42 protein-coding genes, 1 tRNA gene and 1 pseudogene are annotated in these 42,776 nt (G+C 65.7%); 17 read left to right on the top strand and 27 right to left on the bottom strand.

Going from position 1 to position 42,776, the window contains the following annotated elements; all coding sequences use genetic code 11:
• Positions 1-458: 458 nt before the first annotated feature.
• Positions 459-1,253, top strand: a complete 795-nt coding sequence (locus tag HY058_14060) for a gamma-glutamyl-gamma-aminobutyrate hydrolase family protein (GenBank protein ID MBI3498421.1) — start codon at positions 459-461, stop codon at positions 1,251-1,253.
• Positions 1,254-1,810: 557 nt separating this feature from the next.
• Positions 1,811-3,142: pseudogene (gene ltrA, locus HY058_14055) on the top strand (group II intron reverse transcriptase/maturase).
• Positions 3,143-3,402: 260 nt separating this feature from the next.
• Here ltrA and HY058_14050 read toward each other — a convergent pair.
• The 9 genes from HY058_14050 to HY058_14010 form a co-directional block, all read right to left on the bottom strand.
• Entirely contained in the window at positions 3,403-4,194 is a 792-nt protein-coding gene (locus tag HY058_14050) for an IclR family transcriptional regulator (protein MBI3498420.1), read from the bottom strand.
• 43 nt (positions 4,195-4,237) lie between these two features.
• Positions 4,238-4,726: a VOC family protein gene (locus HY058_14045; GenBank protein ID MBI3498419.1), complete on the bottom strand. Its 489-nt coding sequence runs from the start codon at positions 4,724-4,726 to the stop codon at positions 4,238-4,240.
• Between the two features lie 96 nt (positions 4,727-4,822).
• Positions 4,823-6,070 carry a Gfo/Idh/MocA family oxidoreductase gene (locus tag HY058_14040; protein MBI3498418.1) on the bottom strand — a complete coding sequence of 416 codons (1,248 nt, stop codon included), beginning with the start codon at positions 6,068-6,070 and terminating at the stop codon, positions 4,823-4,825.
• The gene (locus tag HY058_14035; GenBank protein MBI3498417.1) at positions 6,067-7,422 is read right to left on the bottom strand and encodes an alpha-glucosidase/alpha-galactosidase; all 1,356 of its coding nucleotides are present in this window, start codon (positions 7,420-7,422) and stop codon (positions 6,067-6,069) included. The genes HY058_14040 and HY058_14035 overlap by 4 nt, the downstream gene beginning before the upstream one ends.
• A 23-nt stretch (positions 7,423-7,445) precedes the next feature.
• Positions 7,446-8,279, bottom strand: a complete 834-nt coding sequence (locus HY058_14030) for a carbohydrate ABC transporter permease (protein MBI3498416.1) — start codon at positions 8,277-8,279, stop codon at positions 7,446-7,448.
• Positions 8,280-8,405: 126 nt separating this feature from the next.
• A complete protein-coding gene (locus HY058_14025) occupies positions 8,406-9,302 on the bottom strand; it encodes a sugar ABC transporter permease (protein ID MBI3498415.1) in 897 nt (298 codons plus the stop codon).
• An 82-nt stretch (positions 9,303-9,384) separates the two neighbouring features.
• Positions 9,385-10,689, bottom strand: a complete 1,305-nt coding sequence (locus HY058_14020) for a sugar ABC transporter substrate-binding protein (protein MBI3498414.1) — start codon at positions 10,687-10,689, stop codon at positions 9,385-9,387.
• A 26-nt stretch (positions 10,690-10,715) separates the two neighbouring features.
• Positions 10,716-11,714: a LacI family DNA-binding transcriptional regulator gene (locus HY058_14015; protein MBI3498413.1), complete on the bottom strand. Its 999-nt coding sequence runs from the start codon at positions 11,712-11,714 to the stop codon at positions 10,716-10,718.
• Between the two features lie 526 nt (positions 11,715-12,240).
• Positions 12,241-12,314: transfer RNA gene (locus HY058_14010), tRNA-Gly, on the bottom strand.
• A 133-nt stretch (positions 12,315-12,447) separates the two neighbouring features.
• Between HY058_14010 and HY058_14005 the strand changes: the two genes are divergently transcribed.
• Positions 12,448-12,654 (top strand): hypothetical protein, encoded by a 207-nt coding sequence (locus HY058_14005; GenBank protein ID MBI3498412.1) that lies wholly within the window; start codon positions 12,448-12,450, stop codon positions 12,652-12,654.
• Positions 12,655-12,677: 23 nt separating this feature from the next.
• Here HY058_14005 and HY058_14000 read toward each other — a convergent pair whose 3' ends face one another.
• The 3 genes from HY058_14000 to HY058_13990 are packed head-to-tail and all read right to left on the bottom strand — an operon-like array spanning position 12,678 to position 16,913.
• Positions 12,678-13,046: a response regulator gene (locus HY058_14000; GenBank protein ID MBI3498411.1), complete on the bottom strand. Its 369-nt coding sequence runs from the start codon at positions 13,044-13,046 to the stop codon at positions 12,678-12,680.
• Positions 13,043-15,760, bottom strand: coding sequence for a response regulator (locus tag HY058_13995; protein ID MBI3498410.1), 2,718 nt, complete (start codon positions 15,758-15,760; stop codon positions 13,043-13,045). Before HY058_13995 ends, HY058_14000 begins: the two co-directional genes overlap by 4 nt.
• Positions 15,761-15,791: 31 nt before the next feature.
• Complete coding sequence (locus HY058_13990) at positions 15,792-16,913, bottom strand: ABC transporter substrate-binding protein (protein ID MBI3498409.1); 1,122 nt, start codon at positions 16,911-16,913, stop codon at positions 15,792-15,794.
• 367 nt (positions 16,914-17,280) lie between these two features.
• Between HY058_13990 and HY058_13985 the strand changes: the two genes are divergently transcribed.
• A complete protein-coding gene (locus tag HY058_13985) occupies positions 17,281-18,603 on the top strand; it encodes a UbiD family decarboxylase (GenBank protein ID MBI3498408.1) in 1,323 nt (440 codons plus the stop codon).
• Here the strand turns inward: HY058_13985 and HY058_13980 are convergent.
• Genes HY058_13980 through HY058_13960 form a run of 5 tightly spaced genes read right to left on the bottom strand, consistent with a single transcriptional unit; the run spans position 18,595 to position 23,140 of the window.
• Positions 18,595-19,065: an aromatic-ring-hydroxylating dioxygenase subunit beta gene (locus HY058_13980; protein ID MBI3498407.1), complete on the bottom strand. Its 471-nt coding sequence runs from the start codon at positions 19,063-19,065 to the stop codon at positions 18,595-18,597. The genes HY058_13985 and HY058_13980 overlap by 9 nt on opposite strands.
• Positions 19,062-20,318, bottom strand: coding sequence for a Rieske 2Fe-2S domain-containing protein (locus HY058_13975; protein MBI3498406.1), 1,257 nt, complete (start codon positions 20,316-20,318; stop codon positions 19,062-19,064). The genes HY058_13980 and HY058_13975 overlap by 4 nt, the downstream gene beginning before the upstream one ends.
• A gap of 33 nt (positions 20,319-20,351) precedes the next feature.
• On the bottom strand, positions 20,352-21,380 hold the full coding sequence (locus HY058_13970; protein ID MBI3498405.1) for an ABC transporter substrate-binding protein: 1,029 nt from the start codon (positions 21,378-21,380) through the stop codon (positions 20,352-20,354).
• A 60-nt stretch (positions 21,381-21,440) separates the two neighbouring features.
• Positions 21,441-22,238, bottom strand: a complete 798-nt coding sequence (locus HY058_13965; GenBank protein ID MBI3498404.1) for an ATP-binding cassette domain-containing protein — start codon at positions 22,236-22,238, stop codon at positions 21,441-21,443.
• A 5-nt stretch (positions 22,239-22,243) separates the two neighbouring features.
• A complete protein-coding gene (locus HY058_13960) occupies positions 22,244-23,140 on the bottom strand; it encodes an ABC transporter permease (GenBank protein ID MBI3498403.1) in 897 nt (298 codons plus the stop codon).
• 197 nt (positions 23,141-23,337) lie between these two features.
• Here HY058_13960 and HY058_13955 point away from each other — a divergent pair, with 197 nt between their 5' ends.
• Positions 23,338-24,048: an isochorismatase family protein gene (locus tag HY058_13955; GenBank protein ID MBI3498402.1), complete on the top strand. Its 711-nt coding sequence runs from the start codon at positions 23,338-23,340 to the stop codon at positions 24,046-24,048.
• A 25-nt stretch (positions 24,049-24,073) separates the two neighbouring features.
• Here HY058_13955 and HY058_13950 read toward each other — a convergent pair whose 3' ends face one another.
• Positions 24,074-25,051, bottom strand: a complete 978-nt coding sequence (locus HY058_13950) for a TIM44-like domain-containing protein (GenBank protein ID MBI3498401.1) — start codon at positions 25,049-25,051, stop codon at positions 24,074-24,076.
• Positions 25,052-25,226: 175 nt separating this feature from the next.
• Here HY058_13950 and HY058_13945 point away from each other — a divergent pair, with 175 nt between their 5' ends.
• From HY058_13945 to HY058_13935, 3 genes are all read left to right on the top strand, one after another.
• Positions 25,227-25,532: a hypothetical protein gene (locus HY058_13945; protein ID MBI3498400.1), complete on the top strand. Its 306-nt coding sequence runs from the start codon at positions 25,227-25,229 to the stop codon at positions 25,530-25,532.
• Between the two features lie 60 nt (positions 25,533-25,592).
• A complete protein-coding gene (locus HY058_13940) occupies positions 25,593-26,540 on the top strand; it encodes a dihydrodipicolinate synthase family protein (protein ID MBI3498399.1) in 948 nt (315 codons plus the stop codon).
• A 215-nt stretch (positions 26,541-26,755) separates the two neighbouring features.
• Complete coding sequence (locus HY058_13935) at positions 26,756-27,820, top strand: radical SAM/SPASM domain-containing protein (GenBank protein MBI3498398.1); 1,065 nt, start codon at positions 26,756-26,758, stop codon at positions 27,818-27,820.
• Positions 27,821-28,062: 242 nt separating this feature from the next.
• Here the strand turns inward: HY058_13935 and HY058_13930 are convergent, their stop codons facing one another.
• From HY058_13930 to HY058_13920, 3 genes are read right to left on the bottom strand one after another with little or no spacing between them, the layout of a single operon-like run.
• Positions 28,063-28,665 carry a TIGR04282 family arsenosugar biosynthesis glycosyltransferase gene (locus HY058_13930; protein ID MBI3498397.1) on the bottom strand — a complete coding sequence of 201 codons (603 nt, stop codon included), beginning with the start codon at positions 28,663-28,665 and terminating at the stop codon, positions 28,063-28,065.
• On the bottom strand, positions 28,662-29,336 hold the full coding sequence (locus HY058_13925) for a TIGR04283 family arsenosugar biosynthesis glycosyltransferase (protein MBI3498396.1): 675 nt from the start codon (positions 29,334-29,336) through the stop codon (positions 28,662-28,664). The genes HY058_13930 and HY058_13925 overlap by 4 nt, the downstream gene beginning before the upstream one ends.
• A gap of 16 nt (positions 29,337-29,352) precedes the next feature.
• Entirely contained in the window at positions 29,353-29,523 is a 171-nt protein-coding gene (locus tag HY058_13920; GenBank protein ID MBI3498395.1) for a hypothetical protein, read from the bottom strand.
• Here HY058_13920 and HY058_13915 point away from each other — a divergent pair.
• The 7 genes from HY058_13915 (at position 29,522) to argE (ending at position 35,961) form a co-directional block, all read left to right on the top strand.
• The gene (locus HY058_13915; GenBank protein MBI3498394.1) at positions 29,522-30,715 is read left to right on the top strand and encodes an ABC transporter substrate-binding protein; all 1,194 of its coding nucleotides are present in this window, start codon (positions 29,522-29,524) and stop codon (positions 30,713-30,715) included. The two genes, HY058_13920 and HY058_13915, sit on opposite strands and share 2 nt — an antisense overlap.
• Positions 30,716-30,719: 4 nt before the next feature.
• Entirely contained in the window at positions 30,720-32,402 is a 1,683-nt protein-coding gene (locus HY058_13910; GenBank protein MBI3498393.1) for an ABC transporter permease, read from the top strand.
• Positions 32,402-33,067 (top strand): ATP-binding cassette domain-containing protein, encoded by a 666-nt coding sequence (locus HY058_13905; GenBank protein ID MBI3498392.1) that lies wholly within the window; start codon positions 32,402-32,404, stop codon positions 33,065-33,067. The genes HY058_13910 and HY058_13905 overlap by 1 nt, the downstream gene beginning before the upstream one ends.
• Complete coding sequence (locus HY058_13900; GenBank protein ID MBI3498391.1) at positions 33,064-33,549, top strand: hypothetical protein; 486 nt, start codon at positions 33,064-33,066, stop codon at positions 33,547-33,549. Before HY058_13905 ends, HY058_13900 begins: the two co-directional genes overlap by 4 nt.
• 150 nt (positions 33,550-33,699) lie before the next feature.
• Positions 33,700-34,092, top strand: a complete 393-nt coding sequence (gene apaG / locus HY058_13895) for a Co2+/Mg2+ efflux protein ApaG (protein MBI3498390.1) — start codon at positions 33,700-33,702, stop codon at positions 34,090-34,092.
• Positions 34,093-34,131: 39 nt separating this feature from the next.
• Positions 34,132-34,773 (top strand): GTP cyclohydrolase I FolE, encoded by a 642-nt coding sequence (gene folE / locus HY058_13890; GenBank protein MBI3498389.1) that lies wholly within the window; start codon positions 34,132-34,134, stop codon positions 34,771-34,773.
• 33 nt (positions 34,774-34,806) lie between these two features.
• Positions 34,807-35,961 carry an acetylornithine deacetylase gene (gene argE, locus HY058_13885; protein MBI3498388.1) on the top strand — a complete coding sequence of 385 codons (1,155 nt, stop codon included), beginning with the start codon at positions 34,807-34,809 and terminating at the stop codon, positions 35,959-35,961.
• 126 nt (positions 35,962-36,087) lie between these two features.
• On the opposite strand, the gene HY058_13880 is transcribed toward argE, so the two are convergent.
• The 5 genes from HY058_13880 to HY058_13860 are packed head-to-tail and all read right to left on the bottom strand — an operon-like array spanning position 36,088 to position 40,432.
• On the bottom strand, positions 36,088-36,708 hold the full coding sequence (locus tag HY058_13880) for a glutathione S-transferase family protein (protein MBI3498387.1): 621 nt from the start codon (positions 36,706-36,708) through the stop codon (positions 36,088-36,090).
• A gap of 41 nt (positions 36,709-36,749) precedes the next feature.
• Positions 36,750-37,337 carry a hypothetical protein gene (locus HY058_13875; protein ID MBI3498386.1) on the bottom strand — a complete coding sequence of 196 codons (588 nt, stop codon included), beginning with the start codon at positions 37,335-37,337 and terminating at the stop codon, positions 36,750-36,752.
• A 24-nt stretch (positions 37,338-37,361) separates the two neighbouring features.
• Positions 37,362-38,279: an Hsp33 family molecular chaperone HslO gene (locus HY058_13870; protein ID MBI3498385.1), complete on the bottom strand. Its 918-nt coding sequence runs from the start codon at positions 38,277-38,279 to the stop codon at positions 37,362-37,364.
• Position 38,280: 1 nt separating this feature from the next.
• On the bottom strand, positions 38,281-39,213 hold the full coding sequence (gene argF, locus HY058_13865) for an ornithine carbamoyltransferase (GenBank protein ID MBI3498384.1): 933 nt from the start codon (positions 39,211-39,213) through the stop codon (positions 38,281-38,283).
• A 46-nt stretch (positions 39,214-39,259) separates the two neighbouring features.
• Positions 39,260-40,432: an aspartate aminotransferase family protein gene (locus HY058_13860; protein MBI3498383.1), complete on the bottom strand. Its 1,173-nt coding sequence runs from the start codon at positions 40,430-40,432 to the stop codon at positions 39,260-39,262.
• A gap of 342 nt (positions 40,433-40,774) precedes the next feature.
• Here HY058_13860 and HY058_13855 point away from each other — a divergent pair, with 342 nt between their 5' ends.
• Positions 40,775-41,587 (top strand): hypothetical protein, encoded by an 813-nt coding sequence (locus tag HY058_13855; protein MBI3498382.1) that lies wholly within the window; start codon positions 40,775-40,777, stop codon positions 41,585-41,587.
• 76 nt (positions 41,588-41,663) lie between these two features.
• On the opposite strand, the gene HY058_13850 is transcribed toward HY058_13855, so the two are convergent.
• Complete coding sequence (locus HY058_13850) at positions 41,664-41,822, bottom strand: hypothetical protein (protein MBI3498381.1); 159 nt, start codon at positions 41,820-41,822, stop codon at positions 41,664-41,666.
• Positions 41,823-41,973: 151 nt separating this feature from the next.
• On the opposite strand from HY058_13850, the gene HY058_13845 reads away from it, so the two are divergent.
• Entirely contained in the window at positions 41,974-42,540 is a 567-nt protein-coding gene (locus tag HY058_13845) for a GNAT family N-acetyltransferase (protein MBI3498380.1), read from the top strand.
• Positions 42,541-42,776 lie beyond the last annotated feature (236 nt).

The raw sequence follows: 42,776 nt of genomic DNA, 5'->3' as shown, positions 1-42,776 counted from the left end.
TCATGCGCCGGCGCAGCGGACTGACGGGTGTCCCAGTCATGGGATGCTCCTGTGCTGAGGGTGGGTCGAACAACCCGATCCTCAGACAAGACGCTCCTTGACCGTTATTGCCCCGCTGATCGCCTCAGGCACACGCCTGCGCGCAGCGCTCTACCGCGAAAGCGGTTTAGTCCAATGGCACAAAGCGGACCTAAGGGGGTTGGTGGGTTGTCGTAGGCTAGGGTATTGGATTTTTGCCGTGTTCGGTATGGGTGGTTTCGAATCCCCGCAACCAAGTCCGCCCGCTCGGTTCGAATGCAGGCGGGCGTTCGCGTTCTTGAGCCCACATTTCCAGTGACCGATTCCCGGACCGCCTCGCTTCGGCTCTGGATCCCACCCTGAATTGCCATTTAGAATGGAGACTCAAGAACGGGGCGACCTCAAAGGCTGACGGTGGAAGGCGAGCACGGGTGCCAGGCATGACGATGCCGGTGGTCGGCGTGATCGGGAACTCTCAGATCATCAACGACCGGTTCAACGTCCAGATCGTGGGACAGCGCAATCTCCGCGCGGTCGCGGAGGTGGCTGGCGCCTTGCCGCTGATGTTTCCCGGCATCCCTGACGTCACCGACATCGCCTCGCTTCTGGGTGCGGTCGACGGGATCCTGCTGACCGGCGCACGCGCCAACATCCATCCGACCTGTTTCGGCGTCGAGCCCGATCCCAAACACGAGCCCTACGACCAGGAGCGCGACGCGGTGGCGCTGCCACTGATCAAGGCCGCGGTCGAACGCGGTGTCCCCATCTTCGGAATCTGTCGGGGATTCCAGGAAATGAATGTCGCGTTCGGCGGCACGCTGCATCCGGAGATTCGCGAGCTGCCAGGACGCATGAACCATCGCATGCCTCGGCTCGAGAACGGCGAGGTTCATCCCGACCCGAACGTCGTCTTCGCCGATCGCCATGAGGTGCGCCTAGTAGCGGAGGGCGTGTTTGCAAGGATCTTGGGCCGTGAGACGATCCGCGTGAATTCCCTCCACGGTCAGGGAATTCTTGAACCGGGCGAGCGGATCCTCGTCGAGGGCGTGGCGGAAGACGGCACGATCGAGGCGATCAGCATCGTCGGCGCGCCTTCGTTTGCGCTCGGAGTCCAGTGGCATGCCGAATACGACCCGCAGAGCAATCCCATTAACCAGGCTCTGTTCAAGGCTTTCGGTGCGGCATTGCGGAAGCACAGTCGTGATCGGTACCGCGGGGCAAAGAAGAAGGTCTAAATGAAATACATCGATCGTGGCGCAACGTATGGCGCTCAGCGGTGACGGTGTCGGCTTCTGGCGTGCGCCGTGAAAAGGCGGCGTTTTCCAGTGGGTGCAAGTCCCACCCGGCAACCGCTCCAGCCGGAAGCAATCGGAGCAGTCATGGAGGTAACGAAATGGCTGAAGCCTTCGATTAGCGTGTCACGACATACGGTGACCGCGCGAGTGTGCAGGCCGCAACGCGAGTGAACGCCGAGCAAGCCTCGAAAAGGACGATGTGTAGGCCGACCCGACTGCCATAGCGGGGAAGGCTGATACGGTTGGGTTGAATGAGCGAAGGGTACGCCCAGCCGCTACGCCGGGGTATTGGCGGCAGCATGTACACAAGGAAAGCGTACGCAACACGGGAAGCCCCAAGGCGTGGTCAGGGATGACCAACCGGACGCCCGCGAGGGACAGGCCGGACGCCCTGGGGTGGCGGAGAGGTTCGCAGTACCAGAGAAGCCGGGTAATGCCGGGGGAGGGAAGGGACCTCAGTTCAAGACAGACGCAAGACGTGGCGAGGGACCTGGAGATTGGGCAACCTATCAACTCCGAAGAGTGTTCAGAAACTGCAGACGGCGTTACACGCGAAAGCGAAGGCAGAAGCCGGGTATCGCTTCTACGCCCTGTACGACAAGATCAGCCGTGAGGATATTCTGGCGCATGCCTACGCTCAGTGCCGCTCCAACAAGGGCGCACCGGGGGTGGACGGTCAGGACTTTGCGGACATCGAGGCGTACGGGAGGCAGCGGTGGCTCGGCGAACTGGCGCTTGCGCTCAGGCAGGCGACCTACCGACCGGATCCCATCAGAAGAGTGTTCATCGCGAAGGCCAACGGTAAACTCCGGCCGCTGGGCATCTCGACCCTGCGCGATCGGGTGTGCATGACAGCAGCGATGCTGGTGCTTGAACCGATCTTCGAAGCCGACCTTCCACCAGAGCAGTACGCCTACCGTCCTGGGAGAAATGCCCAGCAAGCGGTGGTCGAGGTGGAGAAGTTGCTGTTCCGAGGCCACCCGGAAGTCGTCGACGCCGACCTCGCGGACTACTTCGGAAGCATTCCCCACGCCGAGTTGGTCAAGTCGATAGCGCGCCGTATCGTTGATCGGCGTGTGCTGCACCTGATCAAGATGTGGCTGGAATGCCCCGTTGAAGAAACCGATGATCGAGGAAGGAAGACACGCACGACCGAGGCCAAGGACCTGCGGCGCGGCATTCCGCAGGGCTCTCCCATCTCACCACTGCTGGCGAATCTTTACATGCGCCGGTTCGTGCTGGGATGGAAGAAGCTCGGGCTGGAGCGGAGCCTCGGCAGTCGCATCGTGACCTATGCCGACGATCTTGTGATCCTGTGCAGGAAGGGCAGAGCCGAAGAGGCCTTGCAACGACTGCGCGAGATCATGGGAAGACTGAGGCTCACGGTCAACGAGGAGAAGACACGAATCTGCAAGGTCCCGGAAGGGGAGTTCGACTTCCTGGGGTACACGTTCGGGCGGATGTATTCGGCGAGAACCGGCCAGGCGCGCCTGGGGTACCGGCCATCGAAGAAGAGCATCAAGCGCATGGTCGAGAAAGTCCATGCGATGACCGTCCGTTCGATGACATGGCAAGACACCACGGAGCTGGTGGGCAAGTTGAACCGCACGCTGCGCGGATGGGCGAACTACTTCCAAGTAGGCACCGTCAACAAGGCGTATCGGGCGCTCGACAACTACACCGCTGTGCGGTTGCGTCGGTGATTGCGCTTCAAGCACAAGGTCAGGCGACGCAAGGGCGGAGCTTATCCACTCTCGCACCTTTACGGGCACTTCGGGCTCATACGCCTGACCCGGCTTGGGCACGACGTGTCGTGGGTGAAGGCGTGAGGTCTTGTCCGAGAGCCGGATGCGGTAGCTCTGCATGTCCGGTTCGATGAGCGGGGTGTGGAAACGGAGCCATGGTCGAACCAGTGAGGCACCGCCAGACGAAAGGGGCGGACAACAGATATGTTCGACCTACAGCCACCGCGCCACACCTCGACTCTACACGTCTCCGACATGGCGCGAACCATGATCGAAGACCGCTTCCAACCTGACAGCGGTCATGGACGCACCAGGCCGACCCGTCTGCGCTTATCGGTTCGATCTCACCCCGCCGCGCGCTTCGGCGGGGCGGCGGCGACACCCTGGGCCGACATGTCGGCGGCAGCGCGGAGCAGCCTTGCCCGCAAGCGCGCGAGGTCGGCCATGTCGCGGTCGGCGAGATAGCACACGCTGAGGGCCGCGATGATGCGTCCCTCAGCGTCGGTCACCGGTGCCGCCAGCGCATGGACGCTGAGGCTGAACTCGCCCGCATCCTCGCTCCAGCCATGGCGCTCGATCCGCTGCAGCTCTTGGCGGAGCAGCCGGGGATCGATGATGGATTTCGGCGTGTAAGGAGCGAGCGGTGCGGCCAGCAGCGCCTCCCGCGCCGCCGGGGCGAGTGCGGTCAGGATGATCTTGCCGGCGGCACCGGCATGCAGGGGATAGCGGGTGCCGACGGCGGCCGCGACCGTGTAGCGGCTGGAGCCCGGCACCACGGCGATGCACAAGACGTCGTCGCCATCGAGCACGGAGAGCTTGATGGTCTCGCGGCTCTCGGCGCCGAGGCGCTGCATATAGGGCCTGGCCAGGTCCGCGAGGTCGCGCCAGGCCGCCGCATTCGGCACCTTGGCGGCAAAGGCGAGGAAGCGCGCCCCCAGCCGGTAGCGGCCGTCGCCGGCGGTGCGGCTGACGAGCCCGTGGGAGGCGAGCGTGTTCAGGATGCGGTAGACGGTCGAGCGCGGGATGCCGCAGCCGGTCACCAGCTCGTTGATGGTGAGGCCGTCGCCGCCGCGCTCGAGCTGCTCCAGGAGCTCGACCATGCGATCCAGCGCCGGAACCCGGTGGGTCTCGGACATGGACCCCTCTCGCCTCTCGCGGCTCGCGTCCGGCGGCCCTCGGCTAGCGGACGAGAGCCAGCTCCGGTTTCCGGTCGGTCGCAACCGCGATCGGCGTCTGGCCCTGGTGCAGGCGGCGGACGGCCTGGAACTGCACCGCGTCCTTGGCCATCTCCATGAGCTCGATCCTGACCCCGTCGGGATCCTCGATCCAGGCCTGGCGGTTGCCGTCCGGGCCCATCTTCAGCGGGCGCTGGATGGTGACGCCGCGCCGCACCAGATCGGCCACCACGCCGTCGATGTCGTCCACGGTCAGGCAGAAATGATTGACGCCGACCGCCTCGCGGGCACTCGCCTTGTCGCCGACGCCGCCCGGAAAGACCTCGAGAAACTGCGTATCGGTCACCCGGAGATAGACGAGCCACAAGCTGCCGTCCTCGTAGTTCAGCCGCATGACCTCGTTGAAGCCGAGCTGGCTCTGATAGAAGTCGACGGTGCGCTGGACGTCCTTCGCGCGGAGCGCGATGTGACCGAGGCTGACGATTCCCGCCATCGAAGCGTTCCTTCTCCCGGAATTCACGTAACTGCCGGCGATGCTAAACCCGCTATCGGAGCGAGGCCACCGACATTTTCGGCGGCGATCCCCGGCTTATTTCGGCAGGGGCCCGCCCCAGAGGTCGGCCAGCGCCACGGTCTTTTTGGTGCGGGCACTCTCGGCCGCCGCCAGGCCGCAGAGGACCGACACCGCACCGGCGCGGGCACCCGCCCGCTGGCCCAAGGGGTCCTTGCCGCCGGGCTTGAAGATCATGTCGCGCAGCCGATCGTCGCCGCCGAAATGCCCGCCCGAACTATGCGGGACCCAGACATGCTCGACCGGGCCGAAATTGCGCATGACCAGGATCTCATCCGCCGGCGGCGTCTTCCAGGGCTGCGCCTCGTATTGCCGGATCTCGACGCGCCCACCCTTGCCGTTGAAGGCGAGATGGTAGCCTTCGATCGGCATGTAGCAGTTGACCGAATAGGAGATCTGCGCGCCGTTCTGGTAGCGGATGGAAGCGGTCATGGTGTCGTAGATGTCGATGTCCTCGCGGAAGACGCAGGCATCGCGCACATAGCCGTCCTCGTGGGAGGGCTCCTCGTACAGCATCTCCAGGAGCGGATCCCGGCTCATGTCGAAAAAGTAACGGCACTCGCTTTTATGCGCGCAGGTGCGGCAGCGCACGCCGCGAAAGGGCCCGTTCTTGCCGTAGTTGCGCAGGCTCGCTACGGCGGAGACCTCGGCCGGATCGGATTCGAGATACCAGTTCAGGAGGTCGTAGTGGTGGGTCGCCTTGTGCACGAAGAGCGTGCCGGAATACGCCGCCTTGGCATGCCAGCGCCGGAAATAGTCGGCGCCGTGCCTGGTGTCGAGGTACCAGTGGAAATCCACCGAGGTCACCTCGCCGATGGCGCCGGAGCGGAGGATCTCCTTGATCCTGGTTGCGGTCGGCGAATAGCGGTAGTTGAAGGAGACGTCGACACGACGCCCGGTGCGCGTCTCGGCATCGAGGATGCGCCGGCATTTCTCCACCGTGGTCGCCATCGGCTTCTCGGTGATCACGTCGGCGCCGGCTTCGAGTGCGGCCACCACATATTGGTCGTGGTCGCTGTCGCGGGTGCAGACGATCACCAGCTCCGGATTCTGCTCGCGCATCATTTGCGGAAAGTCGGTGTAGACCGGCGTCTGGCCGCCGATGGCGGCGCGGACCGCCTCGGCGCGCAAGCGGTTCTGATCGCAGAGTCCGGTCAATTCCACGAAATCGCCATAGCCGTCCACGAGGCCCTTGCCCCACATGTTGAAGCCGCGATGGCCGGTGCCGACGATGGCGGCCCGGCGTTTCTTTCCGGCTGCGCTCATTTCGACGGCTCCAGGACGCTGACGTCGGATCGGGATCGGGATTTCGGCCTCTGGTGCCGGCGCCTTATGCCTTCCGGCATCGCCTCGCCATGGGCCTCGATGAGCTCATCCACCATCGAGCGGATCTCGGCGAGCGACAGCACGCTGGCCGCATGGCGGTCGAGATAGGCGGCCCGGTAGACGCGGTCCCGGTCGCCGTCGATCGCGGCCCGCACCACCAGTTCCTGCACGAAGGTATGGGGCGCGCAATGGGCCGCGAGCTCCGGTGGGAGCGCGCCGGCGCGGCAGGGCCTGAGGCCCATATGGTCGACCAGCACCGGCACCTCGACGCAGCAGCCTTCCGGTAAATTGTCGATGAGGCGGTCGTTGGGCACATTGCCGTAGATGATCTGTGGCTTGCCGGTCACCATGGCATGGATGATGAGCGAGCCGAATTCCAAGCTGCGCTCGAGCGACAGCTTCTCGCCCTTCAAGAGCGTCGCGCGCGCGTCGCGGTAGCGCTGCAGATTGCGCCGGATGCGCCGGAGATACTCGTCGACCGGAACGTCGAACTCGGCGATGAGGTCCTCGCGCTTGAGGAAGTAGGGGGTGTATTCGGCATTGTGCTCGCTCGATTCGCTGATGAAGCGGCCGAAGCAGCGCATCAGCTCGAAGCGCACCTTGTCCTGGGTGTAGATGGTGGGGTTCTCCATCGCCTGCCACAGCAAGGGATAGGCATCCTCGCCGTCGATCTTGAGCTCGAGGAACCAATTCATGTGGTTGATGCCGGCGCAGCGATAGGACAGGCGCTCCCGGGCGACACCCAGATAGCCGGCGAGATCGCGGGCGGTGAATTGCACGTTGTGGCAGAGCCCGACCACCTTCTGCGCCGGGAAGGCATCGTAGACCGACCAGGTGAGGATGCTCATGGGGTTGGTGTAGTTGAGGAGGAGGGCGCCCGGAGCGACCGCCGCCATGTCGCGGGCGAGATCGAGCATGAAGGGGATGGTGCGCAAGCCCCGGAAGATGCCGCCGATGCCCACCGTGTCGGCAATGGTCTGCTTCAGGCCGTATCTGCTGGGGATGCGGAAGTCGATCTCGGTGGCCGGCGCCATGCCGATCTGCACCATGTTGATGACGAAATCCGCCCCTTCGAGGGACGCGCGGCGGTCCAGATGCTCCTCGACCTTGGCCGCGGCGCCGAACTCTCTGGCGGTCCAGCGCGCCATCATGCCGGCGGTCTCCAGCCGCTCCGGATCGATGTCGTGCAAGGAGAAGGTGACTCCCCGGAGCTCGGGGAAATCCATGATGTCGGTCAAGAGGTTCTTCACGAACACCACACTGCCGGCACCGATCATCGCGATCTTGGTCATCGAGGCGTGCTCCTTGGCGAACGCTATTTGAGGCCGGTCCCGGCGATGCCGCGCACGAGATAGCGCTGGAACACCATGAAGATTGCGAACATCGGAATGAGCGAAAACAGCGCGATCGCCATGATGTTGGTCCACTCGGTGTTGTACTGGCCCTTCAGGAGATTGAGGCCGAGCTGGACCGTGTAGAGGTCCTGATCGGTCAGCACCATCAACGGCCAGACGAAGTCGTTCCACCGCCACATGAAGGTGAAGATCACCAGGACGGCGACGATGGGCTTGCACAAGGGCAGCACGATCCGGATGAAGATCCCGAGCTCGCCGGCGCCGTCGATGCGGGCGGCCTCGATCAGCTCGTCGGGAATCGCCACCATGAACTGGCGCACCATGAAGATGCCGAAGGCCTCGGCGGCGCGGGGCAGGATCACGCCCCAATAGCTGTTCATGAGCCCGAGCCAGGAGACGATCAGGAACTCGGGCACCAGGATCACCTGGATCGGGATCATGAGTGCGCTGATGATGGCGAAGAACAGGACGTCGCGGCCGGGAAAGCGGAACTTGGCGAAGGCATAGCCGCACAAGAGGTTGATCGAGACGGTGATGGCGACGGCGATGATCGCGATCGCCAGCGAGTTGATGGTCCATTGCAGGAACGGCAGGCGCTGCCAGGCCTCGACGAAGTTGTGCCAGACGAATTGGGAGGGAATGAGGCGGGGGAGCTCGCCGAAGACCTCGCTCCGCGGCCTAACCGCGGTCGCGAACATCCAATAGATCGGAAAGACCATGACGGCACCGCCGGCCACCAGTGCTGCCCAGATGGCGCCGAGCTCGAGCCGCTGGCCGAGCGATCGTCGGGTCATACCGATACCCCCCACCCTAACCCGCGCCCGCAAGGGGGGCGGGGACACGATCGGCGCCCTCCCTCTTTCCCCCTCGACGGGGGAGGGATGGGGAGGGGGTGATCGTTCGATCCCGCAAGGCGGATATCACAGCGCATTCTGCGCCTGCCGGCTGATGCGCCATTGCAGCACGGTGAATCCGAGGATCAGGAGATAGAGCACCACGCCGATGGCGCTGGCATAGCCCATCTCGGAGGTGATGAACGCCGACTGGTAGATGTATTGCACCAGCATGGTGGTGGCGAAGCCGGGGCCGCCGCCGGTCATCACATAGATCAGGTCGAACACCTGGAAGGAATAGATGACGTTGAGGATGAGGAGAAGAAAGGTCGCCGGCGACAAGAGCGGCCAGACGATGTAGCGGAACTGCGCCCAGCGGGACGCGCCGTCGATGGCGGCGGCGTGGTAGTAGTCGGACGGGATCGATTGCAGTGCGGCCAGATAGACGACCATGCAGAAGCCGAGCCTGACCCAGAGCGTGGTGATGACCAGCGACGGCAAGGCCCAGCTCGGCGAGGACAGCCAGTTCACCTTGGGCAAGCCGATCCGCTGCAGGACGGCGTTGATCACGCCGTAATTGTCGTTGAACAGCCAGGCGGCGATGACGGCGGTCGCCACGCCTGAGATCACCACCGGCAGGAAGAAGGTGCTGCGGATGAGCGACCGACCGGGGAGCGGGCGATCCAGGGCCAAGGCGAGCGCCAGACCGAGCGCCAGGCTGGTCGGCACCGTTCCCAGCGAATAGACGACGGTGTTGCCGAGCGCCCGCCAAAACAGCCGATCCTCGACGATGCGCGCGTAATTGCCGGCGGCGATGAAGTGCGGCTGGCCGAGCAAGCCCCATTCGTTGAAGCTGATATAGACCGCGAAAAGGAGCGGCAGAAACGTGAAGGTGGAGAACAGCAGCAGATTGGGCGCGATGAAGAGATAGGGGGCCACCGGCAGCCGGCGGACTCGATGTCGCCAGCCGGTCGCGGCCCGCAATGGCGGAGTCGCCTCGCGGCCGGCGGGGCTCGCCCGCCGGCCGATCGCATCGAGGTTGGTCTCGGCGCGCACCCGATTCGCCTCAGGCGGCGAGGATCTGCTTCACCGCCGTCTCGAGGTTCTTGGCCGTCGCCTCGGGCGACTGGCCCGAGGTGAAGGCGAGGTCGAGCTCGTCATTAAGCTTGACGTTGATCTCGCTCCATTTCGGCAGAACTTCCGTGCGCGCCATGTGTTCAGGAATCGTCGTCGCCTGCTGGACGAAGACCGGCATCAGCTCGGGCCTGACCTTGAACGCGATGGTCTCCTGCATCAGCGATTTGCGCACCGGCAGGAACTGCCCGGCGATGATGAACTCGCGCATGTTCTCCTCCGACGCGATGAACTTCAGGAAGTCCGCGGCGACCTCCGGGTTCTTGCTGTCCTTGGAGACGGCGACGCAATTGCCGCCGAGATCGGATGCCATGGCGACGTCCCGCGGCATGTAGGTCACCCCCCATCTGAAGCGGGTCATCTGCTCGTTGAGGAAGGGGATCTGCCAATTGCCGTTCAAGAGCATGCTGATGGTGCCGTTGGCGAACAGATTCTGGGTCGCCTCGGTGCCCTTGATCGATGTGTTGGCCGGCACCAGCCCCTCCTTGAACCAGCTCTGCGTCCAGGCGATCGTCTCGATCCCCGTCTTCGAGTTGATCATCGGAGACTTGAAATCGGCGTCCAGCATCGCGCCGCCATGCTGGTAGAGGAAGGGAAGCCAGCGATAAGCGTTGGAAAGCACCCAATGCATTGCGAAAGGATAGGGTGCGGTCTGCTTCTCTTTGAGCCGACGCGCCGCCTTGATGAATTCGTCCCAGCTCCAACTCTTGTCGAGGCTTTTCGGCGCTTCGAGCCCAGCCTTCTCGAAATGGTCGATGTTGTAATAGAGGCCGAAGGTGTCGGTGTGGTGCGGCAAGGCGAAGACCTTGCCCTCGAAGCTGGCGGCGGCCCAGAAGGTCGAGCCGAACCCGGCGCCGAAATCCTTGTCGAGATAGCGCGAGAGATCGACGGCGGCGCGGTTCTGAGCGTACTTGCCGATCCTTTGATACTGGACGCGGAACAGGTCGGGCCCTTGGCCGCCGGCCAGCCGCGTGTCGAGCAGCTGATAGTATTGCGGCCCCGGCGGGACGATCTCCGCCTTGATCGCGACATTGGGGTTCTTCGCCTGGTATTTCTCGATCAGGCGGTTGAAGCCCTCCTGCTCGGGTTGCTGCCCCCAAAAGGCGAAGTTCAGCCGCGTCGGGCTCTGCGCCCGGGCCGGGCGACCGAACGATAGCGCCGCGTAGGCGCCGATGCCGGCCTTGATGAGGGTGCGCCGGCTGAGGTGCGGAGTGGTCTTGCGCTGATTCTGCTGCATGTCTTCCTCCCTTGCTTCTTGGATAGTCAGGCCTTGGTGAACGTCGAACCCCGGGCGCCGCAGGATTCGCGGATGATGAGGCGCACCGGCAGAACATGCCCGGCCACCTCGGGTTCCCGCCCTTCGAGGCGATCCAGCACCATCTCGACCGCGAGCCGGCCGAGCTCGTGGCGGGGATGGTCGACGGTGGTGAGCATGGGCTGGGTGTAGGCGCCGAGCTGGATGCCGTCGAAGCCGACCACGGCGATGTCGCGGGGCACGCTGAGACCCGCCTCGCGGATCGCATGCAAGGCACCCACCGCCATCAGGTCGTTGAAGGCGAAGACCGCGGTCGGTCGCCGATCGCCCTGGGCGAAGAGCGCCCGCATCGCCTCATGGCCGCCGGCCAAGCTGTTGTCGGCTTCGCTCAGCCATGTCGGCTCGAAGCCGATGCCGGCGGCGGCGAGCGCCCGGAGGAATCCGTGGCTGCGGTCGCCGGCGTGATCGGAGAAGGGTGCGCGGTCGGCGATATGCGCGATCCGACGATGGCCGAGGCCGATGAGGTGGTTCGCCGCCATGAAGCCGCCGGCATCGAGATCGACCGAGACCGACGGAATGGTGAGCGCGGTTGCGTGGTGCTTGAGAACGGCGGTGGCGACACCATGCGCCGCCAAGTCTTCGAGCTCGGCCACGATCCGGGGCGTTCTCCCGGTCATCACCACCCCGTCGGCGACGCCGCCGCGGTGGCGCATCAACGCGCTCAAGGTCGCCTCCTCGCTGCGGGCGACGATGACGTTGATGGCGTAGCCGCGCGCCTGGGCGGCCTGCTGCGCCCCGCCGACGACTTCGCCGAAATACGGATTCTCCAAGGTCGAGAGCACGAAGCTGATGATCTTGGTGCGGCGCTGGCGCAGGCTGCGGGCCGCATGGTTCGGGGTATAGGCGAGCGCCAGGGCCGCCTCCTGCACCCGCTTCACCGTATCGGCCGACAGGCGCAGCCGCGGGGCGGCCCCGCTCAGCACCAGGGATACGGTTGCCTGGGACACCCCGGCGGCTCGAGCGACATCGACGCTGGTCGCCTTCGCACGCCGGTGTCGCGTTTTTCCGACAAGTCGTGTGTCGGCCATCGGCACGCCTGATTGGTTTGCTAATACGTATCAGCTAAGGTAAATCGTCGAGCTTGCGGCGGCCGCTGTCAATCGGAAAGCAGCCCGGCGGCAACGAATGTACCGCAGGCGGGGGCTCGGGGACCCGTGCAAGGGACGCCGTCCGCATGGACTGGACCGACGGCACGCCCTTCTGCTGCATCGCCTCGGGGTCGATGCTCGCGACCCTCATACCCTCCTTCAGCGGGACGCTGCTGGTTTTCGCCGGCCGACCGACGATCAACGGCCCGGCGGACCCGACATCCTTGCAATGTGTGGGAACCCCCGGTCCGGGTTCGGTGGCGTTCGTCTCGGCCGGCAGATCAACCCTCGCGCTCCCCTCGGGGACGCGGGTGGCGCTGACGCAGTTTCCGTTCTACCCGGACCGCCCGTCTACGGTCGCCGAGCGCAGGTCCGATGGGGTGCCTGGAGCGGGTGAAGGGAATCGAACCCTCGTCGTAAGCTTGGGAAGCTTCTGCTCTGCCATTGAGCTACACCCGCGCCGATCGAATAATACCGAGTCTGGCGGGAACGGCGCAAGACGCCGAGAGTGGACAGCGGCCACTCATCTGGGCGAAGATTTGCTGGAAACAGAGACTTCCCGTCAATCCACCCCTCCATGAGGAGACGTTCCATGGCAACGATCCGACGTGCATTTGTTTGGAGCCTGCTGGCTGCTTCCGTCGGCCTCGCGCTTGGGGCCTGCGCCGACGACAAGGCCCGTTTCGTCGGGTTCAACAGCTGCGACAAATTTGGCGTGTCCGTCTGGTACATCTATCCCAACGCCCAGGGCAGTTACGATGGGGCGAATGTGAACCCGGAGAACTGCATCAAGAAATAGCCGGTACGAAGGCGGGGGCTTGCCTACGCCCCCTTGATCCGCTCGTTGATCTTGCTGACAAGCCGGGTGAAGTCGACGGGCTTGGTCTCATAATCGTCGCAGCCGGCCGCGAGCGCGCGCTCGCGGTCGCCGGTCATCGCATGCGCCGAAAGCGCGATGACGGGGATATCCTTGGTCTCGGCTGCCGCCTTGAGCCGGCGCGTGGCCTCCCAGCCGTCGAGCTCCGGCAGGCTGAGATCCATGAGGATGAGGTCGGGCGCCTCGCTGAGCGCCATGGCCAAGCCCTGTTCGGCGGTGGCCGCGATCACCACCTCGAAGCCGGCCCGAACCAGCCGGAGCCTGACCACGTACACATTGAAGTCGTTGTCCTCGACGTACAAGATCTTGGTCACGCCTGGCGCTCCCGAAGGGCGGCGGAGTCTACGGCACGGGCCAGCAGCAAGGCCACTTCGCTGAGCAGCTCCTGGTGCGAGTAGGCGCCCTTCTGCAGGATCCGCTGCACCGCACCGGTGAGGACGCCGCGGTGCTCGGCCGTCAGATCCATCGCGGTGACCACGAGGATCGGAATCGAACGCCACTCATCGTGCTGGCGGATCTGCTGCAGGAACTCGAAGCCATCCATCTCGGGCATCATGAGATCGAGCACGATGGCGTCCGGCTTCCGCTCCTTGAGCCGGCCGAGCCCATCCAACCCGTTGACCGCCTCGTCCACGCTCCAGCCGGCGCGCTCGAATGTTTCGCGAATGATGCTGCGGGTGACCTCCTCGTCTTCCATCACCAGGACGACCTGGCCCGACGATGGAGCGCTGAGCCGCTGCAGCACGCCTGACAACCGGCTCCGATCGATCGGCTTCAGCACATAGTCGATGGCGCCGAGCATATAGCCTCTGGTGCGCTCGTCGACGATGGTCACCAGGATGACGGGGATCGCCGCCAGGCCCGGATCGCCCTTGAGGGCGGCGAGCACGGTCCAGCCATCGAGATCGGGCAGATTGATGTCGAGGGTGATCGCCACCGGCTGGCAGCTGCGGGCCTTGCGCAGGCCTTCGATGCCGCTCTCGGCGATGATCGGCACGAAGCCTTCCTTGCGCAGGAAGCGATCCATGATCTGAGCCACGGCCGGGTCGTCGTCGATGACGAGCACACGGCGGGCACCCGCTTCGGCCGGCCGCGGCCGCGGTCGCGGCGGCGTCGGCTCGATGGCGGGGAGCGGCGTGCCCAATTCGGCCGGGAGCCGGATGGTGAAGGTCGACCCCAGTCCGGCCTCGCTCGTGGCCGTTATGTCTCCTTCCATCATCCGGCAGAACCGCCGGCTGATGGCGAGGCCGAGGCCGGTTCCGCCGTATTTCCGCGTCGTCGATGCATCGGCCTGGCTGAAGTCCTGGAACAACCGCCCCATGTGCTCTTGCGTCATACCGATGCCGGTGTCGGCGACGTCGATGGTGATCCAGTCGCGCCCACTCTCTTGCCGGCGCCGGGCGGAGACCGTGATCGCACCTTTCTCAGTGAACTTCGCCGCGTTGCTGGTGAGGTTCAGCAGGATCTGGCTGAGCCTTGTCGCATCCGTATGCATGCGGCCGATATCGGCGGGGCAGTCGAGCTCTATTCGGTTTTCCTTCTGGAGCGCCAGCGGCCGCACCGTGGCGACGATGTCGGCTAAGAGCGGCGCCAGCTCGACCCATTCCGGGTGGATTTCCATCTTGCCGGCCTCGATCTTCGACAGGTCGAGAACGTCGTTGATCAGCCTCAAGAGATGCTGGCTCGCAAGGAAGATGCGCTCCAAGGGCTCGATGTTCTCGGCGCGCTCCTCGGCGCGCGCATCTTCCAGCAGCAGCTCGGAGATGCCGATGATCGCATTCAGCGGCGTTCTCAGCTCATGGCTCATGCTGGCGAGAAAGGCGCTCTTGGTGCGATTGGCATCCATCGCCGTATCGCGCGCCTGGGCGATGCTGGTGACGAAAAATTCCGTCGCCTTCGCCATCTGGATGATTTCGTCCTCGCCCGCGGTCGAGATCACCGCTTGTCGGCCCTCGACCTGGGCTTGCATGTACTCCTGCAGGCTCTTGAGCCGAGTGATGACGGCGCGCTTCACATAGATGAAGATCGCGGTGCCGGCCGCCACGCAGAGCAACAGCGTGGCCGCGATCAGCACATTGAAGGATGCGATCGTCTGGTTGAAATAGGCGGAGCGGCCGGCAATGTCCCGCTGGGTCGCGTTGGAGATCGCGGAAACGGATGAGACGAATTTGTCGCCGCTCTGCTGAATGAGCCTCAGCGCCGACCTGAGCGCGGTCTCCGTCTCGATCTGCTCGCGCCTCGCCTCGATGATGCTGGCGGATCCAAGCCCGAACCTCGCGATGTCGTTGTGCATACCGACGATCCGCGGTTGCATCGTCGGCGGCAAGGCGCTGCGCACCGCATCCATGCGGCCAACGAGATCGGCCAGCTCCGGCTTGATCCGCTCGAGGCGCGAGGTATTGCGCACCGACGGCGTCGACAGCATGAGCGTGATGCCCTCCAGGCCTGCCGCCGACCATCCGATCAGGCGTGTCCGGTCGGCGGCCGAGGCGGGTGGCGCGGCCGTGAGCGGACCGCCTTGCTCGGCGACGATCGCCTCATCGGCGATGAGGCGGACCCGAGCCGCCAGCGCCGGGAGCCGGGCCATGATCGACTCGAAGGCGTTGTCGGCATCGATGCGGCGCCGCACGAGATCGTCCAATCCCTTGAGGTTGATGACCAGATCGGAGAGCTGGTGCCGCATTGCCGCGACCAGGCCGGCATCGACCGCGGCCGGATCGAGGCGGTCGACGATGCGGCTGAGGGCGATGAGCCGGTCGTCCATCTGGTCCGAGCTCGCTTGACGGCGCATATGGGTATCGGCGAGCGCGATCTCCGGCGCGGTCGCGATGAAGGTTTGGCTGAGCGCGGAAAGCTCCGAAGCGGCGATGAGCGCCGGCAGGTTCGTTTCGGCAATCTGATTGAAGCTCGCCCCGAACCGGGCGACGGCAAGCAGCGCCACGCCGTTCTGCGTGATCGCGAGCAAGCCGATGAGCGACAGGCCGGCGAGGACGGTGAATACCACCCGGTTGCGGCGGATCCAGGTCATCGAAGGCTTGCCGGCAGGAGATTCCCTGGGGTCACTTGAGCGATGAAAGCTGCCTCAGCACGGCATCGGGGGTGAAATCGTAGCGGGTGAGCGTCGGGTTTCGGCTCTTGGCGAACTTGGTGAAGTCGACCTTTTTCCAATCCAAGCTGCCGATATTGGGAAACCGTCGAGCCACCGGAGCATCGAAGGCGCCCATCGGGAACTGGAGGCGCACATCCTCCTCGGCGAAATCGCGTCCGTCATGATGGTCGCGCAGCAGCACCATGGCCCAGGCGCCGCCGAGGAAGTGCCCGCCATGGCTTAGCAGCATCTCCCCCTTGAGCACGCGTTCGATCGCCGGCTGGTTCCAGTTGAGACCGCCGACGACCACATCGACGCCGGGCTTGTATCCGGCCTCGCCGAGCGCGGTGAGCGCGCCCAAGGCCATCGGATCATTGGCGGCCCAGAGCGCGTCGATGCGCGGACCTTTCTGGACGAACTCGCGCACCGAGGCTTCGGCGGTCTTCTCGGTCCAGTCGAGGTAGCGCAAATCGACGAGCTCGACCGAGTTGGGGCCGAGCAGCTTGGTCATCACCGCGATGGAGCGCTTGAGGCCCTGCACGCGGTCGAGAGAGGCCGGGGTCACCGGATCGCCGGATATCGCCAAGAGCTTGAGCGGCCGCGCCGTCTTGATCCGCGCCGCCTCGGTCAGGATGCCCTCGGCGATGCCATAGCCGCCGCTCTCATGGTCGGGCACGATGCTGCCCAGCCAATGGCGATATTTCGTGCGCGGCTCGCCGTACTCCGCCCAGTCCTTCTTGTCGAGATCGTTCGACAGAAGCAGCAGGGGCACGCCAGCCGCATCGGCGAGCTTGACCAGGTCGGCGCCGAAGTTGAAGTCGTTGGTGCCGACGAGATAGTCGAGCCGTGGCTGCCGGGCGAGGAACTCCCGGGCCAGCGCGAACGCCTTGTCGTGCGAGCCGTCGGCAAGGCGGATGTCGACATCGATGCCGAGCTCGCCTGCGGCGGCCTGCATCGTCGCCGATATCAGGCTCCAGAACGCGGCCGGCTGGTTCGGATTGATGAATCCCACCCGGATATCGTCGCTTCGCGCCGGGCGCGCGCTGGCGAGAATGACGGCGGCAACCAGCAAGCTCCGCCAAAAATGCGACATCGCTCCCTCCCTCGGCGTTGGGCGAGCATAGCCGAGACACCCCTCGGTTGACCACTTGCGAGGAAAGCCGCGAAGAGCGATGCAGAGCACTGGGGGTGGGATTTAGGAGGGGGTGAGGATCACCCCCTCCTCGATCCTCCCCCGGCGAGCGGCTTGACGACGTCCTGTGATCGCAGGAGCCCGTCCCTTCGGGTCGCATTGCGCGGGTCGCCCGTCCACGAGGGTTCCTACCCTCGTCGGACCGTCGCGGGCCTCAACCGTAGCTGTGCTACGCTTTTCGGCCCGCTCCTTGCGGGGCGACCCGCGCGATGCGAGGCTGCTCCCGATCCCGGTGCGAAATAGGGGCTGAGCTGAAGAGCGGGGCTTCATGCGCGACTACGTCCAGAGGCTGATGGCGCGGGGCGAAATGCGCGTGGTCGAACGCGAAGTCGACCCGCGCCACGAGCTGGCCGCGGTCACCAAGCTGAGCCAGGCTGAGGATGAGCGCCCGCTCCTGTTTCGACGGGTGAAGGGCTCCCGCCTGCCGGTGGTCACCAACATCTACGGCAGCCGGAAGCGGCTCCGCGAGCTGATCGGCGCCACCGATGGCAGCTTTTGCCGGCGTTGGCAGGCGCTGTCGAGCGGCCTGCAGCCGAGTGCGACGAGCTTCCTCAATCCGGTGGCGCCACCCGCCGATCTCAAGGACGGAACGCTCTCGGAGCTGCCGCAGATCACCTATTGGGAGCGCGACGCCGGCCCGTATTTCACCGCCGCCATCTATCTCGCGCGCGAGCCCGATACCGGTGTCGCCAACCTCTCCTTCCACCGCTCCATGTATGTGAGCGACACGGAGCTGCGCATCCGCCTGGGCGGCACTCACGACTTGACCCGCTACCAGCAAAAAGCCGAGGCACGGGGCCAGGCGCTGCCGGCGGCCCTCCTCATCGGCACCGCGCCCGACATTTTTCTCGCCGCCGCCGCCTCGCTGCCCTACGAGACCGACGAGCTCTCGGCCGCTGCCCAGATCCGCGGGCGACCCATCGACATGCGCCCCTGCCGCTCGATCGATCTCATGGTGCCGGCGGATACCGAGATCGTGGTCGAGGGCGAGATCCTTCCCGATATTCGCCGCCCCGAGGGGCCGTTCGGGGAGTTCATGGGCTACTACGTGCCCGTCGGCGACAATCACGTCTTCCAGGTGAAGCATGTGAGCTATCGGGAGAACGCGGTGTTCCACGGCCTCCTCTGCGGCTCGCCGGAGGACATCGTCTTGCTGCAGGAGGCGACCGCTTCGCGCATCTACCGGCTCTTGAGCCAGCAGGTGCGGGGCGTGGTCGACGTCGCCATCCACGCATCCCTGCTTTGCACCGTCGTCAGCATCAAGCAGCTCTATCCCGGCCATGCGCGCCATGTGGCGCTGGCCGCCGTCGGCAGCCATCTCGACTACAACAAGGCGGCGATCGTCGTCGACGATGACGTCGACATCCACGATCTCGACGATGTCTGGTGGGCGTTCCTGACCCGCGGCCGGGTCGATACCCGCACCACGATCATCCCCGATGTGCCCGGCTTCTACCGCGACCCGGAGCGCGACCATTGGGGCCGGCTCATGATCGATGCGACCAAGCCCTTGGGCCGCGAAGCCGAGTTCGAGCGCCGGCGCATTCCGGGCGAGGACCGCATTCGCCTCAAGGACTACGTCTCAGATTAGGACCTGGATGGCCGCATGCGTGGCGTCGCTGCCGACCAGGTCGACGCGCTTCTGCCGGATCTTGAAGCTGCCGCGATGGCGCACCAGGAGATGCGTGTAGGCGCCGGCGAACAGGCGCTGGCGCTCGCCCTGCATCTCGAGGAGCTGGAAACGCGCGCGCACGGTCAACCTATCCCCATCCCCATCGACCAGCATCACGTTGCCGACGAGCCGACTGGTGCGGATCGGGATCGCCAAGGCATGCGCCCCGGGATGGACGAGGCGGCGAATCCTGACGCGCAGCATGGTCAGGTCCTCGTAGACGAGCGATACGTGGTCGAGCGGGTCCGGCTGGCCGGCCGAGGCTGGAATCCAATAGGTGCCGTCCTCGGCGAACAGGTCGAGCCAGGCCTCGAAGCGCCGCTCGTCGAGCAGTGCCGCCTCTTGGTGGAGGAAACCGGCGATTTGGGCAAGCTCGCTTATGCGGCCTCCATGTAGCCGAGCCAGGCTTGGTACTGGTTGCGGATGAAGCGCTCGTCGAGCGCGGTGGCGCCGCCGGCGCGTCCGGCGCCGCGATGCAGGCTGACCCAGCCATCGTCGGACCAGCCTTCCTGCACCCGCTCATAGGCTTCGAGGTCGTCCACCTTGACGATGGAGGCGGGCGAATGCACGGCATTGGCAAAGGCGACGGTGCGGCGGTGCATGTGCGCCGGCGCGCCTTTCATGCGGAGGCACCAAACCTCGACCACGGTGCGGTCCACCCTCTCCGGGATGATCACCCGGAGCTGCTGGAATGCCGGATGCACCGAGAAGCCGGGATAGATCAGCGCATTGTGACGATTGTCGTCGAGCACGCCAGCAGCGCCGTCGGCGCCGATTCGTCGTGCCAGCGCCGCCTCGTATTCCTGAAACTCCGGATCCGTTGCGCGGGTCTTGCGAAAGCCGCGCATGTCGCTATGGCCGTGCCCGTAGCAATTCACTGTGAGCTTGCCCATCTCGCGGAAGGGAATGCCGTTGGCGGCGACGATTTCGAGGGCGAAGCGCGGCGGCCCCGTAAGCGTGGCGGCGACCGCGCGGCTGGCCTCGATGGAGGCGCGATGCACGCTCTGTGCGTGCACGCCGTCATGCAGGTTTTCGAGATAGATCTTCCAATTGTTGCGCTGGAGCGCCCGGAACGTGCCGCCGGCGATCTCGAGCTCGCCTTCGGGCGCGCGCTCCACCATGTTGTCCAAGACCGCGCCGGCGGGCCCGAGAAAGCTTTCGAGATCGGGCCCCTCGGCGGCAAGGCTGGCGAACACGAAGCCGCGATAGCTCGCCACCCGCGGCAGCGCCTGCATGCCGTGCAGGCTGCGCTCGAAGCCGGTGCCGTCATAGCCTTCCGGCAAGGGGACCGCGTCCAGCGCCCCATCGGTCAGGAACGTCCAGCCGTGATAGGGGCATTGCAGACGCTTGGCGTTGCCTGAGCGCTCAGCGACCACCCGTGCGCCGCGATGGCCGCAGCGATTGCGCAGCGCCCGGATCGATCCGTCGAGGTGGCGAATGACCACCACGTCCTGCTGCGCCACCTTGGTCGTGACGAAGTCGCCGGGTTGCTTCAGCTGGCTCGCATGGGCGACATAGATCCAGGCCCGCGCGAAGATGCGCTCGATCTCGAGCGCGAAGATCGCCGGGTCGGTGTAGACCCGGCGATCGACGCGGTCGGGCTCGATGAGCGCGCGGACCGCTTCCGGGCTCATGCTACCCCTCGAATGCGGGCGCTCGTGCCTCGGTCACTGCCCGAACACCCGGCTTGCCTGCTTCACGATGCCGTCGGGAATGCTCAGGCCCGCGGCTTTCGCGGCGGTGAGGTTGACCTGCGACTCGAACACCTCCGCGGCCACCGCCGTCAGCGTGCCCGGATCCTTGCCGAGCAGCACCGGCACCGCCACCTTCTTCGCCCAGTCGACGCCGTTCTGGTATTGGTGCTGGGCAACGGCGGCGATGGCTCCGCGCTCGACGGCGAGCACGTCCAAGGAGAACCACGGCACCTTGGCGTCGCGCGTCGCCTTGATGATCGCCTCATAGGCGGACGCTACCGTGTTGTCCTGCGGCGTCACGATCGCATCCACCTTGCCGATCAGCGATTCGACCGCGTTCTTGATCTCGGCGCTGGATGTCACCGTCACCGGAACCCATTTGATGCCGCGTTTGTCGGCCTCCGCCTTGGAGAGCTTGTCGAGCGCTGCGGAATTCGTTTCGCCGGAATTGTAGATGGTGCCGATCGTCTTCATGCCTGGCTTGATCGCCGCGAAGAGCTCGAAGTTCCGGTCGACCGGCGGGATGGTGTAGAAGCCGGTCACGTTGGTGCCGGTCGGCTTGTCGATGCTCTGCAGAACGCCGGTCTCGATCGGATTGGTGACGCAGCCGAAGGCGACCGGCGTCTTCGAATCCTTGGCCACCCGCAAGGCCGCCAGCACCACCGGCGTGGTGCAGGGCGCCAGAAGGTCGACCTTGTCGGCGAGGAACTTCTCGGCGATGTTGCGCGCGCTGCCGACATCGCCTTGGGCATTCTGGTAGTCGAACACCAGGTTCTTGCCGACCTCGAATCCGGCCGCCTTGAGCCCGTCGATGAAGCCTTGGCGGGTGGCGTTGAGGGCGGGATGATCGACGATCTGCGCATAGCCGATGCGGTAGGTGCGGCCCGGTTCCGGCTGCGTGCGCGTCTGCGCGTGAGCCGGCGGCATGGCAGCGATGCCGGAGACGAAGGCGAGCGCGGCCGTCACGGCCGTGCGGCGCGAAATCAGAACGATCGGTTTCATGATGTCTCCCTCCCTCCTTGTCCGTTTGGACGATTTCTGGATGCCGTCATATTAGTCGGTTCACGGGGTCAAAAGGACTCGATCGTCGTTGAGCCGGTGCCGGCTGGCCTCGTGGAACTTGTCCACGAGCGCTCCCACGTCGAGCGCCGCCTTGGCCGGGCCTTGGACATCGAACAGGATGCGCCCGGCATGCATCATCAGAAGGCGGGTTCCCCAACGGATGGCGTCCTGCATGTTGTGGGTGATCATGATGGTGGTGAGCCTGCGCTCGGCCACCAGGCGGCCGGTCAGCGCCATGACGATTTCGGCGGTGCGCGGATCCAGGCTGGCCAGGTGCTCGTCCAGCAAGAGCAGGCGCGAGCCCGACAAGGTCGCCATCAGCAAGGCCAATGCCTGGCGCTGGCCGCCCGACAGCATGCCCACGCGCGTCGCCAGCCTTGCTTCCAATCCAAGCCCGATGGGCGCCAACGCGGCCTGATAGCGCTCGCGCCCGGAAGCGGTCACGGCGCGCGCGAGGCCCCGCATCCGGCCGCGCTTCTCGGCCATGGCCAGGTTTTCTTCGATGGTCATGACGGCACAGGTGCTTTCGCCCGGATCCTGGGCGATGCGGCCGATGGAAGCAGCCCGGCGATGGACCGCAACGCGGGTGATGTCGCTTCCCTCGAACAGGATCGTGCCGTCGTCGGGCTCTGCGATTCCTGCCACCAGTTTGATCAGCGTCGACTTTCCGGCGCCATTCGAGCCGATGACGGTGATGAAATCCCCGGACGCGACGTCGAGCGAGAGGGCATCGATCGCCTTCACCTCGTTGGGTGTGCCGCGGAGGAAGCATTTGGTCAGCGAGCGGAGCTTGAGCATGAGGGTCAGCGAAGGATGCGCGTGCGCCAGCGCGGCACGGAGAGCGCCAGCAGCAGGAGCATGGCGGTGATGAGCCGGAGATCGATCGGCTGCAGCCCGAAGCGCAGCGCCAGTGCCACCAGGAGCCGGTAGATGAGAACGCCGATGATCGCCGCCAGCACCCACCAGGCGACGGTGCGGTCGCCGAAGATCGCTTCGCCGATCAGCACCGCGGCCGCGCCGGTCACCAGGATGCCGATGCCCATGCCGATATCGGCGAAGCCGTGGTTCTGCGCCACCAGGGCCCCGGAAAGGGCGATCAAGCCGTTGGAGAGCGCAAGCCCGACCATTTTCGTGCGGTCGGTGTCGACGCCGAGCGAGAGGATCATCGCCTCGTTCTGGCCGGTGGCGCGCACGGCGAGGCCGAGATCGGTCGAGAAAAACCAGACGACGGCCAAGCCGGCGACGGCCAGGAGGACGAAGGCGATGGCGATCGTGGTGAACACATTGTCGGAGAGCGCAAAGCCCAGGCGATTGAGAAGCGCCGGCACGTCGCCGAACACCGAGGGGGTATTGAGCAGCGGCACGTTCGCGCGCCCCATGACCCGGAGGTTGACCGTGTAAAGGGCGGTCATCACGATGATGCCGGCGATGATGTTGTTGATCTTGAGCTTGGTGTGGACGAGCGCGGTCGCGATGCCGGCGGCAGCGCCGGCGAGCATGGCGACGAAGGTCGCGCTGAACGGGTCAAGACCGACCACCAGGAGCGAAGCCGTCACCGCCCCGCCCAAGGGGTAGCTGCCCTCGGCGGTGAGGTCCGGGAACCGGAAGAAGCGGAAGGTGATGAGCACTCCCAGTCCCAAGAAGCCGAACAGGAAGCCCTGTTCGAACATGTTGAGGACCAGGGCCCTCAGCTGCTCCATCCGTCCCCTCTCTGGGCCATCCCGAAGATGGGGCCCGCGCCCGAGCGATATCGCCACAAATCAAACGGCGAAACCATGGCATTCTGCCGGACGCGGCCGGCGACCGAGATCCTGGACGAAAGCAGCCTCCCCCGCGCATCCTTGCCCCAAGCCGGCTTTCGATCGGCCGTCGGCGTCAGAACCGAGGGAGAGAGACCATGGATGGTGAGCGAGCGCCCAAATTCGGCTCCAAGGACCTCCGGATGCCCGACGCGCTCCGCGGCCCGCTTCTCGCCCATCTCGCCGATTTGCGCCGGGCTTATGAGCGCCGGGACTGGGCGGGACGCGTCGGCTTCGGCACGCGGCCGGCGGTCATCGTCATCGATCTGGCGCAATACTGGGTCGACCCCAAGCAGACCATCGGCAGCAACCTCGAGGTTGTGGTCGAGGCCGCCGCCACGGTGGTCCGCGCGGCGCGTGCCGCCGGTGCTCCGGTCTTCTTCACCACATACGCCCGCGACCGAGCTCACCCGCCGAGCCCGCACGACAAGAAGCAGTCGATCAAGCTTCCGGTCGAAGAAAAGCATCTCTGGGAGATCGACCCGCGCCTGGAGCGACGGCCGACGGAGAAGCTCATCCTGAAGCGCTACGCGTCAGCCTTCAAGGGAACGAACCTTCTGGACATGCTGACCATGCTCCGCGTCGACACGCTGATCGTCACCGGCGTCAGCACCAGCCATTGCGTCTACGCCACCTGCCGGGAGGCGACCGATTGCTTCCACGTGATCGTGCCGCGGGAAGCGGTGGGCGAGCGCTGCGAGCTGATGCACGAGGTGTTCCTGCACGACATCGACGTCGATCTCGGCGATGTCATGCCGCTGGTCGACGTAGTCGGCTACCTCGGCACAGTGAAGCCGGCGGCCGCCTAGGCCGCCGCTCGGCGTCGCAGCCGGATCAGACCTGCTGGATCGCCGAGAGCAGCCAGTTGCCGCCGCGGCCGCGCATGAAGGTCCAGACCTCGGTCGTCTCCTTCGGGTGCTGCGGGTCGCCCTCGACAACTTTGCCGCTCGCCGCGTCGACCATGGTGTCGTTGGCCGACCAGCGCATTGCGACGGTGGCGTATTCGACGTCGCTTTCGCGCCAGGCCTCCGACAGATCGCCCTGCAGGAGCTGCACGTTCTCGACCCGGTTGACGACGCCACGGCTGGCCATCTGGGCCAGCTCTTCGGAGAAGTAATGCAGCATCTCCGGCGTCACCAAGCGGCGCAACGCGCCCAGATCCTGCTTCGACCAGGCCGCCTGGATCCCCTTCAGCTGGTGCTCGAAGGCCCCGAGATCGTCTTGGCCGATGCCGATCTCATCGCGCACCGGTTGGCCGCCGCCCGAGCCGGCATGCGCATCGTAGCGGTTCGCTTGCGAACCCAAGGCACCGGCAGGCCCGCCCGCCGGCACCGGCGCCTGGCCAAAGCCGAAGCCCTGGGCGCCGTTCCGCGAGCGCAGCCAGGAGAACAGGAAATATACCGCGACGCCGACCAGCGCCAGCTGCAGGAAGAGACCGAGCATGCCCGCCATGCCGAAGTCGCCGCCGAAGAAGCCATGACCGAACAGCATCCCGGCGATGCCGGCGCCGACGAGGCCGCCGATCAAGCCGCCGACGAAGGGGTTGCGCTGAAAGAAGGAAGGCTGGGCCTGGCCGGGCGCCGTCTGCGGGGTCGCGGCCGGACGCTGCGGCTGCGTGGGCTGCGTCATGCTGCGCTGCACCGGCTGGCTCGAGGGTGCGGTCTGGGTCGGCGCCGGCGCGCTATAGGTGCGTGAACCGCGGCTGCCGGCACTGCTGCCGCTTCCGGCTGCCGCCTCGGCCAGGGCCGGGGCGAGCATGAGCGCGGCCAGGACCAGACCCGCAGCAAGGCGAGAGAGATGCGATCGGCTCATGTGACCCCCATAATGACGGCGCGGTCCTCGCCGGAAAGGCGGGGGCGCGCCCAAGATATAAGGGGGTGCGGCCTCCCCCGGTCAAGCGCCGCGGCCCAAGCCTATGACTTCGCGTTGAGATTGCGCGCGCGGCGTCCTAGGATCGAGGACTACGAACGCAGGGGTTGATGCCGCCATGAAGCCCAAGAAAGCGCCTCCGGCCATGCCGACGGCTGCCGTTCTGCAGCCTCGAAGCTTATGGAAGCTCTTCAGGCACGGCATGCCCTGGGTTCCGCGCCCCGAAGACCCGGCTGCCGCCTCCGTTGCCCTGGCGCTGACGCTGGAGTTGCTCCGCGGGTTGCGCGAGCGCGGCCTGCTGACGGCCGACGGGGTCGAAGAGCTCTTGGACGACGCGGCCAGACGCTTCGAAGAGAGCGATCGCAAGGCATCGCACCTGACTGAGAGCGTCCGTGTCAGCCTGAGGCGGAAGGACGACGAATAGGCGAAAATTGCTGCGGAGGGTGCTAGAACCGCCGCACCACTGACGGAGCCCTTAAGTCCCATGTCCGTGCAAGCGATCCCGCGCACCTCCGCGCTGGCCCAACCCCAGCCTTTCACCGGCGTGCTAGCCCCGGTGGTGACGTCGTTCAAAGCCGATCTTACGCCCGATGGCGATCGCTTCCTTGCCCATTGCCGCTGGCTGTTGGCGCATGGGTGCGACGGGCTCGCCGTATTCGGCACCAACTCGGAGGCAAATTCGCTGTCGGTCGCCGAGCGGACGGCGCTGCTCGATCGGCTGATCGATGGCGGCGTCGAGGCCGCGCGGCTGATGCCCGGCACCGGCGCTTGCGCGCTCCCCGATGCCGTCCAGCTCACGCAGCATGCGGTCAAGCGCGGTTGCGGCGGCGTCTTGATGCTGCCGCCCTTCTATTACAAGGGCGTCTCCGAGGAAGGGCTCTACGCCTTCTTTTCCGAGGTGGTGCAGCGGGTGGCGAGCGACAAGCTCCGCCTTTACCTCTATCACATCCCGCCGGTGGCGGTGGTGCCGATCCCGTTGACGCTCATCGGCCGCCTGATCAAGGCCTATCCCGGCATCGTCGTCGGCATCAAGGACAGCTCTGGGGATTGGAACAACACCAAGGCGGTCTTGGAGGCCTATCCCGGCTTTGGCACCTTCGCCGGCTCCGAGGCCTTCCTCTTGCAGACGCTCCGCGGCGGCGGCGTCGGCTGCATTACGGCCACCGGCAACGTCGATCCCCAGCGCATCCGCCGGGTGTTCGAGACCTGGACCACGGCGGAAGCCGACGGCATCCAAGAGCGCGTCAGCCAATTCCGCAAGGTCATGCAGAAATACCCGATGATCCCGGCGCTCAAGGCCGTGATCGGGCATTTTCGCCAGGACAAGGACTGGCGCCGCGTCCGTCCGCCTCTGGTGGCGATGGATGACACCATGGCGAAGGCGCTCATCGCCGATGTCATGGCCGACGGCTTCGACATGCCGGGCATCTGAAGGATCGCGCCTTCGTGAGAGCGAGGCCCGCTGGCGGCTGCTAGCATCCCGAGGCCGCCAAGCACACGTCTACGTCATGCCCGGGGAGGTTCAAGGAGGGGGGTGATCCTCACCCCCTCCCAAATCCACCTCCAGCTTGATCCGGGCATCCATCCGCGCGCCGTAGGATGGTCAAGCCCGGCAATGACGGCAATAGGCGTAGGAAAGGCGTTTGAGTGGAATCGATCTACTACGTCATCTGCTGGCAGTGCCATCGCGCCTGCCGGCATTGCTATGAGGACAAGTTCCGCCCCTATCGCGGCGCGGAGCTCGACGGCGTGGTCGCCGAGGCGGTGGCCGCGTTCCCGAAGATCGTCGTCAACTTCCCCGAGCGCATGACCTACCTCGACCTCAACGATCCCGGGCCCGAGGGCGAACCCACCGAAAAGCTCGGCTGGGTGATTCTCGCCGGCGGCGAGGTCTTGGACGAGCCCGTGCGCGAGGCGGTGCTCTATCCGGTGATCGAATCGCTGAAGCGGACGTATCGCGACAAGGGCGGGGTCAAGCTCGCCATCCAGACCACGGGCGACCTGGTGACGGACAAGATCGTGGGCGAGCTCCTGGAGCGCGGCCTCGACCGCATCTCGGTCTCTGGCATCGACGACTACCATGTCGGCCTCAAGGGCGAGGAGGCGAAGCAGTCGCTGATCGGCCGGCTGACGTCGCTCTTCGAGGCCCGCGGCATGACCAGGCAGACGACCTGGCTCCGCCACGACCACGACCGCAAGGCCAAGATCGAGGACCGGTCGACCTATGACTTCTGGGGAGCGACGCCGGAGACCGTCGTCGGCAAGCTTTGGCCGCGCGGCCGGGCTTGGCAGAATGCGATCTCCACCGCGACGCTCGCCGACAATTTCTGCAATCAGCGCTCCGGCGGGCTCAATTTCCTGCAGCGGCGCTATCACGGCTCGGAAGTGTCGGTGGAGCCCAACGGCAACGTCTATCCCTGCTGCGTGAAGACCACGCTGCCGATCGGCAGCCTGATCGAGGAGAAGCTGGACGCTATGCTGGATCGCCTCGCCGGCGATCCCGTCTATGAGGCGATCTCCATGGGCCATCCCGAGCGCATGGGTATTGCCGCTGGCTGGAGCGTCGAGGCCTTCCTCGACAAGTGCAAGGTCACGCTGCCTTCGGGCCGGGTCTATCGCAATCTCTGCATCGGCTGCGATCAGTTCCATCGCGAGGTGCTGGCGCCGCGCCGCGCCCAAGCGCAAGCCCAGGGGCGCAAGGCGGCAGAGTAGATCCGGGCGACCGCGCTAAAGCGTCTTCCGATGAGATGTGACCACTCTCACGCTCGCTTCGTCTCTGAGCGTGACGGAGCAAGACGGAAGCCATCGTTACCTCTCCTTGGGGAGAGGTCGCGAGCGTGAGCGAGCGGGTGAGGGGATAGGGCGGTTGCAAGTTCTGCACGACCCCTTGTGTCCCTCTCCCAAGGGAGAGGGAGCAGGAAGAGACCATCGATTCTATCTAGCCGGAACGTGCGTCAGCGGCGGCGTTCGCGTTTCCGCCAGGCCCGATAATCGGCGCCGTCGTCGAGATCCCTGAGCGTGTCGAGGAAGCCGATGCGGGTCCGGCGGCCGATGCTGGCGAGACTCTCCTTCAGCGCCGATGGGCTCGACCAGCGGACCTGGTCGAGCCCGCCATAGGGCCAGGCGCCGCGGCGCCAGCCGATGAGCCAATAGCCCCCGTCCTCCGCCGGGCCGAAGACGAAGCGTGAGCGGCCGAGGAGGGCGAAAGCCCGCTGGATCATCTCTCGCGTCATGCCTGGGATGTCGGAGCCGACCAGCACCGCTCTGGGTCGGGCAAGCCCGATGAGTGCGCGCGCCATGCGCTCTCCAAGCGCGCCCTCGCCTTGCTGCCATCTGGGGTGGTGCGGCGGCCAGATTCGCGACCGGGCGCGGTCGGGCGTGACCGCAATCACGCTCCGCCAGCGTCTGTCGCCCGTCAGCTCGCGGCAGGCGGCCTGCGTCAGCAAGCGATAGATCCGCCAAGCCCCAACGGCGCCGATGCGCCGGGCCAGCCGCGTCTTCACCCGCCCGAGCTGCGGCTCCTTGACGAAGAGGATCAGCGTGTCGCGGCCCCTCATCGATAGATCCGGGCGATCCGCGCCGGCGGCAGGCCGAGATAATACAGAGCCAAGCAAGCAAGGTTGCAGAGGCTGCGGGCGAGATAGCCGTCTTGCCGGTAGCGTGCCGCCGAGGTGATGGCGTCGTGGTCGATCTGGACGAGACGCCTCCGCCCGAGCCTCCGGGCCAGATCCACGTCTTCCATCAGCGACAGGCCCAGAAATCCGCCGACCGTCCGATAAAGGTGCCGGTGAATGAGCAACCCCTGGTCGCCATAAGGGAGCGCCAGCATCCGGCAGCGCCATCCGACCAGCCGTTCGAGCCGGCGCGCTTGATTGCTGTCTTCGTCGAGGCGGAAGCGGAAATACCCGGCGCGATCGCCCGCTTCATGGGCAACGAAAGATGCGACAGCGCCGACGGCGCCTGGCGCCAGCACGGTATCGGCGTGGAGAAAGAGGAGCCAATCGGAAGTGGCCGCTTCGGCACCGGCGGCGAGCTGCTGGCCGCGGCCGCGCGGGGCCGTGATGAGACGGACGCCAGCACCGGCAGCGATGTCGATCGTGCCGTCGGTCGAGCCGCCGTCGACGACGATGATCTCTTTCGGCGCCAACTCCGCGAGCGAGGCAAGAGACCGCGGCAAGAATGAAGCGGCGTTCAGCGTCGGAATCACCACGGCAAGCGAAGGCGCCATACGCGACACCATGGCATCAAGAGGGCACGCCATCCAGTTCCCGCTCCGGAATTGCCAAGCGCGCGGCCATTCCGCCGTCCGCGACGCGGCTCACGAATGCGCGATTGCGGCAGCCAAGCGCTGCCGTCGGCGCGGTTTGCCGATACACTCCATCGAAGAATCCAAAGCAAAGCTCAAGGGTGATCATGCTCCGGTTTCTGGCTTTCCTCTTCGCCGTATCGTCCTTCGCGAGCGCGGCGCAATCGGCCGAGACTTGGCCGGAAACCCTAGCCGCTTCGCGCGGACAGACGGTCTTCTTCAATGCGTGGGCCGGCGATCCGCGCATCAACGCCTATATCGAATGGGCCGCCGAGGAGGTGATGAAGCGCTATCGCGTGAATCTCCGGCACGCCAAGCTCAACGCCACCTCCGAGGCGGTCTCGCGGGTGGTGGCCGAGAAGGCGGCCGGCAAGATTTCCGGCGGCACCGTCGACCTCATTTGGATCAACGGCGAGAACTTCGCCGCCATGAAGCAGAACGGCCTGCTCTACGGCCCTTGGGTCGAGCGCCTGCCGAATTGGCGCTATGTCGACCCGGTCGAGCAGCCGGCGGTCGCCACCGATTTCACCGTTCCGGTCGAGGGGATGGAGGCGCCCTGGAGCCTGGCCCAGATCGTCTTCGTCTATGACGAAGCGCACCTGGCGAAGCCGCCGCGCTCCGCCAAGGCACTCCTCGGCTGGGCCGAGGCGAACCCCGGCCGCTTCACCTATCCCCACGTCAACAACTTCCTCGGCACGACCTTCTTGAAGCAGGTGCTGTACGAGGTGACGAGCGACGTCGCCGAGCTGAGCCGGCCGGCGAGCAAGGACAATTTCCAGAAGGCGACCGAGCCGCTCTGGAGCTACCTCGAGCGCCTGCATCCCCAGCTCTGGCGCCGCGGCCAAGCCTTTCCGGAAAACGGACCGGCGCAGCGCCGCCTCTTGGCCGATGGCGAGATCGATCTCTACGTCTCCTACAATCCGGCCGAAGCGTCCCTCTCGATCGCCAGCGGCGACCTGCCGGCAACCGCACGCTCCGTCATCTGGGAGCGCGGCACCATCGGCAATGCGAGCTTCCTTGCCATTCCGTTCAATGCCAATGCGCGCGCCGGCGCCATGGTGGCGGCGGATTTCCTCCTGTCGCCGGAGGCGCAGGCGAAGAAGCAGGATCCGCGCGTCTGGGGCGTGTCGACCGTGCTCTCGCTGAAGCGCCTCGAGGCCGATCAGCGCCGGCGCTTCGTCGAGCTGCCGGTGGGCATTGCCACCTTGTCGCCCGAGGAGCTGGGCCAGGCGCTGGCCGAGCCGCACCCGACCTGGATGGTCAAGATCGCCGAAGCGTGGAAGCGGCGCTATAACCGTTAGCGTGCTGCTCGGTCTTGCCCCCGCCCTGACGCTTCTTCTCTTCCTGGCACCGGTCGCAGCCGGCCTGATCGGCACCTGGCTGCCGGCCTTCGGCTATCTCCCGGCGCTGGGCGGACAGGAGCTCACCTTGGCGCCGTGGCGGGCACTCTTCGCCAGCCCTGGCCTATCCAGCGCGATCAGGCTGACCCTGACCACCGGGCTCTTTGCGACCACGCTGTCGCTCATGCTGGCCCTCGGCCTGTGCATGAGCCTCCATGGCAGCCGGCCGTTCCGGCTGATGCGCCGACTGATCCCGCCTCTGCTCGCCACCCCGCATGCGGCCTTCGCGCTCGGTCTCGTCTTCCTCATCGGGCCCAGCGGCTGGATCGTGCGCGCCCTGTCTCCCTGGGCGACGGGATGGACGCGCCCGCCGGATTTGCTCATCGTGCAAGATCCCTGGGGAATGGCCCTCGTCGCCGGCCTTGTCCTCAAGGAGGTGCCGTATCTCATCTTGATGATCCTGGCCGCGCTCAACCAGCTCAAGGCCGAGCAGACTCTCGCCGTCGCCCGCTCGCTCGGCTACGGGCCGATCGCGGCCTGGCTGAAGGCGGTGCTGCCGGGCCTCTATCCGCAGATCCGGCTGCCGATCTATGCGGTGCTCACCTTCTCCTTCTCGGTCGTTGACATGGCGATCATTCTGGCCCCCAACACGCCGCCGCCGCTCGCGGTCGAAGTGGTGTCCTGGTTCAACGACCGCGACCTCGCCATGACCTTCCAGGCTGCGGCCGGCGCGACGCTGCTGCTTGCCCTGGTGCTGGGCGCCATCTTCCTCTGGGTCGTGGCCGAGCGGTTGGTCGCCTCGCTCTCGAGGCCTTGGCTCAGCGCCGGCAGCCGCGGCGGCTCGGGTCGTGGCGCCCGCATCGCGGCATTCGGCCTCGCGGTCGTGCTTCTCGGCGTCTCGCTCGTCAATCTCCTGGGCATGGCGCTTTGGTCCTTCGCCAGCCTTTGGCGCTTCCCCCACGCCCTGCCGGCAGGGCTCAGCCTCGCCGCCTGGGCGAACGCGTTGCCGGGATTGCTGAGGCCGGGTTGGACGACGCTCGCCGTGGGGATTGCCGCGTCGGTCCTGGCGCTCGTTCTGGTGCTGGCTTGTCTCGAGAACGAAGAGCGCAAGCGCCTGCGTCCGGGAATGGGCGTGCTCTGGCTTCTCTACGCGCCGTTGCTGCTTCCCCAGGCGGCGTTTCTCTTCGGCGCGCAGGTGCTGCTGGTGCTGATCGGCCTCGATGCCAGCCTGCCGGCGGTGGTTTGGTTTCATCTGTTTTTCGTCTTGCCCTACGTATTCCTGTCCTTGTCCGATCCGTGGCGAACCCTCGATGAGCGCTATCAGCGCACCGCACTCTGTCTCGGCGCAGCGCCGTTCAAGGTGTTTTGGCGAATCAAGCTGCCGATGCTGCTGCGCCCGGTGCTGTTCGCTTTGGCCGTCGGCTTCGCGGTCAGCGTGGCGCAATACCTGCCGACATTGTTCGCCGGGGGCGGGCGTTGGCCGAGCCTCACCACCGAAGCGGTGACCTTATCGGCCGGCGGCGACCGGCGGTTGATCGGCGTCTATGCCTTCAGCCAGAGCCTCTTGCCGCTCTTGGGATTCACGCTTGCGATGATGCTGCCGGTGTGGGTCTTCCGCCACCGACGGGCTTTGGCGCGGGTCGAGTGATGAGCGGCATCGATCCTGCCGCCAAATCGGCGCTCGTGCTGGAGGCGCTCTCGCTCCGGGTCGCCGGCCGCCTCGTCGTCGATGGACTGTCGCTGTCGGTCGCCGGAGGCGAGGTCGCGACCTTGATGGGTCCCAGCGGCTCCGGCAAGTCGAGCGTGCTGGCGCTCATCTGCGGCACGCTCGATCCGGCGTTCCGTTGGTCGGGCCGGATCAGCCTGAACGGCGTGGTGCTCGCGGGCTTGCCGCCCGAGCGCAGGCGCGTCGGCATCCTGTTCCAGGACGATCTGTTGTTTCCGCATCTGTCGGTGGGCGAGAATCTCGCCTTCGGCCTGCCGGCGCACATACGCGGGCGCCGCGCCCGCCAGGAGCGCATCGAGGCGGCCCTTGAGGAAGCGAACCTCGCCGGCTTCGCCGGACGCGATCCGGCGACGCTGTCGGGGGGCCAGCGCGCTCGGGTGGCGCTCATGCGCACGCTCTTGTCCGAGCCTCAGGCGCTGTTGCTGGACGAACCCTTCGCCAAGCTCGACTCGACCTTGAAGCAGAAATTCCGCGCCTTCGTCTTCGAGCATACGCTGGCCCAGCGCTTGCCGACGCTTCTGGTCACCCACGATGCTGCCGACGCCAAGGCCGCCGGCGGTCTGGTCGTGGAGCTGGGCCTCTCGTGAACTGGCCGGCGATCGGCCTCATGCTGGCGCTTGCCGCCTGCGCGGGCGAGGATCTGGCCGCGCTCCGAGGGGTTCAGCCCAGGGGCAGCAGCTATGCCGAAACGCTCGCCCGGGAATATCGAGCCTTCGCGCTGCAGCGTTCCGCCAATGGCAGTTGGCGGACGGCCGAGCATTTCGCCGCCAAGGGAAGGGCGGCACTTGCCGGCCGCCTGCCCCAGCCCGATCCGGTCGATCCGAGCCTTCCGGCCGCCGAAGCGGTGGCATTGCGTGGCGCGCGCGAGCGGCTTCTGCTGGCCTTATCCCGCAGTGCAGCAGAGCGGTTCCCGCCCTTTGCCGCCGTTGCACTCGCTCGCTTCGATTGTTGGGCCGAGCGCAGTCGGGCCTGGGTGGACTCATCCGAGGCGGTACGCTGTCGCCGCGAGTTCGAGGAGAACATGCTCACCCTGGAAGAAGCGCTCAAGAATCCCAATCTAAACCCCTAGAACTGTTTAGCTTCCATTACGCCCGGCGGAGCAGGTAACCCCGGATTGGACAATGCCGGCGATTGACCTATAAATATCCGTTCAGGGGATGGAAGCGGGCGCCGGTCGCGTCCACCAGGGCGCTCAAGAACTTCGGGCCGAAGGCACATCATGTACGCGGAAGTGACTAAGTCCATCAAAGTGACGGTGCGGCCGATTTATCTCGAGGACCATTCCTCGCCCGCCGACAACAAATACGTATGGGCCTATCACGTTCGGATCGAGAACCAAGGCGCGAGGACGGTTCAGCTTCGCAATCGGCACTGGCGCATCACCGATGCCAAGGGGCGCACCAATGAGGTCAGGGGCCCGGGCGTGATCGGCGAGGAGCCGGTGCTGAAGCCCGGCGAGGCCTTCGAATACACCAGCGGCGTACCGCTGCCGACACCATCGGGCATCATGGTTGGCACCTACGAGATGGAAGCCGAGACCGGCGACCGCTTCAATGTGGCGATCCCGGCCTTCTCCCTCGACAGCCCGCACCAGGCCCGCCAATTGAACTAACGCGCAGCCTCGCCTCTCCAAAAGAAAGTGAGCCGATCCGTGGCCAAGGTCCTAAAACCGTCGCCTGACGCTGACGCTGCATCCTCCGACCGGCCGAGCCGCGCCGAAGTGGAGGCGGCGGTCCGCACGCTCATCCGCTGGGCCGGCGACGACCCCGCGCGCGAGGGCCTCGCCGACACGCCCAAGCGCGTGACCAAGGCGTTCGAGGAATTCTTCGGCGGCTACAAGGTCGACCCGGTCGAGATCTTGAACCGCACCTTCGAGGAGACCGACGGCTACGACGAGATGGTGCTGCTGCGCGACATCCGTTTCGAGTCTCATTGCGAACATCATCTGGCGCCGATCATCGGCAAGGCGCATGTGGCCTACCTGCCGGATCGGCGCGTCGTCGGCATCTCGAAGCTGGCCCGGGTGGTCGAGGCCTATGCGCGCCGTTTGCAGATCCAAGAAAAGATGACGGCGCAGATCGCCAACTGCATCGACGACGTGCTGAAGCCGAAAGGTGTGGCCGTGGTGATCGAGGCGGCGCATCAATGCATGACCACGCGCGGCGTGCACAAGCCCGGCGTCACCATGGTGACGAGCCGCATGCTCGGCGCCTTCCGCACCGACCCATCGACGCGCCGCGAATTTCTGTCGATGGTGGGCCAGGTGACGACCGACCAGCTCGCCAACGTGTAGCCGATCGCCCACAGCCTCGCGGCGGAGCCACAAATGGCCGCTCAAAGCATCGGCATGATCGAACGCCTGGTGGCGTTCGACACCACCTCGGCCCTGTCGAATCTGAAGCTGATCGAGGATGTGCAGGGATATCTCGCGGGCTTCGGCGTCGAGTCCCGGCTCACCTTCAACGCCGAGAAGACCAAGGCCAACCTCTATGCGACCCTAGGCCCCGCAGATCGGGGCGGCGTGGTGCTCTCCGGTCATACCGACGTGGTGCCGGTCGCCGGACAGAACTGGACGGGCGACCCGTTCAAGGTCCGCCGCGGCAACGGTCGGCTCTACGGCCGCGGCACCTCGGATATGAAGAGCTTCATCGCGGTCGCCTTGACCCTGGTGCCGGAATTCATCAAGCGCAAGCCGAAGACGCCGATCCACTTCGCCTTCTCCTTCGACGAGGAGGTCGGCTGCCATGGCGCCCGCCATCTGGTGGAGGACATCGTCGCCAATCTGCCGCTGCCCCGGATCGTCATCGTCGGCGAGCCGACGATGATGAAGCTGGTCAATGCGCATAAGGGTGCGGCCTCCTACGAGGTCACCATCACCGGCGTCGAAGGCCATTCGAGCGCGCCCCAGCGCGGCGCCAATGCAATCTTCGCCGCGGTCGGCATCATCTCGGAGGTCTTGAAGATCCAAGAGGAGTTCAAGGCCAAGGCCGATCCCAAGTCCGGCTTCGTTCCGCCCTACGCCACCTTCAATGTCGGCATCATCGAGGGCGGCACGGCGGGCAACATCATTCCCAACAAATGCCGCTTCAAGCTCGAGCTGAGGGTGCTTCCGGGCGAAAGCGAAGCCCCGGTGATCGAGCGGATCAAGCGGTTCGCGGCCGATGCAATCGAGCCCGAGCTGAAGCGGGCCGCACCCCATGCCGGCATCAGGTGGGAAGAGATGGCGCTGGTGCCGCCCTTGACCCCGCTCGCGGACTCGGCGGCGGAGGCGCTCATTCGTCTCTTGACCGGCTTGAACGAGTCCGACACCGCCGCCTACGGCACCGAGGCGGGTCTGTTCCAGCGCGGCGGCATGCCGGCGGTCATCTTCGGCCCGGGCGACATCGCCCAAGCCCACCAGCCCGACGAGTTCATCGACGTGGCTCAGATCGAGGCCTGCGAGGCCTTCATGCTGAAGCTCGCCGACTGGGCGGCGCGGTAAAGTCGAGTGCCCCCACCCCTTCCCTCCCCCGTGCTGACGCATGGAGGAGGGAGTACGAGCGGCTCGCGTGGCCCCCTCCCCCGCGCATGCGGGGGAGGGAAGGGGTGGGGCGTCTCGCCGCTGCGGCTACTCGCCCCTGAGCTTGCGGGCTTCCAGCGCGGCCGGGCGCGTGAGGCAGGCCTTGAGCCACTTTGCGACCTTGGGCGTGGCCGAGAGATCGGCCTTCATCCGAAGCGCGCCATACAGCACCGAGGCGACGTTGAAGTCGGCGACCTTGAAGCTCTTGCCGAGGAGATAGGGCTGCTTGGCGAGCGCGCCATTCAGCACCTTCAGCGCCTTGGACGCGGCAACCCAGCTCGACTCGGCGAGCTTGGCGTCGCGCTTTTCCGGCGGCAGCGCGACGGTGTTGGCGAGATAGGCCTGCATCGGCTTTTCGAGCTCGCTCACCGCCCAGAAGCTCCATTGCCAGGTGAGCGCCTCGTCCTTGAGGGTCTTCGGATAGAGCGTGCCCAGGCCTTTCTTCTTGGCGAGATAGAGATTGATCGCCAGCGACTCCCAGAGCTTGAAGGAGCCGTCTTCGATCGCCGGCACGGCAGCGTTGGGATTGATCTGGAGGAACTTCTTGGTCTTGGTACCGCCGTCGCTCCAGGAGACCGGGACATGCTCGTATTTGATGCCCAGTTCCTTGGCGATCCAGATCGTGCGGAAGGCGCGGCTGGCGGCGATGCCGTGGATGCGAAGGCTCATATGGTGGCTTCTTTCTTGGTTGGGAGGGAGCGGCAGCTGAATCAGGTCTGGCGGATATAGCGCCCCATGAACTGCCGCATGTTGCGCTCGAGCTCGGCATTGATGTCGCGCATGAGAGCTTCCACCATCTCATACCACACCTCGTCCAGCTTGTTGGGCGAGATGTCCTCGGCCACGGTCTGGCTGCGCACGGCGCGCGCCGTGGCGGCGGCATCCTTGAAGCCGCGGTCGTTGACGATCTCGACCGACATCTCGAGCGAGGCGTCATAGCGCTTGCCCTGCTCGGTGGTGAACGCCCCGGTCAAGCCCGAGGAGCTGCGCTTCAAGGACACTTCGATCACCTTGGCGTCTTGGATGGTGACCAGCGCGCGGCCCTTGTCGCCGGCCGCAAGCAGCCGATCCTCGGCCCAGCGCCGGGCGACGCGGGCCGGGGGAACCGGCATCTTGTGCTCGACATTGGGGGACGCGAAGGGCGGATTGTACTTGTCCACGACCTCGACCAGCGCCACCTCCAGCATGATCTTGGGAAGGTTGGTGAAGGTCATCTCCGGCAAGCGGGCCGGCGGCGGCTCGCTGGTGCAGCCGGCGAGGAGCGCCAGCACGAGGATGGTCATCAATGTGCGGAGCATGGCTTTCTGTCCTCTCGGCTGTGGTCAGGATGCGCGCAGGCGGCGGACTTCGGTCTCGTCGAACACGTGGCTGGAATTGCAGAACTGGCAGGTGACGATCACCTGGCCGTCGATGACCATCTCGGCGAGGTCGACTTCGGGCAAGAGCCGGAGCACCGACTCCGCGCGGCCGCGCGAGCAACGGCAGCGAGCGCGCAGCGGATGCGGGCGGTAGACCCTGACCCCGTCCTCGTGGAAGAGCCGGTAGAGGAGATCGTGGGGATCGAGCGCCTGGTCGAGCAGCTCCGCCCTGGTGCAGCTCTCCATCAGCACCAGCGCGCGGCGCCAGTCCTCGTCATCGTCGTTGGCCGGCAGGCGCTGCACCATGAGGCCGCCGGCGCGCCAGCCGACCTCGCGGTCCCCGGCATGGCCGGCCGCGAGCTTGATGCCGGTCTCGAGCTGCTCTGACTGGCGGAAGTAGTGCTGGGCGCATTCCACGAAGTTCGAGCCGTCGAGGTCGACGATCCCCTGATAGCGGTCGGTATGGGGGCCTTGATCGACGGTGAAGGCGAGATAGCCCTTGCCCATGAGGCGACGGAAGGAGCGATCGTCTGCCCGGTCGCCGAGCTCAAGCAGCCGATCCGTATCGAACTGCGCATAGCCGCGGAGATCGCCCGCGGAGGTCACGTCGGCGACCATCAGGCGCATCGGCCCGTCGCTCTTGGTCTGCAGGCTGAACACGCCGTCATATTTGAGCGCGCCCGCGAGCGTGGCGGCGAGCGCCAAGCCTTCGGCCAAGAGTCCGCCGATCGGGCCGGGATAGGCGTGCTGGCGAACGACCGTGTCGACGGCGGTGCCGAGCCGGACCAGGCGGCCGCGCAGATTGAGCCCCTCGACTTGGAATGGCTGCACCAGATCGTCCAGAATGGACCCATGCCCGTTTCCGGGCTCGCTCGGCTTCATCTTAGGCGAGGCACCAGGCGAGAATGGCTTTCTGCACATGTAGGCGGTTTTCCGCCTCATCCCAGACCAGGGATTGCGGGCCGTCGAGGACGGACGCGGTCACCTCCTCGCCGCGATGGGCGGGCAGGCAGTGCATGAACACCGCATCGGGCTTGGCCAGGCCCATCAGCCGATCGTCGACCCGGTAGGGGGCAAGCAGGTTGTGCCGCGTCTCGCCCTTGGTCGCATCGCGGTCCATCGACACCCAGGTATCGGTGACGACGCAGTCCGCACCCTTGACCGCGGCTGCCGGATCATGGGTCACCGACACCCGGCCGCCCTGGTCGCGCGCCCAGCGCAACAGCGCCTCGGGGGGCATGAGCATCTCCGGGCAGGCGAGCTTGAGCTCGAAATTGAAGCGAACGGCCGCATGCACCCAAGAGGAGGCAACGTTGTTGCCGTCGCCGCTCCAGGCCACGACCCTGCCGGCGATCGCGCCGCGGTGCTCCTCATAGGTCATCACGTCGGCCATCAGCTGGCAGGGGTGGCTGCTGTCGGTGAGCCCGTTGATCACCGGGATGGTGGCATAGGCCGCCATCTCGTGCAGCTTCCAGGGCTGGTAGGTGCGCATCATGATCGCATCGACATAGCGCGACAGCACCCGGGCGGTATCCGCCAAGGTCTCGCCGCGGCCGGTCTGCAGCTCATTGCTGGAGAGCACCACGGTCTCGCCGCCGAGCTTGCGCATGGCGACATCGAAGGACACGCGGGTGCGCGTCGAGGGCTTCTCGAAGATCATCGCCAAGGTCTTGCCGCTGAGCGGTTGCTGCTTGGCCGGATCGATGTCGCCCTTCTTGTAGGAGACGCCATCCTTGAGGATGTGGCGAAGCGTGGCGGTGTCGAACCCGTCGAGATCGATGAAATGCTTCGGGGACGCGGCGGATGGCACGGACATAGGCAACCCGGACAGAAGTGGCGGACGCGGCGTCTCGGCTCGGCCGTCAGGCGGCGAGCTGGGCGCAGGCGCGGTCGAGTGTGGCGACCGCCTCCTGCACATGGGCGTCCTCGATGATCAAGGGCGGCACCAGGCGAACGACGTTCTCGCCGGCGCCCACGGTCAGGAGGCCGAGCTCACGCGCCTTGTCGACCAGCGTGGTGTTGGTGACGTGGCATTTGAGCCCGAGGATGAGGCCGGCGCCGCGCGCCTCCGCCAGCACCTTCGGGTGGCGCTTGACCAAGGCCTCGAGCTCGCGCCAGAGCCGGCGGGCGACCTTGTCGACCCGGCCGAGGAAGCCGTCGGCGAGCACCACATCGAGCACGGCGTTGGCGACCGCCATCGCCAGCGGATTGCCGCCGAAGGTCGAGCCGTGGCTGCCCGCGGTCATGCCCTTGGCCGCCCGCTCGGTCGCCAGGCAGGCGCCGACCGGGAAGCCGTTTCCCAGGCCCTTGGCGGTAGCCATGATGTCCGGCGTGACACCCGCCCATTCATGAGCGAACAATTTTCCCGATCGCCCCATGCCGCATTGCACCTCATCGAAGATGAGGAGGAGGCCGAACTCGTCGGCAACCGCGCGGAGCTGGCGCAGATAGTCGAGGCTGGCCGGGCGGATGCCGCCCTCGCCTTGCACCGGCTCGACCAGGATCGCCGCCGTTTCCGGCGTGATCGCGGCCCTGAGCTCGTTCAGATTGCCGAAGGCGACATGGTCGAAGCCCTCGACGATCGGATCGAAGCCCTTCAGGTATTTCTCGTTGCCGGCGGCGGCGAGCGTGGCCAGCGTGCGGCCATGGAAGGAGCCGGCGCAGCCGATGACGCGGTAGCGCTCGGGAGTGCCGGACTCGTCGTGATATTTGCGCGCGACCTTGATCGAGCACTCCACCGCCTCGGCGCCGGAATTGCAGAAGAACACCGTGTCGGCGAAGCTGTTCTCGACCAGGCGTTCGGCCAAGCGCTCCTGCTCGGGAATGCGGTAGAGGTTCGAGGTGTGCCACACCCGCTTCGCCTGCTCGCTCAAGGCCTTCACCAGATGCGGATGGCTGTGGCCCAGCGCATTGACGGCGATGCCGGAGGCAAAATCGAGAAAGCGTCGCCCGTCCGTCGCGAACAGATAGGGTCCCTCGCCGCGCTCGAAGGCAAGGTCGTAACGCCCATAGGTCGGCATGACGGCGGAAATCACGGCGGGACTACTCCTGGCTGAACCGGGCCCTCGCCCGGCGAAGAACCGGCAAGTATCGGGAAAGCTCCTGAGGGTGTCAACCTGGGTGGACCGAGGTCGTGGGTCAGTTTGGATTTCCGACTTTATCGTCGAGCTTGGCCATCCGCTCAAGATGCTCGGCCATTTTGGACCACTGGTAAGCGATAGCGAGAAACTCAGCCCCCTTGATTACCGGTCAGGTTCCCCGAGTTGAGGGTAGCCGTCCACATCGTTTAGAGCTTTGACGCGAGCTATAAAGATGCCAGCATTCGCTCCGGTGCAGGAGTCATCCGGTAAATCCCGGCCTAATGGTGCAGAGCGAATATGAAACATCTAATTCGGCTTGGTCTAATTTGGTTGGGTTTCTTCGTGACGCCAGCCTTCAGTCAGACATACACCGGCCTTTGGTACGACCCCACGAAATCCGGCGAAGGCGTCAGCATCCAGCAAGACGGAACCAGCCTGTTCGTCCTCTGGTACGCCTACGATACCTCGGGTAAGGGAATCTGGCTCGCCTCGACGATAACCGGGGCATCCGCGACCACCGCGAATGTCGGCCAGTTTACCGCCTATACGGCGTCAGCCTCGAGTGCTGCCTCGGGATTCACGCTGGCCGGGGCCACCACTGGCACGTTGACGCTGACCTTTGTCTCGACTAACCAGATCCTCTTTCAGGCGGCAACCAATTCGACGCTGGCAGGCTTGCCGACCAGCCTCACCTTGCAACGGTTCAATACCGGCACCATGAGCATGGGTCGCACATATACGGGCAGCGGCATCTTCGGCTCCAGCGCTAATAGCTGTACCAACACCAACAACAGCATCGCGTCGCACTATCTGGCCGATTATGTGGTTACGCAGACATCGACAGCACTTACCATTCAAGAGACGCAATACATCTATGCCGGGAGCTCTGCGGGTCTCTACTCGCTCACAACCAAATCTTGCACGTATGTTTCGCCTTACGCGAGCGCGGGCTATGGGTTGTCCCTGAGCAGTGTGCAAGCGACTTGCTCGGACGGCGTAAGCTATTCTTCGTCAAATGCGACGGTGACAATTTCCGCTAGAAGCTTTGCCCTGGATATGGCGGCGGGTCTGTCCTGTCCTTTAACGATAGGCGGTTTCAGCAATCCTTAGCGATTGCCTTGGCAATCAAGCCGATCGCGCCTTCGGCCGCATGTGCCATGAGGCGCTGAGCATAGGCGGGCATCGGCTAAGCCGCCTTTTGTGCGACTTCCCACTCATCGACCACACGCACGATAGCCTCGATTGACCAAAGCGTCTTGGTGACGCCAGCAGCCATGGTCTTGTTCGCGGCCTGAAGGTCAACTAAAATGCCGCTCATGCACCCGTTCGCGACCTCGATGCTCATGCTCGTCATCCAGACCCACTCCGGTGGGCCGTCGGAGGCGATCGCGTTCTGAGTTTCGCGACCTAGAGAAGCCCCGAGGCCCCGCCGGCGACGGACGGGGCCTTTGCATTTCCAGGTCCCCTCCGCTCCGGCGACAGCGATGGAGATGGACATGGACCTTAAGGATCGAGACGAGGAGGGTGCCGCCGGCCGAGGGCCGGGCGCGCCCGCAGTGGGCGAGCCCGAGCGTGACTTGGTCATCCGTGCGGCGGAGCTCGGCGACTGCGAGGGCATCGCCGCCCTGTGGAATCTCCCGAAGTTCCGCTGGGGCACCTTGCGTCTGCCGTTTCGCACCGCCGCGGACGTACGCAAGGCCATCGAGGCGAAGCCGCCGACCGATCTCGACATCGTCGCCATCAAGGCCGGCGTGCTCGTCGGGCAGGCGGGCATCGAGCGGCGACGCGGCCGCCGCCAGCATGCGGGCGAGATCGGCATGGGCGTGCACGACGCCTATCGCGGAAACGGCATCGGCACGGCTTTGCTCGAGCACCTCATCGATGCGGCCGATCGATGGCTGGGGCTGCAGCGGCTCGAGCTCGAGGTCTACACCGACAACGCCCCGGCGATCGGGCTCTATCGCAAGTTCGGCTTCACCATCGAAGGCACGCACCGGGCGCTCGCCTTCCGCGACGGCGTCTTCGCCGATGCCTACTCGATGGCGCGGCTGGTGCGGATCTAGATCGTGTTGCGATGATATCGCATCACCCCCTCACCCTCCCCTCTCTCCCCTTGTATGGGGCTTTTTCTGTCAAGGGCGATTTGGGGCATTTGATCCTCCTGGATTGGGGGGCTGGAAGATTTCTGCTGATCGATCCGAGTGGAGCTCGCGTTGGGGGCGCGGGCGATCGCGCCGCAGCCTTGTATTCGGTGGGTCGTTGGACCCCAACCATGATGCAACCTTGCGCATCGGCGGCG

The organism is Pseudomonadota bacterium (assembly GCA_016195085.1).
In the GTDB taxonomy this organism is placed as follows: Bacteria; Pseudomonadota; Alphaproteobacteria; order SHVZ01; family SHVZ01; genus JACQAG01.
This window is presented reverse-complemented; position numbering and strand designations above follow the sequence as displayed.

Excerpts from the sequence above, each read along its gene's own strand:
- argF (MBI3498384.1), bottom strand. The coding sequence starts at position 39,213 with ATGTCCGTGCCATCCGCCGCGTCCCCGAAGCATTTCATCGATCTCGAC.
- HY058_13845 (MBI3498380.1), top strand. The coding sequence starts at position 41,974 with ATGGACCTTAAGGATCGAGACGAGGAGGGTGCCGCCGGCCGAGGGCCG.
- HY058_13995 (MBI3498410.1), bottom strand. The coding sequence starts at position 15,760 with ATGACCTGGATCCGCCGCAACCGGGTGGTATTCACCGTCCTCGCCGGC.
- HY058_13905 (MBI3498392.1), top strand. The coding sequence starts at position 32,402 with ATGAGCGGCATCGATCCTGCCGCCAAATCGGCGCTCGTGCTGGAGGCG.
- HY058_13880 (MBI3498387.1), bottom strand. The coding sequence starts at position 36,708 with ATGAGCCTTCGCATCCACGGCATCGCCGCCAGCCGCGCCTTCCGCACG.
- apaG (MBI3498390.1), top strand. The coding sequence starts at position 33,700 with ATGTACGCGGAAGTGACTAAGTCCATCAAAGTGACGGTGCGGCCGATT.
- HY058_13945 (MBI3498400.1), top strand. The coding sequence starts at position 25,227 with ATGAAGCCCAAGAAAGCGCCTCCGGCCATGCCGACGGCTGCCGTTCTG.
- HY058_13955 (MBI3498402.1), top strand. The coding sequence starts at position 23,338 with ATGGATGGTGAGCGAGCGCCCAAATTCGGCTCCAAGGACCTCCGGATG.
- HY058_13925 (MBI3498396.1), bottom strand. The coding sequence starts at position 29,336 with ATGGCGCCTTCGCTTGCCGTGGTGATTCCGACGCTGAACGCCGCTTCA.
- HY058_14030 (MBI3498416.1), bottom strand. The coding sequence starts at position 8,279 with ATGACCCGACGATCGCTCGGCCAGCGGCTCGAGCTCGGCGCCATCTGG.
- HY058_13990 (MBI3498409.1), bottom strand. The coding sequence starts at position 16,913 with ATGTCGCATTTTTGGCGGAGCTTGCTGGTTGCCGCCGTCATTCTCGCC.
- HY058_13920 (MBI3498395.1), bottom strand. The coding sequence starts at position 29,523 with ATGATCACCCTTGAGCTTTGCTTTGGATTCTTCGATGGAGTGTATCGG.
- HY058_13915 (MBI3498394.1), top strand. The coding sequence starts at position 29,522 with ATGCTCCGGTTTCTGGCTTTCCTCTTCGCCGTATCGTCCTTCGCGAGC.
- HY058_14020 (MBI3498414.1), bottom strand. The coding sequence starts at position 10,689 with ATGCAGCAGAATCAGCGCAAGACCACTCCGCACCTCAGCCGGCGCACC.
- HY058_13870 (MBI3498385.1), bottom strand. The coding sequence starts at position 38,279 with ATGAAGCCGAGCGAGCCCGGAAACGGGCATGGGTCCATTCTGGACGAT.
- HY058_13985 (MBI3498408.1), top strand. The coding sequence starts at position 17,281 with ATGCGCGACTACGTCCAGAGGCTGATGGCGCGGGGCGAAATGCGCGTG.
- HY058_14050 (MBI3498420.1), bottom strand. The coding sequence starts at position 4,194 with ATGTCCGAGACCCACCGGGTTCCGGCGCTGGATCGCATGGTCGAGCTC.
- HY058_14005 (MBI3498412.1), top strand. The coding sequence starts at position 12,448 with ATGGCAACGATCCGACGTGCATTTGTTTGGAGCCTGCTGGCTGCTTCC.
- HY058_13960 (MBI3498403.1), bottom strand. The coding sequence starts at position 23,140 with ATGGAGCAGCTGAGGGCCCTGGTCCTCAACATGTTCGAACAGGGCTTC.
- HY058_13930 (MBI3498397.1), bottom strand. The coding sequence starts at position 28,665 with ATGAGGGGCCGCGACACGCTGATCCTCTTCGTCAAGGAGCCGCAGCTC.
- HY058_14045 (MBI3498419.1), bottom strand. The coding sequence starts at position 4,726 with ATGGCGGGAATCGTCAGCCTCGGTCACATCGCGCTCCGCGCGAAGGAC.
- HY058_13850 (MBI3498381.1), bottom strand. The coding sequence starts at position 41,822 with ATGAGCATCGAGGTCGCGAACGGGTGCATGAGCGGCATTTTAGTTGAC.
- HY058_13950 (MBI3498401.1), bottom strand. The coding sequence starts at position 25,051 with ATGAGCCGATCGCATCTCTCTCGCCTTGCTGCGGGTCTGGTCCTGGCC.
- HY058_13970 (MBI3498405.1), bottom strand. The coding sequence starts at position 21,380 with ATGAAACCGATCGTTCTGATTTCGCGCCGCACGGCCGTGACGGCCGCG.
- HY058_13965 (MBI3498404.1), bottom strand. The coding sequence starts at position 22,238 with ATGCTCAAGCTCCGCTCGCTGACCAAATGCTTCCTCCGCGGCACACCC.
- HY058_14035 (MBI3498417.1), bottom strand. The coding sequence starts at position 7,422 with ATGACCAAGATCGCGATGATCGGTGCCGGCAGTGTGGTGTTCGTGAAG.
- HY058_13855 (MBI3498382.1), top strand. The coding sequence starts at position 40,775 with ATGAAACATCTAATTCGGCTTGGTCTAATTTGGTTGGGTTTCTTCGTG.
- argE (MBI3498388.1), top strand. The coding sequence starts at position 34,807 with ATGGCCGCTCAAAGCATCGGCATGATCGAACGCCTGGTGGCGTTCGAC.
- HY058_13975 (MBI3498406.1), bottom strand. The coding sequence starts at position 20,318 with ATGAGCCCGGAAGCGGTCCGCGCGCTCATCGAGCCCGACCGCGTCGAT.
- HY058_14060 (MBI3498421.1), top strand. The coding sequence starts at position 459 with ATGACGATGCCGGTGGTCGGCGTGATCGGGAACTCTCAGATCATCAAC.
- HY058_14040 (MBI3498418.1), bottom strand. The coding sequence starts at position 6,070 with ATGAGCGCAGCCGGAAAGAAACGCCGGGCCGCCATCGTCGGCACCGGC.
- HY058_13875 (MBI3498386.1), bottom strand. The coding sequence starts at position 37,337 with ATGCTCCGCACATTGATGACCATCCTCGTGCTGGCGCTCCTCGCCGGC.
- HY058_13940 (MBI3498399.1), top strand. The coding sequence starts at position 25,593 with ATGTCCGTGCAAGCGATCCCGCGCACCTCCGCGCTGGCCCAACCCCAG.